The organism is Pseudescherichia sp. L3, from assembly GCF_024656065.1.
Taxonomy (GTDB): Bacteria; Pseudomonadota; Gammaproteobacteria; order Enterobacterales; family Enterobacteriaceae; genus Pseudescherichia.
This window is the reverse complement of the sequence record NZ_JANKYC010000001.1, coordinates 1,554,392-1,610,307: the sequence shown is the minus strand read 5'-3', so window position 1 is coordinate 1,610,307 and position 55,916 is coordinate 1,554,392. Positions and strand designations below refer to the sequence as shown.

The 55,916-nt window shown below is 56.4% G+C and carries 57 protein-coding genes, 1 pseudogene and 1 other annotated feature (2 of these 59 running past the window's edge); of the genes and pseudogenes, 32 read left to right on the top strand and 26 right to left on the bottom strand.

Annotation, left to right across the window (positions count from 1 at the left end):
• The 5 genes in view from trpA to NR795_RS07865 are tightly spaced (at most 10 nt apart) and all read right to left on the bottom strand, a layout consistent with a single transcriptional unit that may run on beyond the window.
• Nucleotides 1-168, bottom strand: partial view of a tryptophan synthase subunit alpha gene (trpA, locus tag NR795_RS07885; RefSeq protein WP_144814834.1) — the beginning only. 642 nt of this gene lie to the left of the window's left edge; only the first 168 of its 810 coding nucleotides appear in the window; its start codon is at nt 166-168; its stop codon lies off the left edge, out of view.
• On the bottom strand, nt 168-1,361 hold the full coding sequence (gene trpB, locus NR795_RS07880) for a tryptophan synthase subunit beta (RefSeq protein ID WP_144814836.1): 1,194 nt from the start codon (nt 1,359-1,361) through the stop codon (nt 168-170). The genes trpA and trpB overlap by 1 nt, the downstream gene beginning before the upstream one ends.
• Nucleotides 1,362-1,371: 10 nt before the next feature.
• Nucleotides 1,372-2,730: a bifunctional indole-3-glycerol-phosphate synthase TrpC/phosphoribosylanthranilate isomerase TrpF gene (trpCF, locus tag NR795_RS07875; RefSeq protein ID WP_257757826.1), complete on the bottom strand. Its 1,359-nt coding sequence runs from the start codon at nt 2,728-2,730 to the stop codon at nt 1,372-1,374.
• A 3-nt stretch (nt 2,731-2,733) separates the two neighbouring features.
• Complete coding sequence (trpD, locus tag NR795_RS07870) at nt 2,734-4,329, bottom strand: bifunctional anthranilate synthase glutamate amidotransferase component TrpG/anthranilate phosphoribosyltransferase TrpD (protein WP_144814843.1); 1,596 nt, start codon at nt 4,327-4,329, stop codon at nt 2,734-2,736.
• On the bottom strand, nt 4,329-5,891 hold the full coding sequence (locus NR795_RS07865; protein WP_257757825.1) for an anthranilate synthase component 1: 1,563 nt from the start codon (nt 5,889-5,891) through the stop codon (nt 4,329-4,331). The genes trpD and NR795_RS07865 overlap by 1 nt, the downstream gene beginning before the upstream one ends.
• 30 nt (nt 5,892-5,921) lie before the next feature.
• Nucleotides 5,922-6,018: a sequence feature (Trp leader region), on the bottom strand.
• A 156-nt stretch (nt 6,019-6,174) separates the two neighbouring features.
• Here NR795_RS07865 and rnm point away from each other — a divergent pair.
• The 4 genes from rnm (at nt 6,175) to rluB (ending at nt 9,328) form a co-directional block, all read left to right on the top strand.
• Nucleotides 6,175-7,056: an RNase AM gene (gene rnm, locus NR795_RS07860; RefSeq protein WP_144814848.1), complete on the top strand. Its 882-nt coding sequence runs from the start codon at nt 6,175-6,177 to the stop codon at nt 7,054-7,056.
• The gene (locus NR795_RS07855; RefSeq protein WP_144814851.1) at nt 7,053-7,673 is read left to right on the top strand and encodes an L-threonylcarbamoyladenylate synthase; all 621 of its coding nucleotides are present in this window, start codon (nt 7,053-7,055) and stop codon (nt 7,671-7,673) included. Before rnm ends, NR795_RS07855 begins: the two co-directional genes overlap by 4 nt.
• Nucleotides 7,674-7,684: 11 nt before the next feature.
• On the top strand, nt 7,685-8,278 hold the full coding sequence (locus NR795_RS07850) for a hypothetical protein (RefSeq protein WP_144814862.1): 594 nt from the start codon (nt 7,685-7,687) through the stop codon (nt 8,276-8,278).
• 141 nt (nt 8,279-8,419) lie between these two features.
• Nucleotides 8,420-9,328, top strand: a complete 909-nt coding sequence (gene rluB, locus NR795_RS07845) for a 23S rRNA pseudouridine(2605) synthase RluB (RefSeq protein WP_144814865.1) — start codon at nt 8,420-8,422, stop codon at nt 9,326-9,328.
• Nucleotides 9,329-9,355: 27 nt separating this feature from the next.
• On the opposite strand, the gene cobO is transcribed toward rluB, so the two are convergent.
• Nucleotides 9,356-9,946: a cob(I)yrinic acid a,c-diamide adenosyltransferase gene (gene cobO, locus NR795_RS07840; RefSeq protein WP_257757823.1), complete on the bottom strand. Its 591-nt coding sequence runs from the start codon at nt 9,944-9,946 to the stop codon at nt 9,356-9,358.
• Complete coding sequence (locus NR795_RS07835) at nt 9,943-10,704, bottom strand: YciK family oxidoreductase (protein WP_144814870.1); 762 nt, start codon at nt 10,702-10,704, stop codon at nt 9,943-9,945. The genes cobO and NR795_RS07835 overlap by 4 nt, the downstream gene beginning before the upstream one ends.
• Nucleotides 10,705-10,953: 249 nt before the next feature.
• Here NR795_RS07835 and sohB point away from each other — a divergent pair, with 249 nt between their 5' ends.
• The gene (gene sohB / locus NR795_RS07830) at nt 10,954-12,000 is read left to right on the top strand and encodes a protease SohB (protein WP_222887974.1); all 1,047 of its coding nucleotides are present in this window, start codon (nt 10,954-10,956) and stop codon (nt 11,998-12,000) included.
• Between the two features lie 41 nt (nt 12,001-12,041).
• On the opposite strand, the gene NR795_RS07825 is transcribed toward sohB, so the two are convergent.
• Entirely contained in the window at nt 12,042-12,293 is a 252-nt protein-coding gene (locus NR795_RS07825) for a YciN family protein (protein ID WP_042394314.1), read from the bottom strand.
• Nucleotides 12,294-12,692: 399 nt separating this feature from the next.
• Between NR795_RS07825 and topA the strand changes: the two genes are divergently transcribed.
• From topA to acnA, 5 genes are all read left to right on the top strand, one after another.
• A complete protein-coding gene (gene topA / locus NR795_RS07820; protein ID WP_144814877.1) occupies nt 12,693-15,290 on the top strand; it encodes a type I DNA topoisomerase in 2,598 nt (865 codons plus the stop codon).
• Between the two features lie 176 nt (nt 15,291-15,466).
• On the top strand, nt 15,467-16,441 hold the full coding sequence (gene cysB / locus NR795_RS07815; RefSeq protein ID WP_042394307.1) for an HTH-type transcriptional regulator CysB: 975 nt from the start codon (nt 15,467-15,469) through the stop codon (nt 16,439-16,441).
• 207 nt (nt 16,442-16,648) lie between these two features.
• A complete protein-coding gene (locus tag NR795_RS07810) occupies nt 16,649-16,789 on the top strand; it encodes a YmiA family putative membrane protein (RefSeq protein ID WP_217996440.1) in 141 nt (46 codons plus the stop codon).
• Nucleotides 16,790-16,793: 4 nt separating this feature from the next.
• Nucleotides 16,794-16,961, top strand: coding sequence for a hypothetical protein (locus NR795_RS07805; RefSeq protein ID WP_186370541.1), 168 nt, complete (start codon nt 16,794-16,796; stop codon nt 16,959-16,961).
• 178 nt (nt 16,962-17,139) lie between these two features.
• On the top strand, nt 17,140-19,812 hold the full coding sequence (acnA, locus tag NR795_RS07800) for an aconitate hydratase AcnA (protein WP_144814885.1): 2,673 nt from the start codon (nt 17,140-17,142) through the stop codon (nt 19,810-19,812).
• Nucleotides 19,813-19,888: 76 nt separating this feature from the next.
• On the opposite strand, the gene ribA is transcribed toward acnA, so the two are convergent.
• A complete protein-coding gene (gene ribA, locus NR795_RS07795) occupies nt 19,889-20,476 on the bottom strand; it encodes a GTP cyclohydrolase II (protein ID WP_042394301.1) in 588 nt (195 codons plus the stop codon).
• 197 nt (nt 20,477-20,673) lie between these two features.
• Here ribA and pgpB point away from each other — a divergent pair, with 197 nt between their 5' ends.
• The 5 genes from pgpB to yciH all read left to right on the top strand — a co-directional run bounded on the left by pgpB (nt 20,674) and on the right by yciH (nt 24,385).
• Nucleotides 20,674-21,441, top strand: coding sequence for a phosphatidylglycerophosphatase B (gene pgpB, locus NR795_RS07790; protein WP_222887971.1), 768 nt, complete (start codon nt 20,674-20,676; stop codon nt 21,439-21,441).
• A 155-nt stretch (nt 21,442-21,596) separates the two neighbouring features.
• Nucleotides 21,597-21,965 (top strand): LapA family protein, encoded by a 369-nt coding sequence (locus NR795_RS07785; RefSeq protein ID WP_374543982.1) that lies wholly within the window; start codon nt 21,597-21,599, stop codon nt 21,963-21,965.
• Between the two features lie 6 nt (nt 21,966-21,971).
• The gene (gene lapB / locus NR795_RS07780) at nt 21,972-23,141 is read left to right on the top strand and encodes a lipopolysaccharide assembly protein LapB (protein WP_257757821.1); all 1,170 of its coding nucleotides are present in this window, start codon (nt 21,972-21,974) and stop codon (nt 23,139-23,141) included.
• Between the two features lie 180 nt (nt 23,142-23,321).
• Nucleotides 23,322-24,059: an orotidine-5'-phosphate decarboxylase gene (pyrF, locus tag NR795_RS07775; RefSeq protein WP_257757820.1), complete on the top strand. Its 738-nt coding sequence runs from the start codon at nt 23,322-23,324 to the stop codon at nt 24,057-24,059.
• Nucleotides 24,059-24,385 carry a stress response translation initiation inhibitor YciH gene (gene yciH, locus NR795_RS07770; RefSeq protein WP_042394290.1) on the top strand — a complete coding sequence of 109 codons (327 nt, stop codon included), beginning with the start codon at nt 24,059-24,061 and terminating at the stop codon, nt 24,383-24,385. Before pyrF ends, yciH begins: the two co-directional genes overlap by 1 nt.
• Nucleotides 24,386-24,509: 124 nt before the next feature.
• Here yciH and osmB read toward each other — a convergent pair whose 3' ends face one another.
• The 7 genes from osmB to fabI all read right to left on the bottom strand — a co-directional run bounded on the left by osmB (nt 24,510) and on the right by fabI (nt 32,360).
• On the bottom strand, nt 24,510-24,725 hold the full coding sequence (gene osmB, locus NR795_RS07765) for an osmotically-inducible lipoprotein OsmB (RefSeq protein WP_042394288.1): 216 nt from the start codon (nt 24,723-24,725) through the stop codon (nt 24,510-24,512).
• 271 nt (nt 24,726-24,996) lie between these two features.
• The gene (locus NR795_RS07760; RefSeq protein ID WP_257757819.1) at nt 24,997-25,755 is read right to left on the bottom strand and encodes a DNA-binding transcriptional regulator YciT; all 759 of its coding nucleotides are present in this window, start codon (nt 25,753-25,755) and stop codon (nt 24,997-24,999) included.
• 5 nt (nt 25,756-25,760) lie between these two features.
• Nucleotides 25,761-25,943, bottom strand: a complete 183-nt coding sequence (locus NR795_RS07755) for a hypothetical protein (RefSeq protein ID WP_238085585.1) — start codon at nt 25,941-25,943, stop codon at nt 25,761-25,763.
• Nucleotides 25,944-26,058: 115 nt separating this feature from the next.
• A complete protein-coding gene (pdeR, locus tag NR795_RS07750; RefSeq protein ID WP_257757818.1) occupies nt 26,059-28,050 on the bottom strand; it encodes a cyclic di-GMP phosphodiesterase in 1,992 nt (663 codons plus the stop codon).
• A 212-nt stretch (nt 28,051-28,262) separates the two neighbouring features.
• Nucleotides 28,263-30,197 (bottom strand): exoribonuclease II, encoded by a 1,935-nt coding sequence (locus NR795_RS07745; RefSeq protein WP_144814907.1) that lies wholly within the window; start codon nt 30,195-30,197, stop codon nt 28,263-28,265.
• A gap of 78 nt (nt 30,198-30,275) precedes the next feature.
• On the bottom strand, nt 30,276-31,430 hold the full coding sequence (locus NR795_RS07740) for a carboxymuconolactone decarboxylase family protein (protein ID WP_257757817.1): 1,155 nt from the start codon (nt 31,428-31,430) through the stop codon (nt 30,276-30,278).
• A 141-nt stretch (nt 31,431-31,571) separates the two neighbouring features.
• Nucleotides 31,572-32,360, bottom strand: a complete 789-nt coding sequence (gene fabI / locus NR795_RS07735; RefSeq protein ID WP_103820043.1) for an enoyl-ACP reductase FabI — start codon at nt 32,358-32,360, stop codon at nt 31,572-31,574.
• A gap of 429 nt (nt 32,361-32,789) precedes the next feature.
• On the opposite strand from fabI, the gene NR795_RS07730 reads away from it, so the two are divergent.
• Both NR795_RS07730 and NR795_RS07725 read left to right on the top strand, forming a co-directional pair.
• Complete coding sequence (locus NR795_RS07730; protein ID WP_257758280.1) at nt 32,790-33,086, top strand: hypothetical protein; 297 nt, start codon at nt 32,790-32,792, stop codon at nt 33,084-33,086.
• A 319-nt stretch (nt 33,087-33,405) separates the two neighbouring features.
• The gene (locus NR795_RS07725; protein ID WP_144814912.1) at nt 33,406-34,389 is read left to right on the top strand and encodes an MDR family oxidoreductase; all 984 of its coding nucleotides are present in this window, start codon (nt 33,406-33,408) and stop codon (nt 34,387-34,389) included.
• A gap of 64 nt (nt 34,390-34,453) precedes the next feature.
• Here NR795_RS07725 and NR795_RS07720 read toward each other — a convergent pair whose 3' ends face one another.
• Entirely contained in the window at nt 34,454-35,110 is a 657-nt protein-coding gene (locus NR795_RS07720) for a TetR/AcrR family transcriptional regulator (RefSeq protein ID WP_257757816.1), read from the bottom strand.
• A 420-nt stretch (nt 35,111-35,530) separates the two neighbouring features.
• Between NR795_RS07720 and NR795_RS07715 the strand changes: the two genes are divergently transcribed.
• Together NR795_RS07715 and NR795_RS07710 are read left to right on the top strand one after the other, a co-directional pair.
• Nucleotides 35,531-35,728, top strand: coding sequence for a hypothetical protein (locus NR795_RS07715; protein WP_257757815.1), 198 nt, complete (start codon nt 35,531-35,533; stop codon nt 35,726-35,728).
• Between the two features lie 251 nt (nt 35,729-35,979).
• A complete protein-coding gene (locus tag NR795_RS07710) occupies nt 35,980-36,645 on the top strand; it encodes a GIY-YIG nuclease family protein (protein WP_071881691.1) in 666 nt (221 codons plus the stop codon).
• Between the two features lie 397 nt (nt 36,646-37,042).
• On the opposite strand, the gene NR795_RS07705 is transcribed toward NR795_RS07710, so the two are convergent.
• The 7 genes from NR795_RS07705 to NR795_RS07675 form a co-directional block, all read right to left on the bottom strand.
• Nucleotides 37,043-37,681, bottom strand: coding sequence for a hypothetical protein (locus NR795_RS07705; RefSeq protein WP_257757810.1), 639 nt, complete (start codon nt 37,679-37,681; stop codon nt 37,043-37,045).
• Nucleotides 37,682-37,963: 282 nt separating this feature from the next.
• The gene (sapF, locus tag NR795_RS07700; protein WP_257757809.1) at nt 37,964-38,770 is read right to left on the bottom strand and encodes a putrescine export ABC transporter ATP-binding protein SapF; all 807 of its coding nucleotides are present in this window, start codon (nt 38,768-38,770) and stop codon (nt 37,964-37,966) included.
• A 1-nt stretch (nt 38,771) separates the two neighbouring features.
• Entirely contained in the window at nt 38,772-39,764 is a 993-nt protein-coding gene (gene sapD / locus NR795_RS07695; RefSeq protein WP_144814923.1) for a putrescine export ABC transporter ATP-binding protein SapD, read from the bottom strand.
• Nucleotides 39,764-40,654, bottom strand: coding sequence for a putrescine export ABC transporter permease SapC (gene sapC / locus NR795_RS07690; RefSeq protein WP_144814925.1), 891 nt, complete (start codon nt 40,652-40,654; stop codon nt 39,764-39,766). Before sapC ends, sapD begins: the two co-directional genes overlap by 1 nt.
• Nucleotides 40,641-41,606, bottom strand: a complete 966-nt coding sequence (gene sapB, locus NR795_RS07685) for a putrescine export ABC transporter permease SapB (RefSeq protein ID WP_144814927.1) — start codon at nt 41,604-41,606, stop codon at nt 40,641-40,643. Before sapB ends, sapC begins: the two co-directional genes overlap by 14 nt.
• On the bottom strand, nt 41,603-43,249 hold the full coding sequence (gene sapA, locus NR795_RS07680) for an ABC transporter substrate-binding protein SapA (protein WP_257757808.1): 1,647 nt from the start codon (nt 43,247-43,249) through the stop codon (nt 41,603-41,605). The genes sapB and sapA overlap by 4 nt, the downstream gene beginning before the upstream one ends.
• A gap of 90 nt (nt 43,250-43,339) precedes the next feature.
• Nucleotides 43,340-44,746, bottom strand: coding sequence for an MFS transporter (locus NR795_RS07675; RefSeq protein WP_257757807.1), 1,407 nt, complete (start codon nt 44,744-44,746; stop codon nt 43,340-43,342).
• A 141-nt stretch (nt 44,747-44,887) separates the two neighbouring features.
• Here NR795_RS07675 and NR795_RS07670 point away from each other — a divergent pair, with 141 nt between their 5' ends.
• The 5 genes and pseudogenes from NR795_RS07670 to NR795_RS07650 all read left to right on the top strand — a co-directional run bounded on the left by NR795_RS07670 (nt 44,888) and on the right by NR795_RS07650 (nt 47,397).
• A complete protein-coding gene (locus NR795_RS07670) occupies nt 44,888-45,805 on the top strand; it encodes a LysR family transcriptional regulator (RefSeq protein ID WP_257757805.1) in 918 nt (305 codons plus the stop codon).
• Between the two features lie 65 nt (nt 45,806-45,870).
• Nucleotides 45,871-46,215 (top strand): HNH nuclease YajD, encoded by a 345-nt coding sequence (gene yajD / locus NR795_RS07665; RefSeq protein WP_103820051.1) that lies wholly within the window; start codon nt 45,871-45,873, stop codon nt 46,213-46,215.
• Nucleotides 46,216-46,418: 203 nt separating this feature from the next.
• Nucleotides 46,419-46,994 (top strand): DUF4142 domain-containing protein, encoded by a 576-nt coding sequence (locus tag NR795_RS07660; RefSeq protein WP_257757804.1) that lies wholly within the window; start codon nt 46,419-46,421, stop codon nt 46,992-46,994.
• A 186-nt stretch (nt 46,995-47,180) separates the two neighbouring features.
• A pseudogene (locus NR795_RS20700) lies at nt 47,181-47,270 on the top strand (DUF5431 family protein); the annotation flags it as partial.
• Nucleotides 47,239-47,397: a type I toxin-antitoxin system Hok family toxin gene (locus NR795_RS07650; RefSeq protein WP_269134789.1), complete on the top strand. Its 159-nt coding sequence runs from the start codon at nt 47,239-47,241 to the stop codon at nt 47,395-47,397. The pseudogene NR795_RS20700 and the gene NR795_RS07650, both read left to right, overlap by 32 nt.
• A gap of 122 nt (nt 47,398-47,519) precedes the next feature.
• Here NR795_RS07650 and pspF read toward each other — a convergent pair whose 3' ends face one another.
• Entirely contained in the window at nt 47,520-48,494 is a 975-nt protein-coding gene (pspF, locus tag NR795_RS07645; protein ID WP_144814941.1) for a phage shock protein operon transcriptional activator, read from the bottom strand.
• Nucleotides 48,495-48,661: 167 nt separating this feature from the next.
• Here pspF and pspA point away from each other — a divergent pair, with 167 nt between their 5' ends.
• From pspA to tyrR, 7 genes are all read left to right on the top strand, one after another.
• A complete protein-coding gene (pspA, locus tag NR795_RS07640; protein WP_257757802.1) occupies nt 48,662-49,330 on the top strand; it encodes a phage shock protein PspA in 669 nt (222 codons plus the stop codon).
• A gap of 65 nt (nt 49,331-49,395) precedes the next feature.
• Nucleotides 49,396-49,620: an envelope stress response membrane protein PspB gene (pspB, locus tag NR795_RS07635; protein WP_042394252.1), complete on the top strand. Its 225-nt coding sequence runs from the start codon at nt 49,396-49,398 to the stop codon at nt 49,618-49,620.
• Complete coding sequence (gene pspC, locus NR795_RS07630) at nt 49,620-49,976, top strand: envelope stress response membrane protein PspC (RefSeq protein ID WP_144814948.1); 357 nt, start codon at nt 49,620-49,622, stop codon at nt 49,974-49,976. The genes pspB and pspC overlap by 1 nt, the downstream gene beginning before the upstream one ends.
• A 24-nt stretch (nt 49,977-50,000) precedes the next feature.
• Nucleotides 50,001-50,219, top strand: coding sequence for a phage shock protein PspD (gene pspD / locus NR795_RS07625; protein ID WP_103820060.1), 219 nt, complete (start codon nt 50,001-50,003; stop codon nt 50,217-50,219).
• 118 nt (nt 50,220-50,337) lie between these two features.
• The gene (locus NR795_RS07620; RefSeq protein ID WP_144814951.1) at nt 50,338-51,735 is read left to right on the top strand and encodes a YcjX family protein; all 1,398 of its coding nucleotides are present in this window, start codon (nt 50,338-50,340) and stop codon (nt 51,733-51,735) included.
• Nucleotides 51,732-52,793, top strand: coding sequence for a YcjF family protein (locus tag NR795_RS07615; RefSeq protein WP_257757799.1), 1,062 nt, complete (start codon nt 51,732-51,734; stop codon nt 52,791-52,793). The genes NR795_RS07620 and NR795_RS07615 overlap by 4 nt, the downstream gene beginning before the upstream one ends.
• 131 nt (nt 52,794-52,924) lie before the next feature.
• A complete protein-coding gene (tyrR, locus tag NR795_RS07610) occupies nt 52,925-54,466 on the top strand; it encodes a transcriptional regulator TyrR (protein WP_257757798.1) in 1,542 nt (513 codons plus the stop codon).
• Nucleotides 54,467-54,514: 48 nt separating this feature from the next.
• Here tyrR and tpx read toward each other — a convergent pair whose 3' ends face one another.
• Nucleotides 54,515-55,021 (bottom strand): thiol peroxidase, encoded by a 507-nt coding sequence (tpx, locus tag NR795_RS07605; protein ID WP_144814957.1) that lies wholly within the window; start codon nt 55,019-55,021, stop codon nt 54,515-54,517.
• Nucleotides 55,022-55,149: 128 nt separating this feature from the next.
• On the opposite strand from tpx, the gene ycjG reads away from it, so the two are divergent.
• Nucleotides 55,150-55,916, top strand: the 5' portion of a protein-coding gene (gene ycjG / locus NR795_RS07600) for an L-Ala-D/L-Glu epimerase (protein ID WP_257757797.1). 199 nt of this gene lie beyond the right edge of the window; the window shows 767 of its 966 coding nt (coding positions 1-767); its start codon is at nt 55,150-55,152; its stop codon lies beyond the right edge, outside the window.

Below are 55,916 nucleotides of genomic sequence, written 5' to 3'. Positions count from 1 at the left end.
ATCGGAGAAGGGGATCCCTAACTCCAGCGCATCGGCACCGCCCTCAATCAGCGCATCGATAATCTTTAGCGACTGTTCGGGAGAGGGATCGCCCAGGGTAACAAAGGGAACAAATGCTCCCTCCTTGCGCTCCTGCAGGCGCGTAAACAGCTGCTCATAACGTTCCATCACATCTCCCCTCGTGCTTTTAAAATATCGTGAACCGTAAAGATGTCTTTATCGCCGCGGCCAGAGAGGTTAACCACCAGCAGCTGCTCTTTTTCCGGGTTTTCGCGCATCATCTTCAGCGCATGGGCCAGCGCATGCGAGGACTCCAGCGCCGGAATGATCCCTTCGCTACGGCACAGCAGTTTGAACGCCGCAAGGGCTTCATCATCGGTAATCGAGACGTAATCTGCACGTCCGATGCTGTTCAGATGCGCGTGCTGCGGCCCCACGGACGGGAAATCGAGCCCGGCAGAGATTGAGTAGGACTCCTCAATCTGACCGTCATCGGTTTGCATCATCGGTGACTTCATGCCGAAGTAGATACCTACCCGACCATGCTTCAGCGGCGCGCCATGCTCGCCGGTCTCAATCCCGTGGCCCGCCGGCTCGACGCCGATCAGCCCCACGCTGCTCTCTTCGATAAAATCAGCAAACATGCCGATGGCGTTAGAGCCGCCGCCGACGCAGGCGATCACCGCATCCGGCAGACGACCCTCTTTTTCGAGGATCTGCGCTTTCGTCTCTTCGCCAATCATGCGCTGGAACTCACGCACAATAGTCGGGAACGGATGCGGGCCTGCCGCCGTACCGAGCATATAGTGGGCAGTATCGTAGCTGCCAGACCAGTCACGCAGCGCTTCGTTGCAGGCATCTTTCAGGGTAGCCGAGCCGCTATAGACCGGGATCACCTCTGCACCCATCAGGCGCATGCGGAACACGTTCGGCGACTGACGCTCCACGTCCTTGGCACCCATGTAGATACGGCATTTCAGGCCGAGCAGGGCGCTGGCGAGCGCGGAGGCGACGCCGTGCTGGCCCGCGCCGGTCTCGGCAATGATCTCGGTTTTACCCATGCGCTTGGCAAGCAGCGCCTGGCCCAGCACCTGGTTAGTTTTGTGCGCGCCGCCGTGAAGCAGATCTTCACGCTTAAGATAGAGCGTGGTTTTGGTTCCGGCGGTCAGGTTCTGGCATTTCGTGAGCGCGGTCGGACGCCCGGCATAGTTTTTCAGCAGATCGCTAAACTGGGCCTGAAACGCCGGATCCTTCTGAGCGCTGACAAAGGCCTCTTCCAGCTGGCGCAGGGCGGGCATTAAAATTTGCGGAACGTACATGCCGCCGAATTCACCGAAGTAGGGATTGAGCAAAGTTGTCATTACAGATTCCTTAATAGGCACGCAGGGTACGGAAAACCGAGGCCAGCTTGCTGGCATCTTTAATACCCGGTTCAGATTCCACACCTGAATTAAAATCGAGTCCGGCACAGCCCGCCTGCGCCGCCGTAACGCAGTTATCTGCGCCGAGGCCTCCGGCCAGCATCACGTTGTCCAGCGTCTCTCCGGCCAGCAGGGACCAGTCAAAACGCTGGCCGGTGCCGCCCTGGCCGTTATCAAACAGATAGCGGTCAACGTGGCTGAGATTACGGGCCGGGAGCGTATCGCTGACGCTCAGCGCTTTCCAGATGGCGACGCTGGCCGGCAGCGCGGTGCGTAACGCATCAATATAGGCCTGATCCTCTGCTCCGTGCAGCTGGACGGCAGCAAGCTGAAACTGTTCTGCCTTCTCGACCACTGCTTCGACGGATGCGTTACGGAAGACGCCCACGTAGCGCAGGGGCGCTGCGGCAATCACCGCATCGGCTTGGGCATCGCTCACGCAGCGCGGAGATTCAGGAACGAAGATCAGCCCGCCGAAGAGCGCTCCGGCTTCAAACGCGGCCTGCGCATCCTCGGGACGCGTCAGCCCGCAGACTTTATTCTCGCCCAGCAGCACGCGCTTGATGGCGGCGTCGAGATCGTCCTGCTCCATCAGCGCCGATCCGATTAAAAAGCCGTTGGCGAAACGGCTCAGATCGCGCACCTGGGCATAGGTGTTAATCCCCGACTCGCTGATCACCGTAACGCCCGCGCCAAGGCGAGGTGCCAGCTGGCGGGTGCGGTTGAGATCGATAGAGAGATCGCGCAGGTCGCGGTTATTGATACCTACCACCTTAGCCCCGAGGGCGATAGCGCGCTCCAGCTCCTCTTCATTACTCACTTCGGTCAGCACGCCCATCTTCAGGCTGTGGGCCACGGCGGCGAGCTGGCGGTACTGCTCGTCATCGAGCACCGAGAGCATCAGCAGGCAGGCGTCCGCCTGGTAGTAGCGCGCCAGGTAAATCTGGTAGGCCTCGATAATAAAATCCTTACACAGGATCGGCTGCGGCGCGGCAGCACTCACCAGCGGCAGAAAATCGAAGCTGCCCTGGAAATATTTCTCATCCGTCAGCACAGAGATGGCCGATGCATGGTGCTTATAGATGTTGGCAATCCGCACCGGATCGAAATCGTCGCGGATCACGCCTTTTGACGGCGAAGCCTTTTTACATTCGAGAATAAATGCCGTGCGCGCGCCCTGCAAAGCGTCGTAAAAGCTGCGCGTGGCGGGCACAATATCGCCTTGAAAACTGGCCAGCGGCTGCTGCTGTTTTCGGGCGGCGACCCAAATCGCCTTATCCGCGACGATTTTCGCTAAAACGGTTTCCATTACTTATCCTCTTGCCGCAAGCGCGGTGACTTTGTCATAGGCAGCACCGCTGCGTAGTACGTCCAGAACCTTTTGCGCGTTGGCCTGCAAATTCTCTTCTCCATGCAGGCGCATCAGCATCGCCACGTTTGCCGCGACGGCGGCCTCGTGGGCGGCCTCACCTTTACCTTGTAGTAAGCGCGTCAGAATGTCACGGTTTTCTTCCGGGGTGCCGCCCGCCAGCGCCTCCTGGCGATACGGCGTGAGGCCAAAGTCAGCGGCCTCCAGCTGATAGCTGCTGATATCACCGTTGTTCAGCTCGGCAACCAGCGTCGGGGCGTGCAGGGAGACTTCGTCCATGCCGCCGCTGTGCACCACCGCCGCCCGCCGGTAGCCCAGTACGCGCAGCGTTTCGGCAATCGGCAGCACCAGCTCCGGGCTGTAGACGCCAATCAGCGCCAGCGGTGGGTGGGCTGGGTTAATCAGCGGCCCGAGCACGTTGAACAGGGTGCGGGTCTTGAGCTGCTGGCGTACAGGCATCGCGTGGCGGAACCCGGTGTGGTACTTCGGCGCAAAGAGGAAGCAGACCCCCAGCTCGTCCAGCGCGGTACGGGATTTATCCGCGTTCATATCGAGGTTGATGCCAAACGCCGCCAGCAGATCCGACGAGCCGGAGCGGCTTGAAACGCTGCGGTTGCCGTGCTTCGCCACCTTCAGGCCGCAGGCTGCGGCGACAAAGGCGCTGGCGGTGGAGATATTGATGCTGTTGCTGCCGTCGCCGCCGGTGCCAACGATATCGGCAAAGGCATAGTCCGGGCGCGGGAAGGGCGCTGCGTTCTCCAGCAGCGCGGTGGCCGCCCCGGCGATCTCATTCGGATGTTCGCCGCGGATCTTCATGCTTACCAGCGCCGCCGCCAGCTGCTCTGGCTTCAGCTCGCCGCGCACCACCGCCGAGAAGAGCTGGTGGCTCTCCTGCTGGCTCAGGGTCTGAGCCTGATAGAGTTTCTCCAGGATCGGTTGCAGGGTATTGCTCTGCTCCAGCTTCTGCTGCGCCCAGGCCAGGGTCTGCTCCAGCAGGCGTGCGCCCTGGGTAGTGAGAATGGACTCCGGGTGAAACTGGAAGCCGCAGACGCGATCGACATCGTGGCGCACCGCCATCACCATGCCATTGAAGTGCGCATTGATGGTCAGCCCGGCGGGCACGTTGCTGCCCACCAGCGAATGATAGCGCGCCACCGGCAGCGGGTTGCTCAGCCCGGCGAACATCCCCTGGCCGTCGTGTTCAATGTTTGAGGCTTTACCATGCAGGATCTCTCCGGCCTGGCCAACGTACCCGCCGTAGGCTTCAACGATCGCCTGATGGCCGAGACAGATACCAACGATCGGCAGCTTGCCGCGCATACGGGTTAACAGCTCAGGCATACAGCCCGCCTCGGAGGGGGCGCCAGGGCCTGGAGAGAGCATCAGAACCGGGTTCTCCATGGTCGCCAGGCGGTCAATCAGCGTCTGGGCAGGAACATGGTTGCGGTAGATCACCACGTTGTGACCGCTGGCGCGCAGCTGATCGGCAAGGTTATAGGTAAACGAGTCGATATTATCGAGCAGCAGAATGTCAGCCATCAGAACGTCTCCTGAGCGTGGTGTGCGGTGGCAATGGCGCGCAGGACCGCGCGAGCTTTGTTGCGGGTTTCATCGGCTTCAGACTGCGGAACAGAGTCCAGCACCACCCCCGCACCTGCCTGAACGGTGGCGACACCGTTTTCAACGTAGGCGGAGCGGATCACAATGCAGGTATCCAGATCGCCGTGGGCAGTGAAGTAGCCCACTGCGCCGCCGTAGCTGCCGCGACGGGTGCCTTCCGCCTGAGCAATAAGCTGCATGGCGCGGACCTTTGGCGCACCGCTCAGCGTGCCCATATTCATGCACGCCCGGTAGGCGTGGAGGACATCGAGATCGTTGCGCAGCTCACCCACCACGCGAGAGACCAGATGCATCACAAATGAGTAGCGATCGACCTTGGTCAGGTCGGCAACGTAGCGGCTGCCCGGCGTGCAGATGCGGGCCAGATCGTTGCGGGCGAGGTCAACCAGCATCAGGTGTTCGGAGAGCTCTTTATGGTCGGTACGCATCTCCAGCTCGATGCGGCTGTCGAGATCGCGATCCAGCGAACCGTCGGCCCGGCGGCCGCGCGGACGCGTTCCGGCAATCGGGTAGATCTCAATCTGGCGAGACTGCGCATCATACTTCAGCGAGCTCTCAGGCGACGCGCCAAACAGGGTAAAGTCGTTATCCTGCATAAAGAACATGTAGGGGCTGGGGTTGCTCTTCTTCAGCACGTCGTAGGCTGCCAGCGGTGACGGGCAGGGCAGTGAGAAGCGGCGGGACGGCACGACCTGGAAGATCTCTCCGGCGCGAATGGCTTTTTGCATCTCGCGTACAACCGCCCCAAACTCCTCGTCGCTCTGGTTGCATTCGCAGCGCATCGACGCCACCGTCTCTACCGGCAGCGGCGCGGGGGGCAGGCTCAGCTGCTGACGCAGTTCGGCAATGCGCTGGGTCAGGCGCTGCTGTTCGGCATCGGAAGGGGTGAAAAGGCTTGCCTGGATGCGGGTTTGCTGCTGCTGGTGATCGATAACCAGCAGCGTTTCGGCCAGGTAGAAGCAGAAGTCCGGGCAGCCATTCTCCTGTGCAAGCGCAGGGAGATCCTCAAAACCGGCTACCAGGTCATAGGCGAAGAGGCCGCCAAAGAACATCGCCTCGCGCTCTTCGGCCGGAACGGTAACCAGCTCCTGGAGCAGGCGAAAGGCATCAAAAACGGACAGAGAGCAGAGGCGGGCGTCTTCGTCCAGCAGGTTGCTTACCGGCGGAAAGTGCAGAACGCGACCATCCGGACGGGCGATGTTCTCTACGCCAGCGGGCAGGGCGGCATCCAGCAGCGGCAGGAGCGATGCGCCGTTAGTCGTCAATGCCTGAATAGTGACAGTGTCACCTAACGCGGTAATGCGCAGCGCGCTGTCGACCAGCAGCAGGCTCTTGAGATCGTCCTTGCTGTCGATATCGGCGGATTCCAGCAGCAGCGTTGCCGGACGATCCGCGCACAGCTGATGAAACAGGGCGGTCGGGTTCTCCCGGTACGCGGCGTGGTCTGTGAGAAGCTGTAGTGCAGGTTTTGGCATTGGCATAGTCATTCTCATCCGATCGTTATTCTGTTCAAAAAAAAGCCCGCTCAGTTGGCGGGCCGGGGTATCTGTCTGCTTGAGGCAAACGCTCGCTCACCGCCCGTTTTCAGGAGGAGTGCCACCAGCGGATAAGCGTAGAATGTTTGAACATTTTCAGATACCTCGTTGTGTGAACTTGCGTACTAGTTAACTGGTTCAGGAGAATAAAGTCAACCCCTGATTTCAGAATTCGCGCCTTAACCGTTATGATAGAGTCCTAAATGAGATATACCCTACTGGAGCCGCTTTGAGCGACACGAATTACGCCATTATTTACGACCTTCACTCTCACACTCAGGCCTCAGACGGTTTGCTCTCCCCGGAAGAATTAGTTCATCGCGCAGTTGAGATGCGTGTGGGTACGCTGGCTATCACCGATCATGATACGACCTCGGCTATTCCCGCAGCCCGGGCGGAGATTGCGCGCGCAGGGCTGAACCTGAGCCTGATTAACGGCGTGGAGATCTCTACCCTCTGGGAAAACCACGAGATCCATATTGTCGGTCTTAACATCGACATTGAGCATCCGGCAATGGTGACGCTGCTTGAAGAGCAGAAAGCTCGTCGTCAGGCACGCGCCATGCAGATTGGTGAGCGCCTCGAAAAAGCGCATATTCCCGGTGCGTGGGAGGGGGCGCTGCGCCTGGCTAACGGCGGGGCGGTGACCCGTGGCCACTTTGCTCGTTTCCTCATTGAGAGCGGCAAAGCCAGTGACGTGGCGGGCGTGTTTAAAAAGTATCTTGCGCGTGGTAAAACCGGATACGTTCCGCCCCAGTGGTGTACAATAAAACAAGCTATTGATGTGATTCATCATTCTGGCGGCAAAGCGGTAGTGGCCCATCCTGGGCGCTACGATCTTAGCGCTAAATGGCTGAAAAGACTGCTGGCACACTTTGCCGAACAGGGCGGTGATGCGATGGAAGTCGCGCAATGCCAGCAGGCGCCCAACGAGCGCACCCAGCTTGCTGCGTATGCGCAACAGTTTGGTCTTATGGCGTCGCAGGGATCGGATTTTCACCAGCCCTGCCCGTGGATCGAACTGGGTCGCAAACTGTGGCTGCCCGCAGGCGTAGAAGCGGTATGGCAGCTCTGGGAACAGCCTCAACATAATAATGAGAGGGAAGTATGAGTCAGTTTTTTTATATTCATCCGGATAATCCCCAGCCGCGCCTGATTAACCAGGCAGTGGAGATTGTGCGTAAGGGCGGGGTGATCGTCTATCCCACCGACTCCGGCTACGCGCTGGGCTGTAAAATCGAAGATAAAGGGGCGATGGAGCGTATATCGCGCATTCGGCAGCTGCCGGATGGCCACAACTTTACGCTGATGTGCCGGGATCTCTCCGAGCTGTCGACCTATGCTTTTGTGGATAACGTGGCATTCCGCCTGATCAAGAACAATACGCCGGGCAACTACACCTTTATTCTCAAAGGCACGAAAGAGGTCCCGCGCCGTCTGCTGCAGGAAAAACGCAAAACCATCGGCCTGCGCGTGCCGTCTAACCCTATTGCACTGGCGCTGCTGGAAACGCTCGGCGAGCCGATGCTCTCTACCTCGCTGATGCTCCCCGGCAGCGAATTCACCGAGTCCGATCCCGAAGAGATCAAAGATCGCCTTGAGAAACATGTAGAGCTTGTCATTCATGGCGGCTATCTCGGACAGCAGCCTACCACGGTGGTCGATCTCACCGATGACGCGCCGGAAGTGATCCGCGAAGGCGTCGGCGATGTGAAGCCATTCCTGTAGGAGCCAGCACGATGTTAAAAGGGACCGGCAGGCTTGTCCTGCCCGCAGGAGTGTTGCTTGCACTGTTTATGCTGATCGGCTGTAGCGTGAGCTCGCCGCAGCTGCCGGAAACAGAGAAAATCGTCTACTTCAAGGCCGGGGATAACTTTCTGCTGGCCCGAGGAGATGAGCACACCTACGACTTCAGCGGGGCTGAAACTCGCCGCCTCTATGATCGCTGGTTAGTGCTAAAGCGTGACTATGGTGATGCGGTGCGCGGCATGACGGTGAATTTTGACGTCAATAATCGTGATGTACAGGCCCAGTACAACACCTTTATTCGTACCGATCGGTTACAGCCTGGACAAAAAGAGGCGCTGGTGCGCGACTACGGCGCGAAAGCTACCTCAGATCCGCAGACGATGGTGGTCTCGTTCCGTGCCAGCGGGAGCTATGGCCTGTCACGTAACTACGTCATGGATGATAAGTTTATCAAGCTTGACCCGCCGGTCACGGTGAGCATTAACGACAAAACCCGGGGCGTAAACCCGCTCTGGATCCCGCTGATGATCCCCGCCTTTCCCTTTATCATGGCCTACGGCTGCGCCACCGGGCGCTGCATCTGACAACCACACCCCAGTGATTAAAAATTAACCTGGGGTGCTACAGTATTTCATTTGATTTTCGTGTAGTATGTGCGCCCAAGAAATAGAGTGTGCTTTGCACCTATCCAGACGCCTGTGAAGGCGACACCTGAAGGAACCGCCATGAGCGAGAAATTACAAAAAGTGCTGGCCCGCGCTGGCCACGGCTCCCGCCGTGAAATCGAAGCGATCATTGCCGCCGGGCGCGTCAGCGTTGACGGAAAAATCGCTACGCTGGGCGACCGCGTTGAGGTTATCCCCGGCCTGAAAATCCGTATTGACGGCCATCTTATCTCAGTTAAAGAGTCCGTTGAGCAGATCTGCCGCGTGCTGGCCTACTATAAACCAGAAGGTGAACTCTGCACCCGTAACGATCCGGAAGGGCGTCCGACGGTGTTTGACCGCCTGCCGAAACTGCGCGGCGCACGTTGGATCGCCGTTGGCCGTCTGGACGTGAACACCTGCGGCCTGCTGCTGTTTACTACCGACGGTGAGCTGGCTAACCGCCTGATGCATCCAAGCCGTGAAGTCGAGCGCGAATACGCCGTGCGCGTGTTTGGTCAGGTCGAAGAGAACAAGATCCGCGATCTCTCCCGTGGCGTGCAGCTGGAAGATGGTCCGGCAGCGTTTAAAACCATTAAGTTCAGCGGCGGCGAGGGCATCAACCAGTGGTATAACGTCACCCTGACCGAAGGGCGTAACCGCGAGGTTCGTCGCCTGTGGGAAGCCGTTGGCGTGCAGGTGAGCCGTCTTATCCGCGTCCGCTACGGTGATATTCTGCTGCCGAAAGGGCTGCCGCGCGGAGGCTATACCGAACTGGATCTGGCTCAGACTAACTATCTGCGCGAGCTGGTAGAGCTAACGCCGGAAACCGAATCTAAGGTGGCGGTAGAGAAAGATCGTCGTCGCCTGAAAGCGAATCAGATCCGCCGGGCGGTTAAGCGTCACAACCAGACCGGCAGCGCGCGTCCGGCCAGCGGACGCCCTGCAAGCAGCAATCGCCGCTCCAGCACGCGTAACAGCAAAGCATAAAGAAAGGGGCCTCGGCCCCTTTCTTATTTAATAGTCAATGCCGATCTGCGCCTTCACGCCCGCGTCGAAGGCGTGCTTCACCGGACGCAGCTCACTCACCGTATCCGCCAGCTCCAGAATATCCCGATGGCAGCCGCGGCCGGTGATAATCACCGTCTGCTGGGCCGGACGCGCTTGCAGGGCGCTCAGCACCGCTGCCAGCGGCAGATAGTCATAGGCCACCATATAGGTCAGTTCGTCCAGAAGCACCATATCCAGCGTCTCGTCGGCCAGCATCCGCTGGGCATGCTCCCACACCGCCAGACAGGCGGCGGTATCGGCCTCGCGGTTCTGCGTGTCCCAGGTAAAGCCCGTCGCCATCACCTGAAACTCCACGCCGTGCGGCTCCAGCAGGTTGCGCTCGCCGTTAGGCCAGGTGCCTTTAATAAACTGGATCACGCCCACTTTTTTGCCATGGCCCACCGCGCGGGTTACGGTGCCAAAGGCGGCGGTGGTTTTGCCTTTGCCGTTGCCGGTAAAGACGATAATAATCCCGCGCTCGTCCTGGGCGGCGGCCACGCGTGCATCCACGTGATCCTTCACCCGCTGCTGTCGTTGTTGGTAACGCTCTTCACTCATAGTGCTATCCCCGGTTTGCGTCCAGGCTGAGCATCAAAGCTCATGCCGGTTTTGCGACGGCTGTCATCACCCATCAGCCATAGGTAGAGCGGCATGATATCAGCAGGGGTCTTTAATTTTTGTGGATCTTCCGACGGAAACGCGCTGGCACGCATTTTTGTTCGCGTGCCGCCGGGGTTGATACAGTTAACCCGCAGGTGCCTGCTCTGATACTCCTCCGCCAGCACCTGCATCATGCCTTCGGTGGCAAATTTGGACACCGCGTAGGCCCCCCAGCTGGCGCGGCCCTGGCGGCCTACGCTTGAGGAGGTGAACACCAGTGAGCCAGCCTCTGACTTGAGTAATAAAGGAAGAAGCGCCTGGGTCAAATAGAAGGTCGCGTTGACGTTAATCTGCATCACCTGTTCCCAAACTTCAGGTTTCTGCTCATCCATAGGGCAGATATCCCCCAGCATGCCCGCGTTATGCAGGACGCCATCGAGGCGGGGAACGGCGGCCTCAATCTGTGCCGCCAGCTGCTGGCACTGCTCCGGCGTGCAGGTGGCGAGATCAAGGGTATACCAGCGGGCGGTTTTGCCGCCCAGCTGCTCAATGCGCTGGGCCACGTGGCGCAGCTTCTCTTCATTTCTGCCGAGCAGGATCACTTTTGCGCCGTAGCGGGCATAGGTCAGGGCGGCCTCCTGGCCAATCCCGTCGCTGGCACCGGTCACCAGAATAATGCGGTTCTCTAATAAATCTCGTTTTGGCTGGTAGTGCACGGTTTCTCCTTTGCGCTCTCGTTCATCCAGGCGTCGTTTCACAGGATCGGGTCTTGTGGGCTTTATGCCTTAATCCGCCGCGTAATTCAATCGTCAAGCTCCTGCATTGATGCTTTGAACCTTTTCAACTTCTTACAGAGCAAAAAAATCAGCAAGATGGCGTCTAACTTAGCACGACGGCAGAAGACGATGCGGGCGGGGTCATGTACACTGGCCTTTACGTTGAGTGATGTAACCAAGGTGGGACGCGTGGAATTACTATCTGAATACGGGTTGTTTTTAGCCAAGATTGTGACGGTGGTGATTGCCATCGCCGTCGTGGCGATGCTTATCGTTAACCTGACGCAGCGCAAACGCCAGCGCGGGGAGCTTCGCGTCACAAACCTGAGCGAGCAGTATAAAGAGATGCAGGAGGAGCTCTCGGTCTCCTTGCTCGATACGCACCGGCAGAAGCTGTGGCACAAGGCGCAGAAGAAGCGTCTGAAGCAGGAGGCCAAAGAGGCAAAGTCTACTGCGAAGCTGGGCGTACCCGCTGCCGCCACTAAAGCGCGTGCCTGGGTGCTGGATTTCAAAGGCAGTATGGATGCGCATGAGGTCAGCAGCCTGCGGGAAGAGATCACCGCCGTGCTCACCGTGGCTAAGCCTGAGGATAGGGTTGTGCTGCGTCTTGAAAGCCCCGGTGGCGTGGTTCACGGCTATGGCCTCGCATCGTCCCAGCTACAGCGTCTGCGCGATAAAAACATTCCGCTCACCGTTGCCGTGGACAAAGTGGCTGCCAGCGGCGGGTATATGATGGCCTGCGTGGCGGACAAGATCGTTGCCGCACCCTTTGCCATTGTCGGGTCGATTGGCGTCGTGGCGCAGATCCCTAACCTTAACCGTTTCCTGAAAAGCAAAGATATCGATATTGAATTGCATACAGCTGGTCAATATAAACGGACGCTGACCCTGCTTGGGGAGAATACCGAAGAGGGGCGGCAGAAGTTCCGCGAAAGCCTGAACGAGACCCACGATCTCTTCAAATCCTTTGTTAAGCAGATGCGTCCTTCATTAGATATTGAGTCCGTGGCCACCGGTGAACACTGGTATGGCGTGCAGGCCCAGGAGAAGGGGCTGGTTGATGAGGTGGGCACCAGCGACGAGCTGCTGCTTGGCCTGCTCAACGAGTTCGAGGTGATCGGGATCCGCTACACCCGCCGCAAGAAATTAATGGATCGCTTTACCAGCAGCGCGGCGGAGAGTGCCGACCGGCTGCTGCTGCGCTGGTGGCAGCGCGGTGAAAAGCCGCTGCTGTAAACGGTGATAATAGAGAAGCGAGGCGCAATGCCTCGCTCTGTTTACTCCGCCAGGGTGTATTTCTCTGACAGTACGTGGGCAAGATGTTTAAACATGTTAAACACCGCCGTACTCTTCGCCGTGGGCAGGCCCTGCTCATCAAGAAAATAGTCGCCGCTGAAAATCAAAATGCCGTTACGTTCGGTGACGTTGGTGGCTTCGATGCCCTGCACATAATCCTCGTGCTCGCGGATGATCTCATTCGCTTTCGCCAGCAGTGACTGACGATCGATCGGTAGAACTGACTCTTGCATAGTTACCTCCTTAAACGTTGCGGATATTCTACGTCCAGGGGGACAAATGGGGCAAATTTTCCCTGTTATCAAGAGGGCTTTTACCCCATTCCGCCGTTGGCGCGATCCGTTTTTGCATGCTAATAAAGTTGCGTAACAAATTTTATCAGGTAGAGTGTGCGCTTTCGTCAATCTGGCAACAGATTTGCTTGACATTCGACCTTAAGTTCGTCGTTCTCATCCCACCAGACGCGGAAAAACCTGTTAACTCAGTCACCTGGAAGTCTTAATTTCAGCGTCTGGTTATGAAAAAGGGTTGATATCCCGTGACGTCGCCGCTATATCTGAGGCACGTCGCCAGGGGATGGTGAGTCAACGTGCGGCGTATTCCTGGAAGAATCAAATTAGGTAAAGGTGAATATGGGTAAAGCTCTCGTTATCGTTGAGTCCCCGGCAAAAGCCAAAACGATCAATAAGTATCTGGGTAGTGACTACGTGGTGAAATCCAGCGTCGGTCATATCCGCGATTTGCCGACCAGTGGCTCAGCCGCCAAAAAGAGCGCTGACTCTGCCTCCACCAAAACGGCTAAAAAGCCCAAAAAGGATGAACGTGGCGCGCTGGTCAATCGTATGGGCGTCGACCCATGGCACGACTGGGATGCGCGCTATGAAGTGCTCCCCGGCAAAGAGAAAGTGGTCTCTGAGCTAAAGTCGCTGGCCGAAAAAGCCGATCATATCTATCTCGCAACCGACCTTGACCGCGAAGGGGAAGCCATTGCCTGGCACCTGCGGGAAGTGATCGGGGGCGATGAGACGCGCTACAGCCGCGTCGTGTTTAACGAAATTACCAAAAATGCGATCCGCCAGGCGTTCGAAAAGCCGGGCGAGCTGAATATTGACCGTGTCAATGCCCAGCAGGCGCGTCGCTTTATGGACCGCGTCGTAGGCTACATGGTCTCGCCGCTGCTGTGGAAAAAGATCGCCCGTGGTCTCTCTGCGGGTCGCGTTCAGTCCGTTGCCGTGCGGCTGGTGGTCGAGCGCGAGCGTGAAATCAAAGCCTTCGTGCCGGAAGAGTACTGGGAAGTGGATGCCAACGTGGCGACGCCAGCCGGTGACTCGCTGGCGCTGCAGGTTACGCACCAGCAGGACAAGCCGTTCCGTCCGGTTAACCGCGAGCAGACCATGTCGGCAGTTAGCCTGCTGGAGAAAGCCCGCTATACCGTAACCGATCGGGAAGATAAGCCGACCAGCAGCAAGCCGGGTGCGCCGTTCATCACCTCGACGCTGCAGCAGGCAGCCAGCACCCGTCTCGGCTTCGGCGTGAAGAAAACCATGATGATGGCCCAGCGTCTGTACGAAGCGGGACACATTACCTATATGCGTACTGACTCAACCAACCTGAGCCAGGACGCGGTGAGCATGGCTCGCAGCTATATCACTGACAACTTCGGCAAAAAATACCTGCCGGAGAGCCCGATTCAGTACTCCAACAAAGAGAACTCGCAGGAAGCGCACGAAGCGATTCGTCCTTCTGACGTGGCGGTTGTAGCTGAGTCGCTGAAGGATATGGAAAACGACGCGCAGAAGCTCTATCAGCTGATCTGGCGTCAGTTCGTTGCCTGCCAGATGACGCCAGCCCAGTATGACTCCACGACGCTGACCGTAGAAGCGAGCGAGTTCCGCCTGAAGGCGCGCGGTCGCACGCTGCGTTTTGACGGCTGGACCAAAGTGATGCCCGCGCTGCGTAAAAACGATGAAGATCGTACCCTGCCGCCGGTGAACAAAGGCGACGTGGTGTCGCTGATCGAGCTGACTCCGGCCCAGCACTTTACCAAGCCGCCTGCGCGCTTCAGCGAAGCCTCGCTGGTCAAGGAGCTGGAAAAACGCGGCATTGGTCGCCCCTCTACCTATGCGTCGATCATTTCGACCATTCAGGATCGCGGCTACGTGCGGGTGGAAAACCGTCGCTTCTATGCTGAGAAGATGGGGGAGATCGTCACCGATCGTCTGGAAGAGAACTTCCGCGAGCTGATGAACTACGACTTCACTGCTCAGATGGAGAACAGCCTTGACCAGGTGGCGAACCACGAGACCGAATGGAAAGGCGTGCTGGATAACTTCTTCAGCGACTTTACCAAGCAGCTAGAGAAGGCCGAGCAGGATCCAGAGGAGGGCGGCATGCGCCCGAATCAGATGGTGCTGACCAGCATTGACTGCCCGACCTGCGGACGGAAAATGGGTATCCGCACGGCGAGCACTGGGGTTTTCCTCGGCTGCTCTGGCTACGCCCTGCCACCGAAAGAGCGCTGCAAAACCACTATCAACCTGGTACCGGAGAACGAAGTTCTCAACGTGCTGGAGGGTGACGATGCTGAAACCAACGCTCTGCGTGCGAAACGTCGCTGCGTGAAGTGCGGTACGGCGATGGACAGCTACCTGATCGATCCGAAACGCAAGCTGCACGTGTGCGGTAACAACCCCACCTGCGACGGCTACGAGATCGAAGAGGGCGAGTTCCGCATTAAAGGTTACGATGGCCCAATCGTAGAGTGCGAGAAGTGTGGTTCTGAAATGCACCTGAAAATGGGGCGCTTCGGTAAATACATGGCCTGCACCAACGACGACTGTAAAAACACGCGTAAGATCCTGCGTAGCGGGGAAGTTGCACCGCCGAAGGAAGATCCGGTTCCGCTGCCTGAGCTGCAGTGTGAGAAGTCGGATGCCTACTTCGTGCTGCGCGATGGGGCTGCGGGCGTCTTCCTGGCGGCCAATACCTTCCCGAAATCGCGCGAAACCCGTGCGCCGCTGGTGGAAGAGCTGTACCGCTTCCGCGATCGCCTGCCGGAGAAGCTGCGCTATCTGGCCGATGCGCCGCAGCAGGATCCTGCCGGCAACAAGACCATGGTCCGTTTTAGCCGTAAGACCAAGCAGCAGTACGTTGCCTCAGAGAAAGAGGGGAAAGCCACCGGCTGGTCCGCCTTCTTTATTGATGGCAAGTGGGTAGAAGCGAAGAAATAAGCCTGCTGTTGTCTCCTGAAGGGCCGGTTATCCGGCCCTTTCTTATAACGACATTATTATTTTTTTTTCATATCTATACACTGTAGATATAAATGATATAGTGGTTATAGCTACTTCCTCTCTTATTATTAAATCGTCTTAGACGATGTCGTGTGTGCAAAATCGGATGGTCCGTCATGAAACTACAGCAGCTTCGCTATATTGTTGAGGTGGTCAACCATAACCTTAACGTCTCATCTACTGCCGAAGGGCTTTATACCTCGCAGCCCGGGATCAGTAAGCAGGTTCGTATGCTGGAGGACGAACTGGGGATCCAGATTTTTGCCCGCAGCGGTAAGCATCTTACTCAGGTCACGCCGGCCGGTCAGGAGATCATCCGCATCGCCCGCGAGGTGCTCTCCAAGGTAGAGGCGATAAAATCGGTTGCTGGCGAGCACACCTGGCCGGATAAGGGATCGCTGTATGTGGCGACCACCCATACCCAGGCCCGCTACGCACTGCCTAACGTGATTAAAGGCTTTATTGAGCGCTACCCGCGCGTATCCCTGCATATGCATCAGGGATCGCCCACACAGATTGCTGAAGCGGTATCTAAGGGTAACGCGGACTTTGCCATTGCTACCGAAGCGCTGCATCTCTACGACGATCTGGTGATGCTCCCGTGCTACCACTGGAACCGCTCTATCGTGGTGACGCCAGATCACCCGCTGGCAGGCAAGCAGTCGGTGAGCATTGAAGAGCTGGCCCAGTATCCGCTGGTCACCTACACCTTTGGCTTTACCGGCCGCTCCGAACTGGACACCGCGTTTAACCGTGCTGGCCTGACGCCGCGCATTGTGTTTACCGCTACCGACGCTGACGTGATCAAAACCTACGTCCGTCTCGGACTGGGGGTGGGGGTGATCGCCAGCATGGCCGTCGATCCTATTTCCGACCCTGATCTGGTCAAGCTGGATGCGCAGGGCGTGTTCAGCCACAGCACCACCAAAATCGGTTTCCGTCGCAGTACCTTCTTACGCAGCTACATGTATGACTTTATCCAGCGCTTCGCTCCGCATCTTACCCGTGACGTTGTCGATACCGCCGTCGCCTTGCGTTCGAACGAGGATATTGAAGCCATGTTCCACGATATAAAGCTGCCGGAAAAATAACAGAAGGGCGACAAAAGTAGTCGCTAACGTGGCGCAGCGCAAATTACCTTCTACAATACTCTCTTCGCGATCATAACATCGAATATTTCACTCGAAATGATTCGTAAATTCGCTGGATTTTAGGCTAAAGTTTCTTTAGGATTTGTCCTATGTGATGATTACTTAAACCTATTGTTCGGTGTCAATATGATAAGCGATGTCGATTGTGTGAGGTTAGCAATGCCAGCAGGAAGTGAAGAACCGCAAAGGGATCTCGCGCTTAAGCGTAAAGCGTGGCTCGCGGTATTTCTCGGTTCGGCTTTCTTCTGGGCGGTTGTGGCGCTGGTTATCTGGAAATTTTGGGGTTAGGCCTATGGCAATTACCGAGCGGTTAAATCCGGTTCAGGACCGCTGCCGGTCCCCTAAACATCCTCACGTAAGCGAGAGCCAGACGACGGTGCAGATCCCGGCGGGCTGGCAGCTTACGGCGGCGCAGAAAGCGTTTATTGACTCTTTTGCTGACGATAAACCCAAAAAATAGCGGTCATCTTCTCTACCCGAAACCTCGCCCCGGCGAGGTTTTTTACGTTCAGACCCCCGGAAAAGCACCCAATTTAGCGATTTGGGTTGTTATCAAAACGTTACGGCATGTTTGTGTTATCTTTAATACAGACCCTGATACCAGTCAGGGTATCGATACTCTGTATTAGGAGGAGCTTATGTCGTCTACCCTACGCGAAGCCAGTAAGGATACATTGCAGGCAGAGAACAAAACCTGGCACTATTACAGCCTGCCGCTGGCCGCAAAGGCACTTGGGGATATTTCCCGCTTACCCAAGTCACTAAAAGTACTGCTGGAAAACCTCCTGCGCTGGCAGGATGAGGATTCCGTCACCGAAGAGGATATTCGTGCGTTAGCCGGGTGGCTCCAGTCTGCCCACGCTGACCGGGAGATCGCCTATCGCCCGGCAAGGGTGCTGATGCAGGACTTCACCGGCGTGCCTGCCGTGGTTGACCTGGCCGCCATGCGCGAAGCGGTTAAACGTCTCGGCGGCGATACCGCAAAAGTCAATCCGCTCTCTCCGGTCGATCTGGTGATCGACCACTCTGTTACCGTGGACCACTTCGGCGACGATGACGCCTTTGAAGAGAACGTCCGTCTGGAGATGGAGCGCAACCATGAGCGCTACCAGTTTCTGCGCTGGGGCCAGCAGGCCTTTAGCCGCTTCAGCGTCGTGCCGCCGGGAACCGGGATCTGCCATCAGGTAAACCTCGAATACCTCGGCAAAGCGGTCTGGAGCGAACTGCAGGATAAAGAGTGGGTCGCCTATCCGGACACGCTGGTGGGCACCGACTCGCACACCACCATGATCAACGGCCTGGGGGTGCTGGGCTGGGGCGTCGGCGGTATCGAGGCCGAGGCCGCGATGCTGGGGCAGCCGGTATCCATGCTGATCCCCGATGTGGTTGGCTTCAAGCTGACCGGCAAGCTTAACGAAGGCATTACCGCTACCGACCTGGTACTGACCGTGACCCAGATGCTGCGTAAACACGGTGTGGTAGGTAAATTCGTCGAATTTTACGGCGACGGTCTCGATCATCTCCCGCTGGCGGATCGTGCGACTATCGCTAACATGGCCCCGGAATATGGCGCAACCTGCGGCTTTTTCCCTATCGACGACGTTACGCTCAACTATATGCGCCTCAGCGGCCGCAGCGAAGAGCAGGTGGCGCTGGTGGAGGCCTACACGAAAGCGCAGGGGATGTGGCGTAATACTGGCGATGAGCCGGTCTTTACCAGCACTCTCGAACTCAATATGGCTGAGGTAGAGGCCAGCGTTGCCGGGCCAAAGCGTCCTCAGGACCGCGTTGTGCTTAGCGAAGTACCCCAGGCATTTGCCGCCAGTTCAGAGCTTGAGCTGAACCACTCTCAGAAAGATCGCCAGGCGGTGGAGTATACGCTGAACGGGCATCAATATCAGCTGCCGGACGGAGCGGTAGTTATCGCGGCAATCACCTCCTGCACCAACACCTCTAACCCAAGTGTGCTGATGGCGGCGGGGCTGCTGGCGAAAAAAGCCGTAGAGCTAGGGCTGAAGCGCCAGCCGTGGGTGAAAGCGTCGCTGGCACCTGGCTCGAAGGTGGTCTCTGACTATCTCGCTCAGGCCAGACTGACTCCCTGGCTGGATGAGCTAGGCTTCAACCTGGTGGGTTATGGCTGCACCACCTGTATCGGTAACTCCGGGCCGCTACCCGATCCTATCGAGCAGGCAATCAAAAAAGGCGATTTGACCGTTGGGGCGGTGCTCTCGGGTAACCGCAACTTTGAGGGTCGAATTCATCCCCTGGTGAAGACCAACTGGCTGGCGTCGCCGCCGCTGGTGGTGGCCTATGCCCTGGCGGGGAATATGAATATCAACCTGGCCACCGATCCGCTTGGCCACGACAGAAAAGGCGATCCGGTCTACCTGAAGGATATCTGGCCGTCGGGCGATGAAATTGCCCGCGCCGTTGAGCATGTTTCAACCGACATGTTCCGCAAAGAGTATGCCGAAGTGTTTGAGGGTACCGACGAGTGGAAGTCGATTGAGGTAGAGCACTCCGACACCTATAGCTGGCAGAATGACTCGACCTACATCCGCCTGTCACCGTTCTTTGATGAGATGCTGGCGACACCGAAGCAGGTGGAAGATATTCATGGGGCACGGATCCTGGCGATGCTGGGCGACTCTGTGACGACCGACCATATCTCGCCGGCAGGCAGCATCAAACCGGACAGCCCGGCTGGGCGCTACCTGCAAAGCCACGGGGTGGAACGCGGGGATTTCAACTCCTACGGTTCACGCCGGGGTAACCATGAAGTGATGATGCGCGGCACCTTTGCCAACATCCGTATTCGTAACGAAATGGTTCCTGGCATCGAGGGTGGGATGACCCGGCATCTGCCGGGCAGCGAAGTCATCTCTATCTATGACGCGGCCATGCGTTATCAGAAAGAGAGGACGCCGCTGGCGGTCGTTGCTGGTAAAGAGTACGGGTCAGGATCCAGCCGTGACTGGGCCGCTAAGGGGCCACGTCTGCTGGGTATTCGCGTCGTTATTGCCGAGTCGTTCGAGCGTATTCACCGTTCGAACTTGATTGGTATGGGGATCCTGCCGCTGGAGTTTCCGCAGGGCGTGACGCGTAAAACGCTGGGGCTGACGGGGGAAGAGAAGATTGACGTCGATAATCTGACCCAGCTCAAGCCGGGCGCGACTATTCCAGTGCGGCTGACGCGGGTGGATGGCAGTCAGGAGACTATTGACTGCCGCTGTCGTATCGATACCGCTACTGAGCTAACCTATTACCAGAACGATGGGATCTTGCACTACGTGATCCGTAATATGCTGTAAGTCAGCAATGCCCGGCCTACAGAACCGTGTAGGCCGGGTAAGGCGGATACCGCCACCCGGCGTTGTCTCGCCTCAATCAACCCAGCAGATGGCCCATCTTAGCTGCCTTGGTATCAAGGTAGTGCTCATTATTAGGGTTACGCCCAACGATCAGCGCCACGCGCTCAACGATGTTAATCCCGGCCTCGGTAAGGATCTCTACCTTGCGCGGGTTATTGGTTAGCAGCCGTACCTCATCCACGCCCAGCAGCTTGAACATGTCCGCGCACAGCGTAAAATCACGCTCGTCGGCGGCAAAGCCCAGCTGATGGTTAGCTTCTACGGTATCATAGCCCTGGTCCTGTAGTGCGTAAGCGCGGATTTTATTCAGCAGGCCAATGTTGCGACCCTCCTGACGATGATACAGCAGGATCCCGCGTCCCTCTTCAGCGATGTGGGAGAGGGCGGCTTCCAGTTGAAAACCGCAGTCGCAGCGCAGGCTGAACAGGGCGTCGCCGGTCAAACACTCTGAGTGGACGCGGGCGAGCACCGGCGTCTGACCGGAAATATCGCCATAGACCAGAGCAACGTGATCCTGTCCGGTTGCCAGTTCTTCAAATCCCACCATCAGGAAGTCGCCCCAGGGGGTTGGCAGTTTGGCTTCTGCCACACGTTTAAGCTGCATGTGATTCTCCAGATTAAGCTGGCACTTTCTGTGCCCGTAGCCTTGAGGCTTTCTGTCTGTCCCTATTTTGCCACAAGGCGCGCCACTTCACTAATCGCCACCGTGGCTTACAAAGATTAAACGCACAAATCCGTCAAATCCGCCGAACTTGTTATTTTTCAGTTATTATTGTGTCACTTAATTGAAAGGGAAAGAAAATGCTCTCAATCGCAAGACGGATTGCCGCCGGAACGGGACTTCTACTGATCATGCCACTGTTGGTATTGCTCTTCGGCTGGCATTGGCAGCCTGGGGGCCACAGCGGCTGGCTTAAAATGCTCTACTGGATCACGGAAACGGTCACCCAGCCCTGGGGCATCATTACCCACGTCGTCTTATGCGGCTGGTTTTTGTGGTGCTTACGCTTTCGCCTGAAGGCGGCGCTGATGCTGTTTGCCATTCTTGGGGCAGCAATCGTGATTGGCCAGGGGGTGAAATCCTGGGTTAAAACCCAGGCTCAGGAGCCGCGGCCGTTTGTCGTGTGGCTCGAAAAAACTCACCAAATTCCGGTAGATGAGTTCTACACTTTAAAACGTAAGGAGCGCGGTGCCCTGGTGCAGGCGCAGCTTACCGAGCAGGACAACGTGCCTGAGTTTTTGCGCAAGCACTGGCAGAAAGAGACCGGCTTTGCCTTCCCCTCCGGTCACACGATGTTTGCCGCCAGCTGGGCGCTGCTGGCCGTGGGCTTGCTGTGGCCTCGCCGCCGCACGGTTACTATCGTTGTGCTGATGGTTTGGGCGGTGCTGGTGATGGGCAGCCGACTGCTGTTGGGCATGCACTGGCCGCAGGATCTGGCGGTGGCGACGCTCATCTCCGGTATTCTGGTCACCCTGGCCACCTGGCTTGCGCAGCGTCTCTGTGGACCACTGACGCCGCCGGTGAAAGAAGACATCGAGATAGCCCAGCGTGAAGAGAAAAATGAGTAAGGCCGCTTAGCGTTGAATTTCTGCTTTTTGGCCTTACATCATCTGGATGTCACGGTTTTCCATTTCGTCCGCTGCGCGAAAATGGTAGTTTATAAGGCTGGATGCAGCAGGTTGAACAGAATTTATTCGCCCTAAGCCACATAACGGGAAGTAATGTGAAATATCTACTCATTTTCTTACTGGTGTTAGCAATCTTTGTCGTTTCCGTCACTCTGGGTGCGCAAAACGATCAGCAGGTGACCTTCAATTACCTGTTGGCGCAGGGGGAGTATCGTATCTCTACGCTGCTGGCGATTCTGTTCGCCGCTGGCTTTGCTATCGGCTGGCTGATCTGTGGTCTCTTCTGGCTGCGCGTGCGGGTCTCTCTGGCGCGGGCAGAGCGGAAGATTAAGCGTCTCGAACAGCAAATCGCCCCTGCAACGACTGCTCCTGCAACGGCTGTCCCTGCTGCGCCTGCAACAACTGCGCCTGCCACCCATAGCGTTCCGGTAACGACCGCAACGACGCCGGTCGTCAAGGAATAACAGGCTATGCTGGAGCTGTTGTTTCTGCTGTTACCCGTGGCAGCCGCCTACGGCTGGTACATGGGACGCAGAAGTGCGCAACAAACAAAGCAGGATGAGGCCAACCGGCTGTCGCGTGACTACGTGGCTGGCGTCAACTTCCTGCTGAGTAACCAACAGGATAAGGCGGTAGATCTGTTCCTCGACATGCTCAAAGAGGATACCGGCACCGTTGAGGCGCATCTCACCCTGGGGAACCTGTTTCGCTCCCGGGGCGAGGTGGATCGCGCTATCCGCATCCATCAGACCCTGATGGAGAGCGCCTCTCTCTCCTATGACCAGCGCCTTCTGGCGGTTCAGCAGCTGGGCCGCGACTATATGGCTGCGGGCATGTACGATCGCGCCGAAGATATGTTTAATCAGCTGGTGGACGAAACCGATTTTCGCATCGGGGCGCTACAGCAGCTTCTGCAGATCTATCAGGCCACCAGCGAGTGGCAGAAGGCGATCGACGTGGCCGAGCGTCTGGTTAAGCTGGGTAAAGATAAACAGCGCGGCGAAATTGCCCATTTTTACTGTGAGCTTGCATTGCAGCAGATGGGTAACGATGACATGGACCGCGCGATGGTGCTGCTGAAAAAAGGCGCTGCCGCCGATCGCACCAGCCCCCGGGTCTCTATCATGATTGGCCGCGTGCTGATTGCCAAAGGCGATTACGCCAAAGCGATGGAGAGCCTGCTGCGGGTAATCGATCAGGATAAAGAGCTGGTCAGCGAAACCCTGGAGATGTTGCAGACCTGCTACCTCCAGCTCGGGAAAAACGACGAGTGGGCAGAATTTCTTACCCGCTGCGTTGAGGAGAACGTGGGTGCGACCGCCGATCTGATGCTGGCTGAAATTATCGACCAGCGTGAAGGGCAGGATCAGGCGCAGGTCACCGTCACGCGTCAGCTCCAGCGTCACCCCACGATGCGCGTTTTCCATAAGCTGATGGATTACCACCTGCACGATGCCGAAGAGGGACGGGCGAAAGAGAGCCTGATGGCGCTGCGTGACATGGTCGGGGAGCAGATCCGCAGCAAGCCGCGCTACCGCTGTCAGAAGTGCGGTTTTACGGCCTACACTATGTACTGGCACTGTCCTTCCTGTCGGGCATGGTCAACGGTGAAGCCAATTCGCGGTCTCGACGGCCAGTAATTTAAAAAAAAGCCCACTTTAGTTACAACATCCTTTAATGGATTCATATTCCAGCTCGCACCGTGCCGAATCAGTCAGGCAGCAGAAAATACACCCTGTCAATTTCCTCCGCACGCAGTTAGAATGCTGCCCGTTTATCCTTTTGCGCCCGCGCGTGCTCATCAACAAGAAGGTCTGGTCATGACGTCTACTGCTTCATCTTCTTCCACATCTCTGTGCCACTCTCCCGTTGTGGTTGCCCTCGACTACGCCAGTCGCGAACGCGCTCTTGAGTTTGTCGATCGCATCGCTCCCAGCGACTGCCGCCTGAAGGTAGGCAAAGAGATGTTTACCCGTTTTGGGCCGCAGTTCGTGCGCGAGCTTCACCAGCGCGGCTTCGATGTGTTTCTCGATCTGAAGTTTCATGATATTCCCAATACCGCAGCCCATGCGGTGGCCGCGGCGGCCGATCTTGGTGTCTGGATGGTCAACGTTCACGCCTCCGGTGGTGCACGTATGATGAACGCCGCCCGCGAGGCGCTGGTGCCGTTTGGCAAGGACGCACCGCTGCTCATTGCCGTAACGGTTTTGACCAGCATGGAGGCCAGCGATCTGCTCGATCTGGGCATCAGCAGCACGCCTGCTGAGCACGCCGAGCGCCTGGCGCGCCTGACGAGGGAGTGCGGCCTGGATGGTGTTGTCTGCTCTGCGCAGGAGGCGGTGCGCTTCAAGAGCGAGCTGGGGCAGGCGTTTAAGCTGGTGACGCCGGGGATCCGTCCTCAAGGCAGCGAAGTGGGCGATCAGCGGCGGATTATGACGCCGCAGCAGGCGCTGGCGGCAGGCGTTGATTATATGGTAATTGGTCGTCCGGTTACCCAGTCTGCCGATCCAGCCCAGACCCTCAGCGAAATTAATGCCTCCCTGAAGCTGGAGGCATAATGAAGGACAGTAACAGCCGTTTAGTCTACTCCACCGAAACCGGGCGTATCGATGAACCTAAAGCTGCACCTGAGCGGCCAAAAGGCGATGGCATCGTGCGCATTCAAAAGCAAACCAGCGGGCGTAAGGGTAAGGGTGTCTGCCTGATTACCGGCGTAGAGGGCGACGATGAGGCGCTGAATAAGCTTGCTGCTGAGCTGAAGAAGAAGTGTGGCTGTGGCGGATCGGTGAAAGAGGGCGTCATTGAAATTCAGGGTGACAAGCGCGATCTGCTTAAAACGCTGCTGGAAGCCAAAGGCATGAAGGTCAAGCTGGCGGGCGGCTAACAGATAAATAAAAAGCCACGGCGATTGCCGTGGCTTTTTATTACGTTATTCAGATCTGCAAGAAAGTATTACGGCGTTATCAGAACGCGTTTTCAATCCTTGAAAGACCTGCTACGTCATATTATTAGTCCACCTGGTGACCAATAATACCACCCACCGCCGCGCCACCCAGGGTACCCAGGGTGCTGCCGTCGGTTAGGACAGAGCCACCGATCGCACCTGCGCCGGCACCGATAGCGGTGTTACGGTCGCGTTTAGACCAGTTGGAACAGGCGCTCAGAGACATTGCCAGTGTAACAGCCAGTACGACAGTTGCTGCTTTTTTGCTTGATAACATCATAATACTTTCTCCTGAAATTTCGATTCACGGAAAGAAATCTCTTTAAGTATAGTGTGGTTATGACACTCTAAAGTCTTTTTCCGTAAATTATGTTACACAGTTGTTACTGATAACCACGCTCAACTGAAGCGAGGCGGTAGTTACATCCTGTTATATCGCTGAACATAATTTTACTTCTTGCCTGTTGAACAGACAGGTAAAAAGTCTTAATTGAATCGTCAGAAAAGTCTCATAGATGAGGGAGATAGCCCACTTTCATGGGCTAAAAGCGTTAGCGCGTGCGGGGAGATTTAACAATATCGACATGCACGCCAGCCTGCTCCAGCTCGCGCTGCGTGGCTGCGTTAAGCTTGTCATCGGTGATCACCCTGTTAAAAGGGTGGTGCTGTCCAAGCGGGTAGGGATGAACTACACCAAATTTTGAGCTGTCGGTGAGAATAATGGCCTCACAGCCCTTTTCCAGTACGGCGTTCACGACGTCAGCGCGCATCATATCCCGGCCGGTAAAGCCGGTATCAGGCTGCCAGCCATCAATACCAATAAACGCCTTGCTGAAGTGTACCTGAGCAATATACTGGCGCGTCAGCGGCCCCACCATACTCTCGCTTTTCTTCTGATAGATGCCGCCGAGCAGGATCACTTCGCAGGAGGTCTCTTTAAGCAGATGAGCAATATAGCTGCTTACCGTGATAATAGTGATATCTTTCTGCTCAGCGAGGGTGCGTGCCAGTAGCGCATTGCTGCTGCCATTTTCAATAAATATCGTTTCACCGGGCTCCACCGTGGAGGCGGCAAATTCTGCCAGTTCGCGCTTCAGGGCAAAATTATTGAGCATGCGGGTTTCAACATCGTCGCTTTCCAGCGGGACCGCATAGCCATGGGTGCGGCGCAAATAGCTCTGCTTTTCCAGCGTATTCAAATCCTGACGGATGGTCACTTCCGATACGCCGGTTGTTTTAGCCAGATCGGTCACGCTGACCCGGCCTTTATCAATTACCATCTGCAAAATAATTTGTTGTCGGGAATTCATTGCGATTAAATTTCCCACGGCGTTTTAGGCGAATTTTGCCCCTGAGCCTGCTCGGCATCATTCTGCGCCAGCAGCTCTGCCTTAAGGATTTCAAGATTATGAATGGCAGAGTGGTAATCACCCGCAACCAGAATATCGAGCACGGTATCAATCCGTCCTGCCAGTTGCTTTGCGTCGATGTCAGCCATCATGTCACTCCTGATCAAAAGGGTAATAAATTTAATGATGCAAAAAATAGTGTAAAAAGAGAAGGAGAAAAAAATAAATCTCAAAAAAGCATAAGCAAAGGATATTCGTTAATGGCTAACGCATTTTCCGCGTCTGGTAACGCTTGTACCAACGCTCAAAGGCGGCGGCGGGCATGGGCTTAGCAAACAGAAATCCCTGCCGTTCATTGACGCCGTTTTTCGTCAGAAACGCATCCTCTTTGGCGCTCTCAACGCCCTCGGCAATGACCTGTAAATTTAGCGCCTGCGCCACGGCGACAATCGCACGTACCAGCGACTGCGAAACCGGCTGCTTGTGCACGTCGCGCACAAACGACTGGTCAAGCTTGATGGCATCTATAGGGAAGCGTGCCAGCTGCGACAGCGACGAGTAGCCGGTGCCAAAGTCGTCGAGATGCACCTGCGCGCCGAGGGCGCTAAACTGCTCAATCACCGACAGGGCTACCTCTTCGTTTTCAATCAGGCAGCTTTCGGTTAGCTCAACGTCAATCGGGCTATATTCAAAATGGAGATCGCTAAGCGCCTGTCTGAGATCGCTGAACAGGGTCTGGTCAGCTAACTGGCGTGCGGAGAGGTTCACCGCAACGCGTATGTTTAGCCCCTTGTCGCGCCATTTGGCAATCTGCTGCAGCACGTCCAGCATCACCCATCGCCCCAGCGGGACAATCAGGCCCGACTCCTCGGCATAGGAGATAAACTCCGTCGGGGCGATAAGGCCGCGCTCCGGCGATTGCCAGCGTACCAGCGCCTCCAGGCTGCGGATCTCGCCGCGCCAGGTTACCTTGGGCTGGTAGTAGATCACCAGCTGATTATCATCCAGCGCCTTGCGCAGGTTAGTATCGAGCCACAGATACTCAAAGACGCGCTGGTTCATCTCTGGTGTAAAGACACAAAACTTACCCCGGCCGTTCTCTTTGGCGGTATACATGGCGGTATCGGCGTTGCGGATGACAGTCTCCCGATCCTTGCCGTGCTGGGGGGCCAGCGAAATGCCCAGCGAGCAACCCGAGTAGACCTCGATAAGCCCGATGCGGAAGGGCTGGCGCAGCCGGGTTAAGATGCGGGATGCCATCGCCTCCAGCGCGCTCTGCGAGGTTTTAGTCGCCAGCACGATAAACTCGTCGCCGCCCAGCCTTGCCAGCACCTGGCCTTCGTCCAGGCAGCTTAAAATAGCCAGCGCCACCGCCTGCAACAGCTGGTCGCCAAACATATGGCCGTAGGCGTCGTTGACCTTTTTAAAATTATCGAGATCGAGATAGACGATACCCACCTGGCTATCGCCCCGTTTCGCAATGGCGTCGCTCGTCAGCTCGTTGATGGCATTGCGGTTAGGCAGGCCGGTGACAATGTCGGTATTGGCCAGCACGCGCAGACGCTCCTGGGCGCGGCGCTCTTCGGTAATATCGGTGCCGGAGCAGATAAGATATATTTCGTTTTTACCGCTGCCGCTGTGGACAAATTTATTGCGGAAGAGAAACAGCCGCTGTCCTTTACGGGTTTTAATCCAGCGTTCAACTTCGTACGAACTACCGCTCTGAAAAAAATTAGCGATGTTACGCCGCGCCGCGACGGCTTCTCTGGCGCTCATAAATAATTTAAAAACGTTCTGGCCAATAACCTCTGTTTCGCGCAGACCGGTATATTCCTCACATAGCCGATTAAAGCGCTGAATATTGCCGTGGCGATCGAGAATAACAATTGCCGAGTGGGCTTCCGACACCACCTGTTCAGCAAAGGAGAGGCCCTGGACTAAATCCTGCGCTATGGGGGAGGTATCATTCCAGGAGGAGGCGGTACCTGTCCACTCAGTTTTACCGGTTTTTCTGCCAACCAGATGCAGGGTCACCTCGCGGTCTAACAGCGGCAAGGTGGTCGTTACGCTGGAGGTAATTACCGTCATCGCCCGGATCTGCTCGGCTTGCTCATCGTTAAGCGTTATTGTCTGGCTGGCTTCGGCATTTTCACTGGTGGCAAGATGTAGCGTATTGCTGTCAGCAGAGAGTCGCCAAAAGGGGCTATTTAAGCCCAGATAGCGGAACAGCCCCTTTTGATCCAAATCCTCTTTCATGTTTCCTCCTGTCCCACCCGACGCGCTACGTTCACCCATTTTAAAATCGACAAAGCCGCAAGCTTAATAACGGAACACACTGTTTTTACAGGCGATATTATAATATTTCTTCGTCAGCTAAAAAGCAGAATTAGTGAATATTTATTACAGGCAGGGAAGGGTAAAATGCTGTCGGCCGCGTATATTACGAGGCCGACAGGGCAGGGAGATAATTAGGCCAGCGGGCGGGCAATAACGCTGCGCGTCTCCATGCGTACTTCAGCGATAGTGACATCAATCACATCGCTAACTTTATACACGGTTTCGCCTTTAATCGTTACCGTGCCGCTCTCCTGACTACACACCATCTCATCGCGCACGGCATGCAGGAACGGAGCTGGAATAAACGCGACCGCGCCGTTATCCACCAGACGCACGCGCATACCGCCGCGGCTGATATCGATAATTTCTGCGGCAAAGCGGGTATCGGTGCCGGCTTTGTCTTTCAGGAAGCGCGCATACAGCCAGTCGCCAACGTCACGCTCCGCCATACGGTTGAGACGGCGACGTTCAGCCATTTGCACCGTGGCGTCATCCTGCGGACGAGCAATGGTTTCGTTCTTGATAATCGCCTTCAGCAGGCGATGGTTGATCATATCGCCATACTTACGGATAGGTGAGGTCCAGGTCGCGTAGGCATCCAGGCCCAGACCGAAGTGAGGACCCGGCTCGGTGCTGATTTCAGCAAAGGACTGGAAGCGGCGGATACGGCTATCAAGGAAACCTGACGGCTGGGCGTCAAGCTCGCGGCGAAGCTTGCAGAAGCCTTCGAGGGTCAGCACCTCTTCGGCGTCGACGTGCATGCCGTGCGTTTTCAGCAGCGCGGCCAGCGCTTCGCCATTCGCCGGATCGATCCCGAGGTGAATGTTGTAGATCCCGAAGCCCAATTTAGCGCGCAGAACGCGTGCCGCACAGATATTGGCGGAGATCATTGACTCCTCCACAATGCGGTTAGCAATGCGGCGCGGCTCTGCCACGATATCCAGCACTTCGCCTTTTTCACCCAGCACAAAGCGGTAGTCCGGACGATCCTTAAACACCAGCGCGTGCTGGGTACGCCACTCGCTGCGGCTCAGGCAGACGCGGTGCAGGAGGCGGATCTGGTTAGCAATCGCCTCTGACGGTGGCTGCCAGCCCGCGTTGCCTTCCAGCCAGTCTGAGACCTCGTCATAGACCAGCTTAGCTTTGGATTCGATAGTTGCCGCGAAGAAGGTAATATCCTCTTCAATGGTGCCGTCGGCGGCAATGATCATGCGGCAGGCCAGCACGGGACGGACCTCCTGCGGACGCAGAGAGCAGAGGTCGTCTGACAGCTCGCGCGGCAGCATCGGGATGTTGAAGCCCGGCAGGTAGTTGGTGAAGGCGCGTACTTTGGCGATATCGTCCAGCTTGCTGCCCTCAGCGATCCACGCGGTGGGATCGGCAATGGCGACGGTCAGCTGCAGCTTATCGTCAGCCAGCGTTTCAACAAACAGGGCATCGTCCATATCTTCGGTGCTGGCGCTGTCGATGGTGACAAAGTCCAGGGCAGTCAGATCGACACGCTCCAGGCCTTCATCCAGCATATCGGTCGCCACACCGTTCGGTGCCTCTTTCTCCAGATTATGGCGGGCAAGGGTCACCCACCACGGAACGAAGTGGTCATCACCGAAGGTAATAAACTGCGTCAGCTCGGCGTAAAAGCCGCGATCGCCCTTCAGCGGATGGCGACGCATCTCGGCTACCGCCCAGTCGCCCTCTTTAAAATCATGCTCCACGCCGCGCATGGCCCGGCAGGGAATCGCCTCTTTCAGCAACGGATGATCCGGTACGATAGACAGACGATCGTCTTTTCTATGTACTTTACCGACAAAGCGCGACAGGAACTGCTCGACAAGCTCTTCCGGCTCGGCGGATTCACGATCTTTGTCACTGTGGATCACAGCGATCACGCGGTCACCATGCATTACCTTTTTCATTTGCGGCGGCGGAATGAAATAGCTTTTCTGGCCGTCAACTTCAAGGAAGCCAAAACCTTTTTCGGTGCCTTTAACGACGCCTTCCGCACGCGGCGTTTGGGAATGCAGTTGCTGTTTAAGCTGCGCTAGCAGCGGGTTGTCCTGGAACATAATTTTATATTTTCGTGGCCATAAGAGCGGCTGACAGTTTTACGCGATTCTGGGTGGCGCTTCAAGCGCTGTTTCGCGCTAATGCGTGTCGCCCAGCGCGATTTTAAGACGATTCAACCAGCCGCACAGGCCGCTCCACGCCAGCAGATTCACCGCCTGCTGCGGGGAAAGCCCCTGTTCAACGAGGGGAGTAAACTGGGCAGCGCTAAACCGGTCTGCCGCCCGGGTCAAAAGTTGTACCGCCTGGATAACGGCCCGCGCCTGGGGATCGGCCTTGCTCCAGCTGTTTAACGCCCGTTCGCCGCTGCGCAACGCCGCGAGCGGCGCATCGGGTAGGGCAGACGTCGCCAGAGTGTTAAAGCAGTCCAGGCTACCGTTAATCCGTGCCGTCAGCAGGGCCACCAGATCCACCAGTGCGGCATCGAGCGTGGCGCACAGCTCGCTCTGTACGATCTCCCCCAGCGCATTGAGCAAAGGGGGCTCGTGGGCCAGCACCGGAGCCAGCACCCTCAGGGCCGGCAGCGGCTGCCACTGGGCCAGCGCTTTCAGCTGGGCGGGGCTGGCAAAGTGTGGCTCGACGCTCGCAAGGCCTGGCGTCCAGCGGCTCTCAGAACGACTAAAAGGCTCTGCGGCAGCGTCCTGCTGCACATCCATGCCAGGCAGCCAGCGTACGGGCTGGCAGAGCAGGGCCTGAAACGCCGCAATGACCCGCGCCTGGAAACCAATGAAGCCGATAATCTGATCCATCAGCACGATATCCCATGTCGTTAACCCGACCTCTTCAAGCTGCTCCCGCGCCCGGGCGTCGATCACCTCGGGGGAGCTGGCGAGCTGTCTGGCGTACTGGGTGATCTGCGCCAGGCGATAGTTACTTTCCCGGGATGAGTCGGGGCCGGGCAGCGGCGCGAGGCGGGCGGCGTAGTGATTGCACAGACGCTGAACGCCGTAAACCTGGGCTACCGTGAGGGCCGTGCTCAGGCGATCGTAGGCGCTGAAGGTGCGTTGGCGGCTAACGGTGACGCTGCGGGGAAAAAGCCGGTCGTAGAGGGCGCGGGCAGGCTCCAGCCAGCTTTGACAGGGGGCGATGACATCGTCAGGCAGCACCAGATCCAGCAGAAAACGATCAGTGACGGTGGCGGCTTCGGGAACTAACGGTAGCGCTTGTGCCTGGCCGGTACTCGACTGGGTCTCATGATACCAGTGGCCTTTACCGGAAAAACGGCGTTGTTCCATGGGCTTTCCTTGATCTCAAAATGGCGATCAATATCCTGGCGTAACGCTAACGAGGGGAAAAATATTGTTAGGTGATAATAAATAGCGGAAAAGCATAAACAGCGGGGGAGACCCCTCCCAAACGGGAGGGGAAGGGAACGCTTACTTGAGTTCCAGTTCGTTCATTGCAGCGATGCTGAAACCGCCGTCAACGTGAACGACTTCACCGGAGATACCGCCGGAGAGGTTAGAGCAGAGGAAGGCCGCGGTGTTACCCACGTCTTCAATGGTAACGGTGCGACGGATCGGGGTGACCGCTTCGCAGTGCGCCAGCATTTTACGGAAGTCTTTGATCCCGGACGCGGCCAGAGTACGGATCGGACCAGCGGAGATGCCGTTCACGCGCACGCCTTCCGGACCCATCGCGTTCGCCATATAGCGCACGTTGGCTTCCAGAGAGGCTTTCGCCAGGCCCATCACGTTGTAGTTCGGAATAGCGCGCTCGGCACCCAGGTAGGAGAGGGTCAGCAGAGCAGAGTCCGGGTTCAGCATAGAGCGGCACGCTTTGGCCAGCGCAACAAAGCTGTAGGAGCTGATGTCGTGGGCAATTTTAAAGCCTTCACGGGTTACGGCGTTTACATAGTCGCCGTCCAGCTGGTCGCCCGGTGCAAAACCGATAGAGTGCACGAAGCCGTCAAACTTCGGCCAGCTTTTTGCCAGCTCAGCGAACAGGCCATCAATGCTTTCGTCTTTAGCAACGTCACATTCCAGAACGATGCTTGAACCCAGCTGCGCGGCAAACTCTTCAACACGGCCTTTCAGCTTGTCGTTCTGGTAGGTGAATGCCAGCTCAGCGCCTTCGCGATGCATAGCCTGTGCGATGCCGTATGCGATGGAGAGTTTGCTGGCAACGCCAGTCACCAGAATGCGCTTACCGGAAAGAAAACCCATAGCTCTAATCCTTATATTCATTGCTTGTTTTTTGCCTTGCAAATCATAGCTTTGCAGAAGGCATTTCAAAATCATTCGAAATTAGCTCGAAATTATATCCCACTCACTGCCCTTTGTGTCACGATATTTCTCAGACGTCTCCCTGGACTCACTTCCCAGAAGGTGTTGAGCAGACTCATTATTGCGCAATCGGGCGTGCAAACGTGCCGATAAAGTGCGCAACGCGTGAAAGGGCGGTGGGTCATTTTCCCTGATCAGTCCAGAAGGAATCCTGCCTTCGTCAAGTATATCACCCAGCACCATGTTCGCCTCATCCAACCAGAGACATAACGGCATCGCCATCATGGCACCCGTCTGAGTTTGTTCTACAAAAAGATGTGCTCTGTCTGTGCAATAATGGACATAAATCATTAGATGGAATGAAAGGTGATGGGCTTCCAATTTTGTTTCGTAGTATGTTCAATTTTCCTGACGGGCCCGCTTGCGTTTGTTCAATCGATCATCTTTTTGCGTCGAGGAATCTATACCAAAAGATTCAAGGGGAGCGATCGCAAGGAGTATATTCACAAGGAAACTAAACCTATTGAGTACTGGTTCAGCGTGATTGCTCAAATGATGGCAAGCCTTATGATGATCGGATTAGGTTTTTGCTTCCTGGATGAAATTCCCATCGTTAACCATTGGTACACTGAAATCCGCGCATCTGTTGCGGCGCTGGCTCTGTAGAAGCAGAGCCAACGGCAGCTATGAGCGAAAAGCGGATAAACTTATCAAAGCCAGCCTGTTTCATCGCATCATCACCCGTATCCTGAAGCATTAACTGTGCCCCCTCCAGGACCGTTGACTTTTCTCCTCTGCACCAGATAAACCCGAATCCAGCTTGATACTGATCAAAAAATACAGTTTTAAGCCAATGAAAAAAATAGTAATTCTTGAATGCTGACAAAACATTGGGAGAGTAGTGTTGATTATTAGACGATCGGTCAATATTATTTATTAACGACTTAATGACTGAACGGTAAATGACCAGACAGATGAGGTGAAAGTGTTTAAATCTTTACTAATCAACAAAACAGATGAACGCTACAGTGCGCAACTTGCTGAAATCGCTGAAAGTGAGCTGCCGCAGGGGGATGTGGAGGTCAATGTTGACTATTCATCCGTCAATTACAAAGACGCACTGGCTATTACCGGCCGGGGGCCTATTGTCCGTCACTTTCCAATGGTGCCTGGCATTGATTTTGCCGGTACGGTGACCGCCAGTTCTCATCCAGAATATCAGGTCGGAGATAAGGTTCTCCTGACCGGCTGGGGTGTAGGGGAAAAACACTGGGGCGGGCTGTCCGAAAAAGCACGGGTAAAAGGAGACTGGCTGACGCCGCTCCCGACTGGCGCAAACAGCAAACACGTGATGGCAATCGGAACAGCTGGCTTTACCGCGATGCTGTGTGTCGACGCGCTCCTGAATCATGGCGTTAAGCCTGAAGATGGACCGGTACTTGTTACCGGTGCCAGCGGAGGTGTCGGGAGTATTGCGGCCATGATCCTTGCGTCGATGGGTTACCGCGTAACCGCCTCTACTGGTCGCCCGGATGAAGCCGCCTGGCTCTATAAAACAGTCGGTGTAGACGAAATTATTAATCGTTCCGAGCTTTCCTGCCCCGGAAAACCGTTACAGAAAGAACGCTGGGCTGCCGCCATTGATACAGTCGGTAGCCACACGCTCTGCAATGCCTGTGCCGGGGTGCGGTACGGCAGTATTGTTGCAGCCTGCGGCATGGCACAGGGTATGGAGTTGATGGGTAATGTGGCTCCGTTTATCCTGCGTGGCATCACGCTTAAAGGGATTGACAGTGTCATGTTTGCGAAAGAAAAAAGAGCAGCGATCTGGCAGCAGGCGGTACAGTATTTACCAGAGTCCAGACTGGATAGCCTGACCACCGTTTACCCGCTCAGTGATGCCATTAATGTGGCCGAAAAACTTCTGAGTGGCGGAATTCGCGGCCGGGCAGTAATCCAGTGTAGCTAATGAGATGGAAGCCAGGCTCAGTCTGGGTTTGATACTTGTTATTAAGGGGCCGCGGCCCCTCTTTTTACTTTTCAGCCGTCACTTCCTGCGACGGCTGATAGCGTACTGAAGTTTTGAAGTAGCTCCAGAAGTCGTACACAGGCTGGGTTGAACAATAAAGTTTGGCGCGCATTACGGCGCCTTCCCAGCCACTCCAGAAAATGGACGCCAGTTGTGTATTATTCATATCTGAGCAGATTTCGCCCGAAGTTAACGCGTCGGACAGACAGGTCGCCACAAGTGCCTGCCAGCGCTCAAGTATATCCTGTAGCTGTTTAATAAAGGATAGTGGAAGCCCCGGACTCTCCTGCATCATATTGCCAACCAGACAGCCCCGGGTGAAATTGTACTTTTTAATGCCGTAGCAGGCATCGTCGATAAAATTTTCCAGTCGCATCAGTGGTGTACAGGATGAATCATGCAGATGTTTTTTGAGTTTATGCACAAAGAAACTGTCATAAGCACTCAGAACGGTCTGAGCATACTCTTCTTTGCTTTTGAAATAGTAATAAAATGAGCCTTTAGGGACACTGGCATTTTTGACAATGGCATCAACTCCCGTCGAAAGAAAACCATTCTGCGTAAGCAGTTCAAGTCCGCTACGGATCAGGTCTTTACGGGTATCTGCGTAGGTACTCTCTGTCTTTCGTGGCCTTCCCCGCCCGCGACTTTCGCCAGTCATGACTCATCTCCTGCATTTTATTAACGGAAAAGAATAAGTGATTTTGTGCGGGAGCTTCAATCAGTTTATCCATGCGGTGACGAGGTGGTCGCATATGCCGACTGGACAGTGGCATTGCCTGTTGCCAAAACGCCATCGCAGGCCGTTCAAGTAAACCTACTAATCCAGTGCAATGGCGAATTCGCTATGTCTGCTTCTGGAACAAAGCGGAAATACTAACTGCGTTTAAGGTCCGCTGTGAGCGAGGAGCGGACATTAGCCTTACAAGCATAACTGAACTGTACGCAGGATCTCTAAAATCGAATGGTTCGGTTAAGTGCAGTGCTTACAAGACAAGCATCGCGTGTAGTTTTGGGTGAGATTGATTAAATTATTTTGTGGGGATATGATTCAAACAAAAGATCCTTAAATGAGGTTGTTATGTCATACATTCGAGTAGAGAAATATGGCCTGCAGTATAAAGGTGAGTATTTCTGTGAAGAGAATATGGTTACAGTCTTTGGGGTGAGAGGAGGACAGTCCAGCGTGGTTCTTAATGGGATGACAGAAATCGCTGCTGCTCGTACTGCGTTGCGAAATCTTATTAGAGAAAATCAGATTGATCCTCTAACTGATTAAAAATGGTCCATATTTATTGACGGCCTATTTGAGATAATTTAGATCAAATTTATTCTGAAAGTTAGATTGGAGTGAGAAGCAGGCATCAAACCGTTATCACTAGCAATAAGTTGTTTAAATTAAATAATGAAATAATCAGGTGGTAACATAATGGATGAGAACATTGCAATTGGAACAATAAAAATGGATATCACTTAATAAGTGTAGTAAAGTCCATTTTATATATCCCTGTAAATTTATGAGATACTTCCATGAGAACCGACAACTTAAGAATGATTGAGAGTGGGGAATATGTTTTCGATATGTTATTGGATAGTGGTGAATTATACTATACAAGTCACACTTTTGACACGAAGGAAGATGCAAATAGCTGGATGGAAGAGTGGCAAACTTGGGCAAATAGTGTATCGAGTGGAAAAGTAAGTAGTATTTATTATATTTTACAAGTACCTGATACTTGGGCCGGTTCTTCAGATAAAAATAATCCTTATTCGGGGCTTTATGTGAAAATAGGACGTTCCAATAATGTGCTAAAAAGATTATCTAACTTACAAACAGGTACATTTGGTCAATTAATATTACACGCTTTGGAACCTGGCGGATCAGAAAAAGAAAATTATCTACATGAAAAATTTAGCAACGAAAGACGTCAAGGCGAATGGTTTATATGTACTAAAGAACTTACTAAGCATATATTTACAACATGGTTTAGAAATAAGATGCTCCCACCAGAACATCAAATGAAACTAATGCAACTCGCAGAAAGAATTGGTATTTATTCGCACATACATAGTCTAATGGGGGGGAAGCCCGATTTAGTAAACCCATCAATTAGTGAACCTTGGGAATGCGAAAAATATGTTTTCGTTGATTTGGTTTATAGCTCTTTAGCAAAGCAAGTTAATAATAAAAAATAAGTTTTGATCTTTTAACCATACAGTTAATGATTCATTAATGAATGAGGTTATTTAAAGTTATGAAGTTTTAATAAGTTCCAGAATTTTTTCTCATCCATTGGTTAAAGAATTATATAATAACATCTGCTTCTGGCACACAGCAGACAAGTACCTGCCGATAAAGGTCTGCTGAGAGCGAGGAGCGGACTTTTGTCTATTTATGAAGAGAGAAGGAGATAGTAGATCGTCTGAAAGCAGAGAAATAAGTCCAGAGCGTGGCGGCGAACTAACTCATAGAGTGGTCATGAATACGAGCAGTCGCCTGAAATGTTGGGCTACTTGGACTAATTATCGGATATGGTAAAGTGATATCCCAGCTATCAACCGGGAATTGATTTATGCTTTCGCACCTACATTATCAACGTTCGTAAGTTGTCCCGTCTGGGCGCATGTACATACCATCACTCAGATAAATGTCTTCGCCATCCTCAACACATAGGTCAGAATAAATATCGACCATGCTAGGTTCGACATTATTCGTCGAAATTCCATGAGCATCGTAGAGTTCAAAGAAGCGAGTGACCCATTCCTCGTTGACTTCATCTTGTATAGTTTTGCCTTGATCTATAGTAATGGAAAACATGGAGATGCAATTATTCTGAAAGCGGTCTACTTTTTTCTCAGGTTGAAGATGATTTTCTTGGGCTAACGTCTCAGCGACCGAAAAAAGGAGCTTCTGGTTTACTGGCAGCTTGTATCCGACAGTCAAACCACCCCCAGTGCGAATTCTCTCTTCGGGCCTCGTTGGTGTCTGCACTTCAAAAGAATTACCATCATCATTTTGAGCTAAAAAGCGGACGAAAACCGTGTCTCCACGGACTAACATCCAATCCTTTCCATGTTTTGGTTTCATTGCTTTAACTATCTGCGGTTGTAATGCTGACATGCTCATGGTGTTAGATACCGAAAAGAAAACATGAAAGAGATTATACCGGATAGAGTGTTTTTTTATAGCTCCGCTACTCTTGGCGAGCATCACAGAAAAGAGACGCTTCAAGCCAACGTCCGCTCCTGGCACTAAGCGGACATTGACAAACTGATGGCCCTCACGAGCAAACTAAACAGACCTGGAAAGGAAGCGCTGTGTTTTGTCGGGTAGAAAAGTCAGCATGTCAGGCAGACGAAGGGCGAAATGTTCTCGCCGCAGTACACCATGCGGTGGACAGATCAGCCGAACGTGCGGGCCAAATAAAGCCTGTTCCGCCGTGATTGCCCATCTGAAATGGGCAAATAGCACGTGTCGCCATATGTGTTAATCCGACCACCCTAAAGCGTGGCGCTAGCGGTCTTTTCGCCAGGCATCCGCCGTCAGCGCCTCGCCAAAATGGCCGGCAATCAAGCGTCGGGTCAGCTCGTGCAGGGGGGCGGCCAGCACGTCAGCGGTACTGCCACGCTCAACCACTTCGCCCTGGTGCATCACGATGACCTGGTCGCTGATATGTTTCATCATACCGATATGCTGAGTCACGTAGATATAAGAGATACCCTGTTTCTCCTGCAATTCCAGCATCAGGTTAATTAATTGCGAACGCATCGACATATCCAGCGACGCCAGGGCTTCATCCGCGACGATCACCTTCGGACGCAGGATCAGGGCGCGGGCCAGCCCCAAACGCTGTTTCTGGCCGGGGGCAAGCATATGGGGGTAGTAGCTGACGTGATCCGGCAGCAGCCCGACCATGCGCAGGGTCTCAATCACCCGCTGACGTCGTGCCTCAGGCGGCAGATCGGTATTCAGGCGCAGCGGGAAGTCGAGGATCTGCGAGATGCGCTGGCGCGGGTTCAGCGAGGTCGAGGGATCCTGAAAAATCATGCGGATGCGCTGGCTGCGAAACGAGTAGTCGCCATAGTGCAGGAGGCTATCGTCAATCAGCAGCTCGCCGGTGGTCGGCTCGATCATGCCCGCCAGCATCTTCGCCAGCGTCGATTTACCAGAGCCATTCTCACCGATGATCGCCAGAGTCTGCTTCTCTCGCAGGGTAAAGCTCAGCGGCTTAACCGCCTCTACCGTTTGGCGGTGGAACCAGCCGGTGCGGTAGCGGAAAGTTTTACTCAGGTTGCGTACTTCCAGCAGGGTGTCGACCATCTCACTCCTTCTCCATATTCAGCGGGAAATGACAGGCAAAGAGGTGATTTTTGGGTCCGGCCAGCAGGGGACGCTCAATGCATTTACGCTGGGCGTAGGGGCAGCGCGGCCCAAGACGGCAGCCAATCGGCAGATGCTCCAGCAGCGGGATCGCTCCCGGCAGCGTGTTCAGGCGGCTTTTATGCGGCATGGCGCTGCCAAAGTCAGGAATAGCGCGGATCAGCGCCTGAGTATAGGGGTGATGCGGCGTGGCGATCAGCTCCTCGCTCGGCGCGGTCTCTACGGTCTGGCCGCAATACATCACGTTGACCTTGTCAGCCCACTGGCTCAGCATCTGCAGATCGTGGCTGATCAGGATAATGGTGGTGTTGTTGTTTTGGTTGAGCCGGGTCAGCAGACGGAAAATCTGCGCCTGGGTGGTGGGCTCCATGGCGTTGGTCGGCTCATCGGCGATCAGCAAGCGCGGCTGGTTCGCCAGCGCAATGGCGATCATCACCTTCTGACACTCGCCGTCCGTCAGCTCGTAAGGGAAGCTGCGCATTGCATCTTTATGATCGCGAATGCCGACGCGGTGCAGGAGCTCAATGGCGCGCCGTTTCCGCCAGCCCATGCGTTGCCACCAGCGGCCTTTATAGGTCCAGGCCGGAATGTTCTGCATCAGCTGTTTACCAACGCGCTCCGACGGATCGAGACAGGACTGCGGCTCCTGAAAAATCATCGATACGTTATGACCGAGGATTTTCCGCCGCTCGCGCGCCGAGAGGCGCATCAGATCGACGTCGTCAAAGCGCATTCGGTCTGCGGTGACCCGCCAGTTATCTTTGGTCACGCCGCAGATCGCTTTGGCTATCAGGCTTTTGCCCGAGCCGGATTCGCCCACCAGACCGCGGATTTCGCCTTCGGCAAGGGTCAGCGTGACGCGATCGACGGCCCTGACCCAGCCTTCGCTGGTCTTGACCTCAATGGTCAGATTACGAATATCAAGTAGCGGCACTATTCCACCCCCGCATTGACCGCACGGCGGATCCCGTCGCCCAGCAGGTTAACCAGTAAAACGCTTACCATGATCGACACCCCCGGCAGCATCACTGTCCAGGGCGCGACGTAGATCAGCTCCAGCGCGTCGCCCAGCATCGCTCCCCACTCCGGGGAGGGCAGCTGCGCGCCGAGATCGAGAAAGCCCAGCGCGGCAATGTCGAGGATCGCCATCGAGAGCGCGCGGGTGATCTCGGTCACCAGGCCTGCGGTCATGTTCGGCAGTACCGCAAACCACAAAATATTGAGCGTCGTCGCGCCGTCCAGCCGCGCGGCAACCACGTACTCTTTCTCCAGCTCGTCGTGCACCATGCTATAGACCGAGCGTACCATCCTCGGCAGCAGCGCCAGCCAGACGGCGAACATAGCATGAGAGAGGTGTGGCCCGGCAAAGGCCACCACGATAATGGCCAGCAGCAGAGAGGGAATGGAGAGCAGCGTATCGAGCACATGGTTCAGCACCGCCGAACGCAGGCCGTGCGTTGCCCCGGCCACGACGCCCAGCACCAGGCCGCAGATCGTTGCCGCCAGGGTAACGACAAACGCACCGCCTACCGTTGGCGCCGCGCCGCTGAGGAGGCGACTAAGCACGTCCCGGCCAAGGTCATCCGTGCCGAGGAAGAAAGAGACATCCCCATAGCGCGACCACGAGGGCGGCAGCAGCTGGTAGCCGAGGAACTGCTGATCGATGCCGTAGGGCGCAAACCAGCGGCCAAAAATACAGAGCAGCACCAGCCCGGCGCAGCCGTACAGACCAATCATGGCAGTGGTATCGCCATAGAACTTGCGCCAGACCGTGCGCAGCGCGCCGGGGGTCTGCTTCTCGTTATAGACGTTATCGGAGGGCATACCACTCCTTATGTTTCAAAGGGTTCGCCAGCGCGCCCAGGATGTCAGAGAGAACGTTAACAATAATCACCAGTGCGCCAATCACCATCACCCCGGCAGAGATAGCCGCATAGTCCTGCTGGCGGATGGCATTGATCACCCAGCGCCCCAGCCCAGGCCAGCTAAACACCATCTCGGTGATCATCGCCAGTGTTAGCATCGTGGAAAACTGTAGCCCCAGACGGGGGATCACCGGCGGCAAGGCGTTGTGCAGCACGTGGCGGCGCAGAATGCTCAGACGCGATAGCCCACGCGTAGCGGCGGCCTTGATGTAGTTCTGCTCAAACACCTCGATGGTGCTGAGGCGCATCAGGCGGATCACCTCGGTGGTCGGCGCGACCGCCAGGGTCAGCACCGGCAGCACCATATGCCGCAGCGCGCTGATGATCATCTCCTCGCGCCATATCGACTCTGACAGCCAGGCGTCAATCAACGCAAAGCCGGTGACCGTTTTGACCTCATAAAGCAGATCGAAGCGGCCCGATACCGGCAGCCAGCCCAGCGTCAATGAGAAAAAGAGGGTCAGCAGCAGCGCCAGCCAGAAGATAGGGATCGAGAAGCCAATCAGGGCCAGGGCGCTGATGAACTTATCCTGCCATTTGCCGCGCATAATACCGGCCATCATGCCCACAGGAATACCCACTACCAGCGCGAAGCCAAAGGCGAGAATACAGAGCTCCATGGTGGCCGGGAAGACCTCTTTAAGCTGCTCGGAGATCAGCTGGCCGTTAATGCTGGAGACACCGAAATCCCAGTGCAGTACCCCTTTGAACCAGAAGAACCAGGCGTTCCACAGGGATGCTCCTTGCAGCGGCGCGTGAGGGGTAAAGTAGCTCAGGCTAAAGCCTACAAAGGTCAGCAGAAAGAGCGTGACCAGCAGCAGCAGCAGGCGGCGCAGGGTAAAGATGATCATGGTTGCTTCACCTCTTCTTTTTGCGGTTCGCGCGAGACGCCGGCAAACGAGGCGTTGCCAAACGGGCTCAGAACAAGACCTTTAATATCGTAGCGGTAGGCCTGCAGGCGCAGGGAAGAGGCCAGCGGCAGCACCGGCAACTCGCGAGCGAGGATCGTCTGCGCCTCATCGTAGGCTTCAATGCGCGATACCAGCTGCTGGGAGGTCAGCGCTTTCTGCAATATGGTATCAAACTCCCGGTGGCACCAGTGGGCAAAGTTCGTTTGCGACTCAATGGCGGCGCAGCTAAGCAGCGGACGGAAGAAGCTGTCCGGATCGTTGCTGTCCGTCGACCAGCCGGAGAGGGTCAGGTCATGATTCATATCCATCAGCCTCGCTTCCTGGAAACGCCCCTCGACGGGAACAATCATCACCTTAACGCCGACCTGAGCCATATCGGCCTGGATAAGTTCGGCGGTTTTCAGCGGGCTGGGGTTCCACGCCTGGGAGCTGGTCGGCACCCATAGCTGCAGGGTCATGTTCTCCAGCCCCAGCGCGGCCAGCTGCTGTTTGGCTTTTTCCGGGTTGTATTCAGTGATTTTCGCCTCGCTGTCATAGGCCCAGGAGGCTCGGGGCAGGATCGAGGCGGCGGTCTCTGCCGTGCCGTAATAGATCGACTGCATCAGACGCTGGTTGTTGATCGCCAGCGCCAGCGCGTGACGGACGGCTGGGTTATTCAGCGGCGCTTTGTCGGTATTAAACGCCAGATAAGCGATGTTCATCCCCGGGCGCAGGGTCAGACGCAGGCGCGGATCGTCGCGTAAAATCGTCAGCTGGCTGGCGGCAGGCCATGCCAGCACATCACATTCGCCGGTTAGCAGCTTCGATAGCCGCCCGGTTCCTCCGGAGCCGAGATCGACCACCACCTGTGGCATCAGCGGCTGGCCGCGCCAGAACTGTGGGTGGCGCTGGAGACGGATATACTGGCCGGTGCGGTACTCGGCAAGCTGGAACGGACCGGTGCCTACCGGCTGGCGATCCAGTAGCTCCTGACGATCGCGCTTAGCCAACTGGTCTGCGTACTCAGCCGACATCACCGAGGCGTAGTGCGTTGCCAGATGCCACAGGAACGAGGCGTCCGGCTTTTTCAGGCGAAACTCCACCGTGCGACTGTCCAGCTTGCGTACGCTTTCTACCGAGTCAGCAAACTGTAAGCTATCAAAATAGGGGAAGCTGCTGCCGTTGACGTTATGCCAGGGGTGGCGGCGATCGAAAATGCGCTGGAAGCTAAAAACGACGTCGTCGGCGTTGAGCGCCCGGCCCGGGGTAAACCACGGCGTTTTTTGAAAAGCAACGTTGCTCCGCAGGCGGAAACGGTAGGTCGCGCCGTTATCCAGCACCTCCCAGCTCTCTGCCAGCTCGGGTACCAGACGATAGGTGTAAGGATCCACATCCAGCAGGCGATCGTAAAGCTGGGCTGCCAGGGTATCCACAATCAGACCGCTGCTCGCTTTTTGCGGATTGAAGGTATTAACCTGGCCATTGACACAGTAGACAAAACCGCTTTCACGAATATCCGCCGCAGCGGGATCCACAGGCGCAGCCTGGACGTGTCCGCTTAACAGGCCGACTGCCATGAGCAGGGAAGATATAATCAGGCGCATAATTTCTTTAACTGTAAGACCGATTTACAAAGTGTATCGCACTTAACAGGCTCACGTAAAAATGTCTGCGGGTAAGCGGCGTAAAAGTCGTCAATCAGGCTGTTTTCGTATGCGGCTTAGGCTAAACAGGAGGGCCAGCACGGTCGCCAGCACCGCAATCCACAGGCTCAGGCGAACCGCGCCTGCCGCCTGAGCGCCAGCGGGTGCCAAGACCGCCAGGATGACGCCCACCAACGCCCCGCCCAGACACTGCCCGAAAGTACGCATAATGGCCAGTACGCCTGAGGCATAGCCGCTGTTCTCCCGCGAGGCGTTTGCCAGCATCTCACGATTGTTGGGACTTTGAAAAAAGCCGAAGCCGAGTCCGCAAACCAGGCTGCGGATGCCAATATCCCATGACTGGGCCTGGTCAGGAAGCAGCGCCAGCAGCGTTAACCCCAGCGTAAAAATCCCTAAACCAAGCGTAGAGATCAGCGCGGCGGGGTAGCGATCGGCAAGACGTCCTGCATGGGGCGCGGCCAGCATAATACCCAGCGGCCAGGGGGTGAACAGCAGCGCCGAGGTAAAGACGCTGTAGCCATACACGCTTTGGAACAGGAAGGGCAGAGCAATAAACGTCATCCCCTGGCTCACGAATGAGGCCAGCGAGGTGAGCGCCGCCAGTGAAAAGCGCGCCGAGGCAAAGAGTTCCAGCGGCATGAGCGGCTGTGGCGCACGACGCTGACGCCCGATAAACAGCAGCCCGGCGGCCATCGCCACGCCACCATAGCCTGCTGCGATCCACAGCTGCGTTTGCGGCGAGCCGGGCCGGGAGAAGGCGTTTGCCGCCATAATGAATCCGCCCAGCATCAGCGCTGAAAGCGCCGCCCCGGCGATATCAAAGGGGCCGCGTCCGGGCGTGCTGTTATTGGGGATCGCCTGCAGCGTCAGCGTTAGCGCGATTGCTCCCAGCGGGATATTAATGGCAAACAGCCACTGCCAGCTCAGCGCTTCCAACAGCGTACCGCCCAGCACCGGCGCGATAGCCGTGCTGGTGGCGATCAGCAGGGCGTGCAGACCCAGAATACGCCCCAGCAGGCGAGTAGGGAAAACAGAACGCAGGATCGCTGGAGCAATACTTAAGGTCGCTGCGCCGCCAATCCCCTGCACGATGCGCCAGCCTGTCAGCGTCGAGAGCGAAGAGGAGAGGGCGCAGCCCAGCGAGGCCAGCGTAAACAGGCTCAGTCCAAAGGCAAACAGGGTGCGAAAGCCAACGCGGCGGGCAAGCGCGGCAAAAATTGCCAGCGTCATCGCGGCCGATAGCAGATAGCCATTGGCGACCCACACGGCGGACTGAGCAGGTACCGCCAGCGCATGGGCGATGGGCGGCAGCGCAACGTTGACGATGGCCCCGTCAAACACGGCCATGGTGGTGCTGGTCATCACCGCAGCCATCGCCAGGGCCCGTTCGCGCCCGGCTAAACCTTCATCCCCGGATCTTGTAGAGAAAAGCTCCACGCTGTTCACCTCTTTTATGTTTCTGCCTTCGATCTGTAAAGCGTAATCAGAGTTGAGGTCTGGCGGAAGACGCAGCGTTTGCACTAATAACCTGCACCAGACGCCTTCCCTCAAACCAAATCAGCAGAGTAAGATACATGTATGAACGTACCCGATTTGAACCTGCTTATCGCTCTCGACGCGCTGCTGGCTGAAGCCAGCGTAGCGGGGGCTGCACGTCGTTTAGGGCTGAGCGCATCGGCGATGAGCCGTACGCTCAGCCGCCTGCGCGCGACCACCGGCGATCCGTTGCTGGTGCGCGCTGGCCGCCACATGGTGTTAACGCCGCATGCAGAAGCCATTCGCGAACGCACGCAGCACACGCTGTTTGACACCCTGACGCTGCTGAGACCCTCTCCGGCCGAACTGGCGTTGTCGACGCTGGAGCGCACGTTCGTGCTGCGCACTAACGAGGGTTTCATTGAGGCCTTTGGTCCAACGCTGATTGTGGCGGCGGCGACGTGCGCACCGCACGTGCGTCTGCGCTTTGTTGCCCGCGCCGAAAAGAGCGCAAAGGCGCTGCGTGAAGGGCTGGTCGATCTCGAGGTAGGCGTGCTCGGTGAGATGGGCCCCGAGATCCGCATTCAGACGCTGTTTCGCGATCGTTTTGTCGGCGTGGTGCGCCCCGGACATCCGCTGGCGATGCTGCCGGAGGTGGGCATCAGTGACTACCTTGCACATGGCCACGTGGTCGCCTCCCGTAGGGGGCACACCGCTGGGCCGGTGGATATGGCGCTGGCTGAGCGGGGGCTTGAGCGGACTATCGCTGCTGTTGTACCCGGCTTTCCCGCTGCGCTGGCGGTGGTTCAGGCCTCCGATCTGGTGGGGCTGATCCCCGCCTCGTTTCTTATCCATCAGCCTGCCGCAGCGTATAGCATGTTTGAACTGCCGGTAAAGGTGCCTGGCATTACGCTCTCCCAGATGTGGCATCCGCGCGCCGAGGCCGATCCGGCGCACCGCTGGCTGCGGCAGTTTGTGCTGGAAGTCTGCCGTAAGCATGCCCCGGCTCCCCATCAGTGATTGGCGAGCGTCGTGCATTGGCATACTATAGCGGCATACTTTCGTTACCGTAAGGATTGCCCGTCATGGCTATCATTCCTAAAAACTACGCCCGTCTGGAGTCAGACTACCGGGAAAGGGCGCTGAAGATTTATCCGTGGGTATGCGGGCGCTGCTCGCGTGAATTTGTTTACTCGAACCTGCGCGAGCTAACGGTGCATCATATCGACCACGACCACACCAATAACCCACCGGACGGCAGTAACTGGGAGTTGCTGTGCCTCTACTGCCACGATCACGAACACTCGAAATATACCGAGGCCGATCAGTACGGTACAACCGTGGTTGCGGGAGAAGACGCACAGAAGGATGTGGGCGCGGCAACCTATAATCCGTTCGCTGACTTGAAAGCGATGCTTAATAAGAAGTAATGCCATGAAGACAGATCGCCGTGGGGCGGCTGTCTTCAACTTCCCTATCTCCTGACCTGCTTCGATTAGGACTTTGGCTTAATCTGCTGCCTTATATCATTGTTCCACTATACTGAACTGACCATTGCAGTTGTAATTAAATAAGAAACTGCGCACGGTTAATTACCTCGTATAACCCTACCCATGGTCATCAGGAGAACACTATGCAGAAGAGCACAACCTTGAAAGGGCTACTCGCCGTATCAGCAGTCGTCGCTATGTTCAGCACTGCTGGCGTGCAAGCCCAGACGCAGCCCAGCGTGGCGCAGAAAGATGCCGCAGGCCAGACCGGCTCGAATGCTAAACTCAGCGCCGGTGATGAAAAAGCGGTGAAGGACATGGCGCAGGCCAATATCAATGAAATTGCCGCCGCCAAGATCGCACTGAACAAGGCCAAAAGCAGCGACGTCAAAGCCTTCGCTCAGAAGATGGTTGACGATCACGGTGCTGCCTTGACTAAGGTACAGACCGTGGCTGAGCAAAAAGGCGTGACGCTGCCGACTGAGCCGGACGCCATGCACAAGGCCATGGCCGCCAACCTGGAAAAGCAGAGCGGCGACGCATTTGACAAAATGTATATGGAAAACGCCGGCACCAAAGATCACCAGATGGTGCTGTCGAAGCTGCAGAGTGATGCCAAAATGATCAAGGATCCGGATGTGAAGGCGCTGGCCGACGCGCATACGCCGGTGGTTGAGCAGCATCTAAAATCCGCCCAGCAGATGTCTGAAGATAAGTAACTGGGTAGTAGCCATCTACCAGTACGTTATGCGGCGTGCGCCGCAACAGGTTGAAAACAGATAGAGTAGAATAGCCGTGGCGCTTGAGGCTTTTTGCCTCATAACGTAGAAGCGGTAAAGATGTGCTGAGGCAGAAAGAAGAAAGCCCCGAAGGTCATTTTTCAATTAACCAACGAGGCCGACTCTATGTCTAGACAACATCAGAGTAGCCGTTTACCCGCCGCAAGGCAAGGAGAAGAAGGCTATGAAGCTGCCATGGAACGCTCTCATCTGGTGCGTATTAATAGTGTGCTTAACGCTGCTGGTATTCACCTGGCTGACGCGAAAATCACTGTGTGAAATTCGCTATAGAGATGGGAGCAGGGAGGTAGCTGCTTCGATGGCTTACGAATCCGGTAAGTAGCAACTTGGGGCGGGGGCAACCCCGCCTTTTCATCACTGATGGTGCCGGGCATTGCAAGCGCCTTTATAAGAGGCTGTCAGCTTAGGCTGGCAGTCTCTTTTTTGTTCTATCTATCCCGCGTGCTACAGCCCATGCTTTTTCAACAGCGCTCTCAGCTGGTGGTAGGTCAGACTAAGCAACTCTGCGGCGCGCTTCTGGTTAAATTTAGCCTGCTGTAGCGCTGCCTCCAGCAGGGTCTTCTCCTGCTCAGTCTGGAACTGGCGCAGATCAAGCGGCAGCCCTGGTGCGGGGGAGAGCGCTTCTGCAACCGGCTCGGGAGAGGCGGTGCGCTGGAAAGGATCGATAATAATCTCATCCAGCGCCACCTCGCTGGTGCCGTGGCGGTAGACCGAGCGCTCTACTACGTTCTTCAGCTCGCGAATATTACCCGGCCAGCGGTAGTCCAGCAGCGTCTCCCTGGCGCGTTCGGTAAAGCCGGGAAACAGCGACAGCCGCAGCTCGCGGCACATCTGGATCGCGAAGTGCTCTGCCATCAGCATAATATCGCTCTGGCGCTCGCGCAGGGGCGGGAGCTGCACCACGTCAAAGGCTAACCGATCAAGCAGATCGGCCCGGAACGTGCCGTCGCGTACCATTTCAGGCAGATCGGCATTGGTAGCGCATACCAGCCGAACGTTGACCTGCAGCGGCTGGCTCCCGCCGACGCGCTCCAGCTCGCCGTACTCAATCACCCGCAGCAGCTTCTCCTGGACCAGCATCGGGGCCGTAGCCAGCTCGTCGAGAAACAGTGTGCCACCGTCGGCGCGCTCGAATCGGCCAGGATGACGACGCTGCGCCCCGGTAAAGGCCCCGGCTTCATGACCAAACAGCTCGGTGTCCAGCAGGTTTTCATTAAGCGCAGCGCAGTTCAGCGAGATAAACGGCCCGTCCCAGCGCCCGGAGAGAAAGTGCAGGCGGTTGGCGATCAGTTCTTTGCCCGTTCCGCGCTCGCCAATAATCAGCACCGGCTTATCCAGCGGGGCGAGGCGTGAAACCTGCTCCAGCACTTCCAGGAAGCTGTTGGCCTCGCCGAGAAGATTATCCTTGTATTCCGCCATGATGAAATTCGCTATTAGTTAGTGTTATTCACCACTGTAGTCCAAAATGCCGCAGCGGTAAAATTAATCAACTCTTTTACAATCAATAAGATGAAAAGTTGGCACGGGTCTTGTATTAACTAATCAGCAGGGCTTAGCCCGATTACATAAAATATGAGGATTACATTATGGGTATTTTTTCTCGTTTTGCCGACATCGTGAACGCCAACATCAACTCTCTGCTGGAGAAGGCGGAAGATCCACAGAAACTGGTGCGCCTGATGATTCAGGAGATGGAAGACACTCTGGTTGAAGTGCGCTCTACCTCTGCACGTGCGCTGGCTGAAAAGAAACAGCTGTCGCGTCGTATTGAGCAGGCCACCGCCCAGCAGGCGGAATGGCAGGAGAAAGCTGAACTGGCGCTGCGTAAAGAGAAAGAGGACCTGGCCCGCGCTGCTCTGATTGAAAAACAGAAGCTGACCGACATCATCATCACCCTTGAACAGGAAGTGATTCTGGTTGATGAAACGTTGGCCCGCATGAAAAAAGAGATTGGTGAGCTGGAGAACAAACTCAGCGAGACCCGTGCGCGTCAGCAGGCACTGACCCTGCGTCACCAGGCCGCCAGCTCTTCCCGCGACGTACGCCGTCAGCTGGACAGCGGTAAGCTGGACGAAGCCATGGCACGTTTTGAATCCTTCGAGCGTCGTATCGACCAGATGGAAGCCGAAGCGGAGAGCCACGGTTTTGGCAAGCAGAAGTCGTTGGACCAGGAGTTTGCCGAGCTGAAAGCGAGCGATGAAATCAGCGAGCAGCTGGCGCAGCTGAAAGCCAAAATGAAACAAGATATTCAATAATAACAAACGATGAACACTACCGGGCGGCGTCCATTTATGCCGCCCCTCATCTGTAAGGAGTACACATGAGCGCGCTATTTTTGGCTATTCCCCTGACCCTGTTTGTATTGTTTGTCCTGCCGGTCTGGCTCTGGCTGCACTACAACAACCGCAGCGGTCGCGATGCGCTCTCGCAAAGCGAGCAGCAGCGCCTGGCCCAGCTCAACGACGAAGCAAAACGGATGCGCGAGCGGATAGCCTCTCTGGAAGCTATTCTTGATGCAGAGCACCCGAACTGGAGGGATCGCTAATGAATGAATTTTTTAACAAAAAACTGTGGCGAATTCCCCAGCAGGGAATGGTGAAAGGCGTCTGCGCCGGCATTGCCCATTATCTTGACGTACCTGTGAAGCTGGTACGTTTGATTACGGTGCTGGCGATGCTTTTTGGCCTGTTCCTCTTTGTGGTGCTCGCCTACATCATTCTTACCTTTGTGCTCGATCCGATGCCGGAGGGGGGAATGGATGGCGAAGCGGCACCCACCAGCAGCGAACTGCTGAATGCGGTGGACGCGGAGCTGGCCTCGGGCGAGAAGCGTTTACGCGAGATGGAGCGCTACGTCACCTCCGACACCTTCTCGCTGCGCAGCCGCTTCCGTCAGCTCTGATTTAATGACCTAACGAGGTAAATGATGAATAGCAAATGGCAACAGACCGGCAAGAAAGCCAAACCGGCACTGAAAATTGCAGGCAAGCTGGTGCTGCTGACCGCGCTGCGCTACGGCCCGGCGGGCGTAGCGGGCTGGGCCATCAAATCCGTGGCGCGCCGTCCGGTGAAAATGCTGCTGGCGCTGGCGCTGGAGCCGATGCTTAAACGCCTCGCGACGCGCGTATCGCGCAACATGAAATAATTCCCTGGCGGCGCAACCTTTGCGCCGCTTGCTTTTGTTGGGCGTGGATCCACTGCACCTGCCGCTTTATACTCCTTCTCTTATTGATACATTCACTTCAGGGCAAAACAGGATGGCTATGAAGCGATTTAAATCTGAGCTTAACGCCCTCGTTAATCGCGGCGTCGACAGGCATCTGCGCCTGGCCGTCACCGGTCTGAGCCGCAGCGGCAAAACGGCGTTTATCACCGCGATGGTCCACCAGCTTTTGAATATTCATAACGGCGCGCGCCTGCCGCTTTTCAGCGCGGTTCGTGAGGAGCGCCTGCTGGGCGTAAAGCGGGTGCCGCAGCGCGATTTCGGTACTCCGCGCTTTACCTGGGATGAGGGCATTGCCCAGCTCTATGGTACGCCACCGACGTGGCCAACGCCGACGCGCGGCGTCAGCGAGATGCGTCTGGCTCTGCGCTACCGCTCAAACGACTCCCTGCTGCGCCATTTCACCGACAGCGCCACCCTTTACTTAGAGATTGTTGACTATCCCGGCGAGTGGCTGCTGGATCTGCCTATGCTGGCGCAGGACTACACCAGCTGGTCACGACAGATGACCGGTATGTTACAGGGTCACCGAAAGGAGTGGTCCGCTCGCTGGCGTCAGCTTTGTGCAGGGCTGGATCCGCTGGCTCCGGCCGATGAAAACCGACTGGCAGAGATTGCCGATGCCTGGACGGCGTACCTGCACCAGTGCAAGGCCGAGGGGCTGCACTTTATCCAGCCGGGGCGCTTTATATTGCCGGGCGAGATGGCCGGTGCGCCTGCGCTTCAGTTCTTCCCCTGGCCGGACGTTGACGATACGGGCGAGGCGAAGCTGGCCCAGGCGGATAAGAGCAGCAACGCCGGGATGCTGCGCGAGCGCTTCAACTACTACTGTGAAAACGTGGTTAAAGGGTTCTATAAAAACTACTTCCTGCGCTTCGATCGGCAGATTGTGCTGGTGGACTGTCTGCAACCGCTCAACAGCGGGCCGCAGGCGTTTAACGACATGCGTCTCGCGCTCACCCAGCTGATGCAGAGCTTTCACTACGGGCAGCGGACGCTGTTTCGTCGCCTGTTCTCACCGGTTATCGACAAACTGCTGTTTGCCGCCACCAAAGCCGATCACGTTACTGTCGATCAGCATGCCAATATGGTCTCTCTGCTCCAGCAGCTCGTCACCGACGCCTGGCAAAACGCCGCCTTTGAGGGGATCGATATCGACTGCCTGGGTCTGGCGGCGGTACAGGCCACGGAGAGCGGCCTGGTGGACGTCAACGGTGACAAAATCCCGGCGCTGCGTGGGGATCGCCTCAGCGATGGCAAACCGCTAACGGTCTATCCAGGCGATGTTCCCGCCCGGCTGCCGGGGCAGGCGTTCTGGGAGAAGCAGGGCTTTCAGTTTGAAGCCTTTCGTCCGCGGGTGATGGATGTGGATACCCCGATGCCGCACATTCGTCTTGATGCGGCGCTGGAATTTTTACTGGGAGATAAGCTGCGATGAACGAGCCCATCAAACCACGCGTCGATTTTACCGAACAGCCTGCAATGCCGGTGCGTGAAGAGTTCAAGGCCGCGCAGGCGTTTAGCGATGCCGAGGCGGGAGAGTTTACGCCGCTGCAGGCTGAAGAGATACTGACCGATACGCCACAGCCGGAAGCGAGCGTTGAGGCGGCGCTGCGGCCCCGGCGCAGCCTCTGGCGCACAATGGTGCTGGCCGGGCTGGCGCTGTTTGGCATCAGCGTGGTTGGGCAGGGAGTGCAGTGGGCGATGGACGCCTGGCAAACCCACGACTGGGTGGCGCTGGGTGGCTGTGCTGCGGGGGCGCTTATCGTCGGCGCGGGGGTAGGATCCGTGGCCGGTGAGTGGCGGCGGCTGTGGCGGCTGCGTCAGCGGGCAGAGGCTCGCGACGAGGCCAGCCTGCTGTTGCACAGCCATGGCACGGGCAAAGGACGCGATTTCTGCGAGAGGCTGGCCCGCCAGGCGGGTATCGACCAGGCGCATCCTGCTCTGCAACGCTGGTACGCCGCCATTCACGAGACGCAAAGCGACCGGGAGATCGTCACGCTCTATGCGCGGCTGGTGCAGCCGGTGGTGGATGCGCAAGCCCGGCGCGAAATCAGCCTTTCGGCAGCGGGTTCAACGCTGATGATTGCCGTCAGTCCGCTGGCGTTGGTTGACATGGCGTTTATTGCCTGGCGCAACCTGCGGCTGATTAACCGCATTGCCAGACTCTATGGCATCGAGCTGGGCTACTTCAGCCGATTGCGGCTGTTTCGCCTGGTGCTGCTCAACATTGCCTTTGCCGGAGCCAGCGAAGTGGTGCGCGAGGTGGGAATGGACTGGCTGTCGCAGGATCTCGCCGCCCGGCTTTCCGCTCGCGCCGCGCAGGGGATTGGTGCCGGGCTGCTCACCGCCCGTCTCGGTATCAAGGCGATGGAGCTATGCCGTCCGCTGCCCTGGCTGGAGGATGATAAACCCCGGCTGGCCGATTTCCGCCGTCAGCTTATCGGTGAGCTTAAGGCCAATATGCAGCGCAGCGGCGCGCAAAAGCGTGATTGAACGCTTATCTTTACGCCATGGCGGTGGGTTTTCCACCGCTCTGTCAATAATTGTTGACAGATAGCTTCCTGACTGCCGATAAGTGTCTTATCATTCTTAGATATATTGACTGTTTAAGGGTGGCAACTCCCATGCGTCTTGAAGTCTTTTGTGAAGACCGACTTGGTCTGACCCGCGAGCTGCTGGATCTGCTGGTGCTCAGGGGAATCGATTTACGCGGCATTGAGATCGACCCCATCGGCCGGATCTACCTCAATTTTGCTGAACTGGAATTTAATGACTTCAGCAGCCTGATGGCTGAAATTCGCCGCATCTCCGGCGTGACCGACGTGCGCACCGTCTTATGGATGCCCTCCGAGCGCGAGCATCGCGCTATGGGTGCTCTGCTGGAGGCGCTGCCCGAGCCGGTGCTCTCCGTGGATATGAAAAGCAAGGTTGAGCTGGCGAACCAGGCCAGCTGTCAGCTTTTTGGTCAGAGCCAGGCCCGGCTGCGCAACCACACCGCCCCTCAGCTGATTAACGGCTTTAACTTCCAGCGCTGGCTGGAGGGCAATCCGCAGGCGTCGCACCATGAGCACGTGGTCATCAACGGGCAGAACTTCTTAATGGAGATCACCCCGGTACATCTCGAAGGCGAGGCCGGCGATCTGCTGCTCACCGGCGCGGTGGTGATGCTGCGATCGACTATCCGCATGGGTCGCCAGCTACAGGATCTGGTCAGCCAGGATGCCAGCGCCTTCAATCAGATTGTGGCCGCCAGCCCGAAGATGCGTCACGTCATCGACCAGGCTCGCAAGCTGGCCATGCTCAGCGCGCCGCTGTTAATCGTTGGCGATACCGGCACCGGCAAAGATCTGCTGGCCCATGCCTGCCACCTTGCCAGCCCGCGCGCGGCGAAGCCCTACCTGGCCCTGAACTGCGCCTCTATCCCTGAGGATGCGGTAGAGAGTGAGCTGTTTGGCCATGCGCCGGAAGGCAAAAAAGGGTTCTTCGAGCAGGCCAACGGCGGCTCGGTGCTGCTGGATGAGATCGGCGAGATGTCGCCGCGCATGCAGGTGAAGCTGCTGCGCTTCCTGAATGATGGTACTTTCCGCCGCGTCGGAGAGGATCACGAGGTTCACGTTGACGTGCGGGTGATCTGCGCAACCCAGCGGAATCTGGTGGAGCTGGTGCAGAAGGGGATTTTCCGGGAAGATCTCTACTATCGTCTGAACGTGCTGACGCTGGATCTGCCTCCGCTGCGCGATCGTCCTCAGGACATCATGCCGTTGACCGAGCTGTTCGTGGCCCGCTTTGCCGACGAACAGGGCGTCCCACGTCCCAAGCTCGCTGCCGATCTCAGTAACGTCCTGACCCGCTACAGCTGGCCGGGCAACGTGCGTCAGTTGAAAAACGCGGTCTACCGTGCGCTGACGCAGCTGGAAGGGTACGAGCTGCGCCCGCAGGACATTCTGCTGCCGGACTACGATGCGGGAACCGTGGCGGTAGGGGAAGAGGCGATGGAGGGATCGCTGGACGATATTACCAGCCGCTTTGAACGGTCGGTCTTGATTCAGCTCTATCGCAGCTACCCCAGCACGCGCAAGCTGGCGAAACGGTTGGGGGTGTCACACACTGCTATCGCCAATAAGTTGCGGGAATATGGTTTAAGCCAGAAGAAGGGCGAGGAGTAAAACAAGAGAGCCTTCAGCGATGAAGGCTCTTTTTTAATGCGGCTACGCTTACTGGGCCAGCGCTTGCAGGGCAGCCTCGTAGTCCGGCTCGTTGGTGATCTCGTTCACCAGCTCGCTGAACACAACGGTGTCGTTTTCGTCGATAACCACGACCGCACGTGCGGCCAGGCCTTTCAGCGCGCCATCGGCAATGCCTACGCCGTAGTTTTCGAGGAAGTCGGCGTTACGCAGGGTCGACAGGGTGATCACGTTGCTCAGGCCTTCCGCGCCGCAGAAGCGGGACTGGGCGAACGGCAGATCGGCGGAGATGCACAGCACCACGGTGTCTTTCATTTCGGTGGCGAGCTGGTTGAATTTACGCACGGAGGCGGCGCAAACACCGGTGTCGATGCTCGGGAACACGTTGAGAACTTTACGCTTACCTGCGAACTGCGCCAGCGTAACGTCGGTCAGATCTTTCGCGACCAGAGTGAAAGGGTGTGCTTTGCTACCCACTGCCGGAATAGCACCAGCAACAGCAACCGGGTTGCCCTGGAAATGAACGGTTTGTGACATGAATATCTTCCTGTTTACATATAGTTAACGTCGCCGCTAGTGTACGTGATCGGCCTTAATCACGGCAAACCTATTTTTGTCCCGCTTTTCAACACTATACTTTTAACATTCCGTTAAAGGAGCAAGGAATGAGAACAGTTAAGGTCTATGAAGAGAGCTGGCCGCTGCATTCGCCGTTCGTGATCTCGCGGGGCAGCCGTAGCGAGGCTCGGGTTGTGGTCGTTGAGCTGGAAGAAGAGGGGATAAAGGCGAGCGGAGAGTGCACGCCTTATCCACGCTATGGTGAGAGCGATGCGTCGGTGATTGCCCAGATCATGACCATCGTGCCGCAGCTGGAGAATGGCCTTAGCCGCCAGCAGCTGCAGTCCCTGCTGCCGCCGGGAGCCGCGCGCAACGCCGTTGACAGCGCCCTGTGGGATCTTGAGTCTCGTCGGCTGGGCGTCAGCCTCAAGGAGCATCTGGGCGTAGCGCTGCCGCCGGATTTGACCACGGCGCAGACGGTTGTGATTGGCACGCCGGAGCAGATGGCGGCCAGCGCGGCCGCGCTGTGGGAGAAGGGGGCGCGGCTGCTGAAGATCAAGCTCGATGACCGTTTAATCAGCGAGCGGCTGGTGGCTATACGTACCGCCGTGCCGGAGGCAACGCTCATTGTGGATGCCAACGAATCCTGGCACAGCGAAGGGCTGGCGGCGCGCTGTCAGCTGCTGGCGGATCTCGGCGTGGCGATGCTCGAGCAGCCGCTTCCTGCAAACAATGACGCCGCGCTGGAGAACTTTATCCACCCGCTGCCCATCTGTGCCGATGAGAGCTGCCACGCCCGCAGCAGCCTGAAAACCCTTGCCGGGCGCTATGAGATGATCAACATCAAGCTGGATAAAACCGGCGGGCTGACCGA

What these genes read in the sequence shown, in the direction of transcription:
- sapF (WP_257757809.1), bottom strand. Translation starts at nt 38,770, where the DNA reads ATGGTCGACACCCTGCTGGAAGTACGCAACCTGAGTAAAACTTTCCGC.
- fabI (WP_103820043.1), bottom strand. Translation starts at nt 32,360, where the DNA reads ATGGGTTTTCTTTCCGGTAAGCGCATTCTGGTGACTGGCGTTGCCAGC.
- rluB (WP_144814865.1), top strand. Translation starts at nt 8,420, where the DNA reads ATGAGCGAGAAATTACAAAAAGTGCTGGCCCGCGCTGGCCACGGCTCC.
- lapB (WP_257757821.1), top strand. Translation starts at nt 21,972, where the DNA reads ATGCTGGAGCTGTTGTTTCTGCTGTTACCCGTGGCAGCCGCCTACGGC.
- NR795_RS07670 (WP_257757805.1), top strand. Translation starts at nt 44,888, where the DNA reads ATGAACGTACCCGATTTGAACCTGCTTATCGCTCTCGACGCGCTGCTG.
- NR795_RS07740 (WP_257757817.1), bottom strand. Translation starts at nt 31,430, where the DNA reads ATGGAACAACGCCGTTTTTCCGGTAAAGGCCACTGGTATCATGAGACC.
- tpx (WP_144814957.1), bottom strand. Translation starts at nt 55,021, where the DNA reads ATGTCACAAACCGTTCATTTCCAGGGCAACCCGGTTGCTGTTGCTGGT.
- cobO (WP_257757823.1), bottom strand. Translation starts at nt 9,946, where the DNA reads ATGAGTGAAGAGCGTTACCAACAACGACAGCAGCGGGTGAAGGATCAC.
- tyrR (WP_257757798.1), top strand. Translation starts at nt 52,925, where the DNA reads ATGCGTCTTGAAGTCTTTTGTGAAGACCGACTTGGTCTGACCCGCGAG.
- topA (WP_144814877.1), top strand. Translation starts at nt 12,693, where the DNA reads ATGGGTAAAGCTCTCGTTATCGTTGAGTCCCCGGCAAAAGCCAAAACG.
- NR795_RS07620 (WP_144814951.1), top strand. Translation starts at nt 50,338, where the DNA reads ATGAAGCGATTTAAATCTGAGCTTAACGCCCTCGTTAATCGCGGCGTC.
- pspF (WP_144814941.1), bottom strand. Translation starts at nt 48,494, where the DNA reads ATGGCGGAATACAAGGATAATCTTCTCGGCGAGGCCAACAGCTTCCTG.
- NR795_RS07865 (WP_257757825.1), bottom strand. Translation starts at nt 5,891, where the DNA reads ATGCCAATGCCAAAACCTGCACTACAGCTTCTCACAGACCACGCCGCG.
- NR795_RS07720 (WP_257757816.1), bottom strand. Translation starts at nt 35,110, where the DNA reads ATGACTGGCGAAAGTCGCGGGCGGGGAAGGCCACGAAAGACAGAGAGT.
- trpD (WP_144814843.1), bottom strand. Translation starts at nt 4,329, where the DNA reads ATGGCTGACATTCTGCTGCTCGATAATATCGACTCGTTTACCTATAAC.
- NR795_RS07805 (WP_186370541.1), top strand. Translation starts at nt 16,794, where the DNA reads ATGGCAATTACCGAGCGGTTAAATCCGGTTCAGGACCGCTGCCGGTCC.
- pspA (WP_257757802.1), top strand. Translation starts at nt 48,662, where the DNA reads ATGGGTATTTTTTCTCGTTTTGCCGACATCGTGAACGCCAACATCAAC.
- ribA (WP_042394301.1), bottom strand. Translation starts at nt 20,476, where the DNA reads ATGCAGCTTAAACGTGTGGCAGAAGCCAAACTGCCAACCCCCTGGGGC.
- sapC (WP_144814925.1), bottom strand. Translation starts at nt 40,654, where the DNA reads ATGCCCTCCGATAACGTCTATAACGAGAAGCAGACCCCCGGCGCGCTG.
- NR795_RS07855 (WP_144814851.1), top strand. Translation starts at nt 7,053, where the DNA reads ATGAGTCAGTTTTTTTATATTCATCCGGATAATCCCCAGCCGCGCCTG.
- NR795_RS07660 (WP_257757804.1), top strand. Translation starts at nt 46,419, where the DNA reads ATGCAGAAGAGCACAACCTTGAAAGGGCTACTCGCCGTATCAGCAGTC.
- NR795_RS07755 (WP_238085585.1), bottom strand. Translation starts at nt 25,943, where the DNA reads ATGGCTGACATCGACGCAAAGCAACTGGCAGGACGGATTGATACCGTG.
- NR795_RS07760 (WP_257757819.1), bottom strand. Translation starts at nt 25,755, where the DNA reads ATGAATTCCCGACAACAAATTATTTTGCAGATGGTAATTGATAAAGGC.
- trpB (WP_144814836.1), bottom strand. Translation starts at nt 1,361, where the DNA reads ATGACAACTTTGCTCAATCCCTACTTCGGTGAATTCGGCGGCATGTAC.
- pspC (WP_144814948.1), top strand. Translation starts at nt 49,620, where the DNA reads ATGAATGAATTTTTTAACAAAAAACTGTGGCGAATTCCCCAGCAGGGA.
- NR795_RS07730 (WP_257758280.1), top strand. Translation starts at nt 32,790, where the DNA reads ATGGGCTTCCAATTTTGTTTCGTAGTATGTTCAATTTTCCTGACGGGC.
- NR795_RS07710 (WP_071881691.1), top strand. Translation starts at nt 35,980, where the DNA reads ATGAGAACCGACAACTTAAGAATGATTGAGAGTGGGGAATATGTTTTC.
- yajD (WP_103820051.1), top strand. Translation starts at nt 45,871, where the DNA reads ATGGCTATCATTCCTAAAAACTACGCCCGTCTGGAGTCAGACTACCGG.
- NR795_RS07650 (WP_269134789.1), top strand. Translation starts at nt 47,239, where the DNA reads ATGAAGCTGCCATGGAACGCTCTCATCTGGTGCGTATTAATAGTGTGC.
- acnA (WP_144814885.1), top strand. Translation starts at nt 17,140, where the DNA reads ATGTCGTCTACCCTACGCGAAGCCAGTAAGGATACATTGCAGGCAGAG.
- pyrF (WP_257757820.1), top strand. Translation starts at nt 23,322, where the DNA reads ATGACGTCTACTGCTTCATCTTCTTCCACATCTCTGTGCCACTCTCCC.
- pgpB (WP_222887971.1), top strand. Translation starts at nt 20,674, where the DNA reads ATGCTCTCAATCGCAAGACGGATTGCCGCCGGAACGGGACTTCTACTG.
- NR795_RS07825 (WP_042394314.1), bottom strand. Translation starts at nt 12,293, where the DNA reads ATGCAAGAGTCAGTTCTACCGATCGATCGTCAGTCACTGCTGGCGAAA.
- NR795_RS07745 (WP_144814907.1), bottom strand. Translation starts at nt 30,197, where the DNA reads ATGTTCCAGGACAACCCGCTGCTAGCGCAGCTTAAACAGCAACTGCAT.
- pspB (WP_042394252.1), top strand. Translation starts at nt 49,396, where the DNA reads ATGAGCGCGCTATTTTTGGCTATTCCCCTGACCCTGTTTGTATTGTTT.
- sapA (WP_257757808.1), bottom strand. Translation starts at nt 43,249, where the DNA reads ATGCGCCTGATTATATCTTCCCTGCTCATGGCAGTCGGCCTGTTAAGC.
- trpCF (WP_257757826.1), bottom strand. Translation starts at nt 2,730, where the DNA reads ATGGAAACCGTTTTAGCGAAAATCGTCGCGGATAAGGCGATTTGGGTC.
- sapB (WP_144814927.1), bottom strand. Translation starts at nt 41,606, where the DNA reads ATGATCATCTTTACCCTGCGCCGCCTGCTGCTGCTGCTGGTCACGCTC.
- pdeR (WP_257757818.1), bottom strand. Translation starts at nt 28,050, where the DNA reads ATGAAAGAGGATTTGGATCAAAAGGGGCTGTTCCGCTATCTGGGCTTA.
- yciH (WP_042394290.1), top strand. Translation starts at nt 24,059, where the DNA reads ATGAAGGACAGTAACAGCCGTTTAGTCTACTCCACCGAAACCGGGCGT.
- cysB (WP_042394307.1), top strand. Translation starts at nt 15,467, where the DNA reads ATGAAACTACAGCAGCTTCGCTATATTGTTGAGGTGGTCAACCATAAC.
- NR795_RS07615 (WP_257757799.1), top strand. Translation starts at nt 51,732, where the DNA reads ATGAACGAGCCCATCAAACCACGCGTCGATTTTACCGAACAGCCTGCA.
- pspD (WP_103820060.1), top strand. Translation starts at nt 50,001, where the DNA reads ATGAATAGCAAATGGCAACAGACCGGCAAGAAAGCCAAACCGGCACTG.
- osmB (WP_042394288.1), bottom strand. Translation starts at nt 24,725, where the DNA reads ATGATGTTATCAAGCAAAAAAGCAGCAACTGTCGTACTGGCTGTTACA.
- NR795_RS07715 (WP_257757815.1), top strand. Translation starts at nt 35,531, where the DNA reads ATGTCATACATTCGAGTAGAGAAATATGGCCTGCAGTATAAAGGTGAG.
- NR795_RS07850 (WP_144814862.1), top strand. Translation starts at nt 7,685, where the DNA reads ATGTTAAAAGGGACCGGCAGGCTTGTCCTGCCCGCAGGAGTGTTGCTT.